This is a genomic window from Pseudomonas grimontii, assembly GCF_007858185.1.
Classification (GTDB): Bacteria; Pseudomonadota; Gammaproteobacteria; order Pseudomonadales; family Pseudomonadaceae; genus Aquipseudomonas; species Aquipseudomonas grimontii.
Genome location: NZ_VFES01000020.1, coordinates 57672 through 111281, shown reverse-complemented (window position 1 = coordinate 111281; position 53610 = coordinate 57672). Strand labels below are relative to the sequence as shown.

Sequence of the window (53610 nt, the reverse complement as noted above, 5' to 3'; positions counted from 1 at the left end):
GGAACCACCTGATCCCATCCCGAACTCAGTAGTGAAACGATGCATCGCCGATGGTAGTGTGGGGTTTCCCCATGTGAGAGTAGGTCATCGTCAAGATTAAATTCCGAAACCCCATTTGCGAAAGCAGGTGGGGTTTTGTTTTGCTCGGTCGAAAAGTGCCCTAAAATTTCTGGGTGAATTCATGAATGTTCTCAGCGATAAATTTGCTGCAGTCGTCCCATTTTTTTCTACTCGTAAAGCGTCGGTTTCCCCAGAGCCTGCATCGCATCAATAGATGCGCTGACACGCTTCTGAATCCTGATGAGTTCTGGCGCGGGCGGCATTCGTCCATCACGTGAAGCAGTATCCCCGCTCGAAGCCCGAGCGGTGCTTTGGGTGGGCTTTGAGATAATCAGGAGGGGTGTTTTTAGCGGCCTTGCAAGGCCCCTGAGTGGGCTCGCTGGACTTTATGGTGGCTGGGGAGGCGGATGGTGCTAACTCGCTCTCTGGGCGCCGTTGCGGCCTCAGGGCGCTTTTCTATAGACGAAAAAAAAGACCTTGAAATTCAAGGTCTTTCTTTAAGATGGTGCCCGAGGGAGACTCGAATAATAGCATAACTATATAATTAACATGGTTTTTTGCATGTGTACACTTCCACGTTGTACCGTGAAGTGTACACCCTACCTGCCTCCAATTAGGACTGGTGTGGATGGACGCTTGATCAGATTTCTCCATCCGATTTCCGACGAGCTGTGAATAATATCTACAAGGAACTGGTTACGGATAGACTCCCTGGACTGCCAAAAAAATGCCGAACCGACACATGGCGAACTTTCGCGATTAGTCGGGAGTCATAGCACAGCAAGCGTTATCTTGATGAACTCCTCGTTTCGATCGATCGTGTCCAGGGCGCCCCGAACATTGTCGGCGACGTCCGCCGATCCGCGCATCTCTACCCAGTTCGACAGCTCCATGATGGCGGCCTCTAGGGCGAGCTGGTTTTCATTGATCTTAAATAGTAGGGAAGGGAGTAAGTCTGAGTTTGGCATTGTGCAATCCTCCGTGAAATTTTCAGCGTAGCAGGGGGATTACTGACTTCGGTAGGGAGTTGCGCATGGTGGGAAGGACGCCGGGAGGAGGGTGCATCCACAGTCGATTGCTGCCAGTCACGAAGGGCCGCAGTCGGCCAGAAGCGGTCAATCATTTCCTGCGGTTACCGACCCAATGCTGCTGGTGGGCAGGAGCTGCCGGCCAGATTAGTCCGTTCAGCATTTACCGATCTACGGATGGCTTAGAATCCGCAAGCCTTGCAATTTCTTATGGCAATTTGCCCAGCTCATATAGATAATACATCTGCGAATCATTATTAATAGCGCGAAAAATTACCCTCCCTCGCAGGTACCTAACCCATGTTGTTTCCATCTCGCCCTACGCTGCTCGCAGTATGCTGCTCGGTCAGTTTCTTCGCCCAGGCTGCGGAACCGCTCGAACTGGGAGTAACCGATGTCACTGCCAATGCGATCAAACCCAACTCCAACACCCTACCAGCCCCCTATGCTGGCGGTCAGGTGGCGAGGGGCGGTCAAATGGGAGTGCTGGGTAATCAGGACAATATGGATGTCCCCTTTGTAATGACCAGTTACACCTCGAAGCTGATTGAGGATCAACAAGCAGAAGACGTAGGCGACGTACTGCTAAATGATCCGTCGGTGCGTCAATCCTACGGGTTTGGTAACCAGTCCCAGGTGTTCGTCATTCGAGGCTTGCCACTGACCGGCGACGACATTTCCTACAACGGGTTGTATGGCGTCTTGCCACGTCAAATTCTGTCGACGGACGCCATTGAGCGCATCGAGGTGTTCAAAGGCCCCAATGCTTTCATCAACGGTGTGAGCCCCACTGGCTCGGGTCTTGGGGGTGGCGTCAATCTTCAGCCGAAACGCGCAGAGGATGTATCGACTCGACGCTATACGCAAGACATCAGCACCGATGGCCGTATTGGTGAGCATTTGGATATCGGGCAGCGCTTCGGCGAAGATAATCGGTTTGGTGCCAGGGTAAACCTGAGCCAGCGGGAAGGTGAAACGGCGATCGATAATGAGGATCAACGTACAAAGCTGTTCGTAGCGGGCCTTGATTATCGCGGTGACGGCTTCCGCGCTTCCACCGATTTTGGGTACCAGAAACAGCGGGTCAACGGACTGCGTAACTCTGTCAACGTTGGCAATGCCACTCACATTCCCACTGCACCTCACGCTAGTCATAACTATGGTCAGGACTGGACTTACTCGGAAACCGAAGACACTTTCGGCATGATTCGCGGTGACTGGGACCTGAGCGAGAACTGGACGGCATACCTTGCTGGCGGTGTGAAGCACACCCGAGAAACGGGCGTCTATGCCACGCCAACACTCGTAGGCAATAACGGCGTAGCTACGATTGGTGGCTCAGAGATCCCGCACAATGAAGACAATACGACGTTCAGCGCAGGGTTAAATGGGCGCTTCAACACTGGCCCGATTTCCCACCAGATCGCTATTGGCGGCTCAACCATCTGGACAGAGCAGGAGAACGCATACACGTTCTATCGCTCGGTTACCGGCAACAGCAATATTTACAATACCCCAGCGCTTCCCAAGCCTACTGCTGTGTCCATCACCGGTGGTGAAATGGGTGACCCAGGGGTGACTGGCAAAACCCGAAATCGTAGCCTTGCGGTTTCCGATACGCTGGGTATGTTCGATGACAAACTGCTCGTCACTTATGGTGTCCGGCGTCAGCAATTACGTGTCGAAAACTACCTGTACGACGGCACCACTTCAAACGGTGTAGCCAATCCGGCAAACGATGGCAGTCGTAGCACCATTTACGATGAGTCCATCACCACGCCTGTATATGGCATCGTGTTCAAGCCCGTGGACAGCGTCTCTCTTTACGCCAACCGAATCGAAGGACTCGCAAAAGGCCCAGTGGCGTCGGGTACAGGCATCACAAACTTGGGCGAAGCCTTTCCTCCTGGACGCACAAAGCAGCTGGAAGCGGGCATCAAGCTGGACATGCAAACCTTCGGCGCCAACTTGAGTGTATTCCGCATCGAGAAACCTTCCGATGGTTATGTCGACAACGCGCAGAGACTCTATGTGCGTGATGGCGAACAGGTTAACAAAGGGCTAGAGATCAGCGTCTTTGGCGAACCCATTGAGGGCCTTCGGTTGATGGCGGGCGGCACTCGCATGACATCTGAGCTGAAGAAAACTGCTGGCGGCCTGAACGATGGCAACCACGCCATTGGCGTGCCTACGTTTCAACTCAATGCCAGCGTAGATTGGGACGTTCCAGGTATCGAAGGGGCCGCTTTGAGCGCGAGGATGCTGCGCACTGGCGGGCAGTATGCTGATCAGGCGAACAACCTGAGCTTGCCTACCTGGAACCGTTTCGACGCTGGGGCACGCTATAAGATGAAGCTCGCTGAAAAAGAACTGACTCTACGAGTCAACATGGAAAACATTACCGACAAGAATTACTGGGCGTCGGCAAATGGCGGCTACCTCTCGCAGGGCGACCCCCGCTTGGTGAAGTTCTCGGGAACCATTGATTTCTGAATACGGCCCGCGACAGCTTGGAGCATCAACGCTATTCATGTTGACGGAAAGATCATCGAATCGACAAGCGACAGTCGAAGCGAGCATGGATAGATGTGCTTCAGCGACATTATAGTAAGCCTTTGACCGAAAGCAGCCGCTCGTGAGTAGCTGCTTTTGGCCGATTCTGTTGAAAAAGTAGATCTCCTGCTTGGCCTGCGGCAAAATCAGGTCATCGGCCAGCGGGAGGATTTGCAGCATGATGGGACAATTGTCGAGCGGACAAGAGAGGCTGTTTTACTCGTTCAACATTGAAGATCACATCCCAGCCAATCACCTCCTGCGCAGCATTGATCGATGCCTTGATCTCAGCGATCTGCGCCATTATCTCGCCGATTTTTATAGCCCAATCGGGCGCCCATCGATTGATCCCGAACTGATGATTCGCCTGTTGGTGGTGGGCTACTGCTACGGCATTCGCTCCGAACGTCGGTTGTGCGAAGAGGCTCATTTGAACTTGGCGTATCGCTGGTTCTGCCGCTTAAGCCTCGAAGACGAAGTCCCCAATCACTCTACGTTTTCCAAGAATCGGCACGGTCGCTTTCGTGACAGCTCGCTGTTTCGCTGGCTGTTCAACGAGGTGCTGCGTCGCTGCATGGACGCAGGTCTGGTCAAGGGCGAAGGGTTTGCGGTCGACGCCAGCGTCATCAAAGCAGATGCCAGTCGGCAACGTGGCGTACCTGGCGATGATGAAATCAACTGGCGCGATCCGTCGCTGAGTACTCGCGCCGTGCGTGAGTACCTTGAAGCGCTGGATGAAGAAGCGTTACGCGAAGCACTGCCTAAGCGCCTGTCATTGACTGATCCACTTTCTCGTTGGACCGCAGCGCCAGGAGGCCCGGCGTTTTTCGCCTACTCGACGAACTATCTGATTGATGTCGAGCATGGCGTGATCATGGATGTGGAGCCGACCCCAGCGCATCGAACCGCCGAGGTCGAGAGCACCAAGACCATGATCGAGCGGGTCGAAGAACAGTTCGACATCAAGCCGGATCGGCTCATCGGCGATACCGCTTACGGAACCGCACCGATGCTGGCCTGGATGGTGAACGAAAAAGACATCGAGCCGCATGTGCCGGTTTGGGACAAAACCGAGCGTAAGAACGAGAGCCTCTCGATCAGTGATTTTCAATGGAGTGAAGAAGCGCAGGAATATCGTTGTCCCACGGGGCACGCCCTGCGCAGCGAGTGGCGGGCCTTCAAGAACCAGCGCTCACATGTCACGAAAGCCGACACCATCATCTTTCGATCCCGGAAAACAGACTGCTCTAAATGCTCAATGAAAGAGCGCTGCTGCCCAAACACCTCGTTCCGAAAAATCGCCCGTAGCGTCCATGAGGCGGCACGCAATGTTGCTCGGCGAATTGCCGCAACACCGCAATACGTGTGCTCTCGCCATGAGCGCAAAAAGGTCGAAATGTTGTTCGCTCATCTCAAACGAATCCTGAAACTGGATCGATTAAGGCTACGAGGAATGACCGGTGCAAACGACGAATTTACCTTGGCCGCTGCGGTACAGAATTTAAGACGACTGGCGAAACTGACCTCACAAGGGCCGCCGACCACGGGATAGGTACGCCCGGAATCAGCAAAAACCCTCAAATTAACCTATTAACCAAGCTGCAACGGTCAATGCAGAACCGGAAAGCCACGCAACGTGGTGACCAGGTTCTGAAACGAGGGCCAACGTCGCCTTCTTACAGCCTGAAATTCCGACTTTTTCAACAGAATCGGCCGTTTTCTGACCTTCGCTTAGGGGGTGAACTGCCAGGATTTTCCTAGACGACGAGTGAGTAATTGCATGGTCAGCAAATAGTAATAGCGCGTCGATTCAGTGCGCTGGTTTAGATGGTGATTAAAAAACCATGCAAGGTGTTTTCTCTGCCAAGTCCATGGATTGTCGCATTGCCAGCGCTCAGCGATCGCTGTTTGGATAGTCTTCGCCTGACGCAGGTGGCGTTGGCGTGTGGTGTGTGACCCGGTCAAGACGCCCGCCAGGAACAGCTCCATATCGAATGCCGTGTTCATGCTCGACCACCAATGTAAGCCGATACCACGCCGATACGGCCGTGCCCCAGCTCATAGCTGATTTGTACTCGGGTCTCCTGATCGAGGTGTCGGTTGAGCTGATAGCAATGGCCACCGTTGATAGGCGCGGGATGATGGGTGATTTGCTCGTAACGTTCGCATGCATAGGCTGCCCGCAATTCATGGAAGCCTTTGAGGTTGTTCTTATGGAGGATGTCCCGTGCGGGGCCGACGATTCCCTGCAAGAAATCGAGGTAGCGTTCGTTCGGTGCAAGCAGGTTGCGGCTATCGTCGGGCGAGACCTTTTGGGCAAACCTCAGCGCGTCACGGATGTGATCATCCACAGTGATCCAGCGAGGTGCCAACGCGCCTGAACGGCCACCTTTGGTGCCATCCTGGATGTTGATCTTGCCGTAGCGTTCGGCCTCACGTTTTAAACGCGGTAGGTCGGCCAAAATCGCCTCGCGTAAGCGCATGCCGGTGGCTCGCGCCAACTGAGCGATAGCCGCCGCGCGCGGCATTTGGTGTTCGCGAAGTGCTTCGACGATGCGCATAACTTGCTCACGATCTTGGCCTTGGGGCGCGGTTGTGCGAACGGTGGTCCGCCGCATTCCTAACGCCTTGCTCGGGCTCGGCACTTTCACATATTGATCACCGCGAAGCGCGGCCATGGTCCGGTTGACGCTGGACAACCGGTTTTGCGCTGTGGCGATGGCTAGCTCACCCAACTCAACTTTTTGACGCAAGTGCCCGGCGTAGTCCAGCAAAGTCTGCCGATCAATCCGCCGCGCATCGTTAAGCCCTGGTCCATCCTCCGACCGACACCAGCGTACAAACGCCTGCCATCGATCACTGTGCGCCTTGACCGTGCCGTAATGCCCGCCGCCAAATAGGTCGCGCAGCGCCTGCGGTCCGGCATAACTCAGCTGCCGGCCATAGCCAAAATTACGCCCATCGCGTCTACCTACTAGCGCCATGATCAAACTCCTCTCGAAGCCAAAATCTTTGAAACTTTCCCCACGTCATCCCGCCAAGAATGTTGAGTGTTATCAGGGATCAAGGCCCCTGCGGCCTGTGAGGGTTGTCCACTAACGCAGGACTGGCGGCTCTTTACGACCGGGAGCTTGGGCATCTCATGATCTGGTCTCCTGAGCACTTCCGAAGAAGTGGGCGGGTGGAGGCTGCACTGGCTGACGAGACCAGTGCCGCGAGATCCTGAGTCAGGTGAAGGCAGTGAAGCGATGACCGGGGCATGCCTGACTGTCAGTCAGGTGCAGTCCATCCCATGGGCTGCGGTACCATCATCTGCATCGCTGTTGCTGGTGACTTCGGTGTTTGTCACGCCGATTGTCACGAGGGGAAATGCCGCAATGCCTTGTACGAGTTGGGCTGCAGCAGCGGTACGAGCGCCCGTCTCTTTCCGGGAGAAAGAGACGGGCGTAGGTTGGCGCAAGGAAATGGCCAAGCGGATAGGTTGCTGCAGGGCAGCTATGAAAGGGAATGAGTTGCCGCAGTGGGCACGCTGGTAAAAGTAGGCATCCATCACATCGCTGTGACCGTGCGAACCGCCGGACGCTAATCGCACTTTGGGAGAACCACCACGGTGTGGCGTAGCCTTAAAGGTTCTGGTTACCTGGGTTGCTGTCAACGACAGCGCTTTGCCCGATCTTTTCTACGCCTGTGGATAATTCGGGTCAAGGCTCGAATTTTCCGGAGTTCTGCGGCGGTGGATGAAGTTATCCACCGGTGGAAATCTGTGGTTTTCCACAGACAGTTGCATGGGCTTTAGATTTTTTAAGTGAGGTCCATCCAAGCAGGGCGGCTTTGCAGCCCTGTTTGGATGGACCCGCGTGGAAGGCTGGGCTGTGGAGATCTCACCGACTTACCAGTGCTGGAATACGCCACGGTAGTTTTGCAAGGCGATGATGTTGTCGTCGACCGGGTCGAATTGGTGAGGCGTCACGTGATCACTGAGTCTCCGTTGAGTCTGTCTCGATAGGCAACTTTTGGAGGTGATCATCTTTGTGTGCACGAGATGCTGTTAGAGGCGATGCAGAAGGGCGTGCGAGGAACTGATTAACGCGAGTATCAAATTGATCGCGAAGGTTGGCTGTAATGCCTTCTTTGAGGGCGTCGAGATAGTCTGCATACCACTGCATCATGATCCGACGTTGCGGCAGGTATAGAGCTTGATTGTACTCGCCAGAGATACCGCCCTCGACGTGAGCCAGCTGGCTTTCGACATGGTCCTTCAGCCAACCATGTTCGCGCAGCAGCGTGCTTGCGGTATGACGAGTGCCATGGCTGACGAGTCGTCCTTTATAGCCGATCTTGGCGAACACTAGGTTGATCGTGTTTTCACTGATGACTGGCTGCTTTTCCCCATTGCCTGGGAATAGATATCGACTGCGGCCAGTGCTTTGGTTCAGTTTGGTAAGCATGGCGATCAATTGATGAGGTAGAGGGCTGACGTAGTCTCTGCGCATCTTCATGCGGGCGGCCGGGATGGTCCATATCCCTTCCTCAAAATCGATTTCCTCCCATTTTGCGTAGCGAACCATGCCGGGGCGGCTCGCCGTCAGAATTGTCATCCATGATGCAATCCTCGCTGGTAGCCGGCTGGTGGTCTTGCTTAAGGCCCGGAGAAACTCAGGTAGTTCGTGTTCGTGCAGATGTGGGTAGTGTTGAGTGGGCGGTGGCGCTATCGCAATGGCATGGAGTTCGGAGGCTGGATTGTGTTCGCACAGGCCGCGTGCAATGGCTTGACTGAAAATCTGTTTCAGCCAGGTCCGGGTCTTGTCCGCAACATTGAACGCGCCTCGTTTTTCGATGCAGGCCTGCAGTTTTGCGCAGTCGCTTCGCGTGATGAGCTCCAGTTGCTTCTCGCCGAGAGCGGGCAGTAGATCCTTATCGAGATAGTCGCGGATCTTCTTCAGCGTCGCGCTGCTGCGGCCGGAGTCCGATTTGAATTGGTACCAGTACTCCGCGGCTCGCCTGAAGGTGTTGAGTCCGGCCTCCTGCTGTCGCAGTTTGTCATAGCGGCGTTTGGCGCCGGGGTTGGTGCCTTGCTTGAGTAGGTTGCGGCATTCTGCAGCTCGTTCACGGGCTTCCTGCAAGGAGATATACGGATACACGCCCAGTGACATGCGCGCCGCCCGCCCCTGATAGGTGTACCTGAAGTGCCAATACTTGCTGCCGTTGGGTTTCACCAGCAAGGCAAGACCCGAACTATCACTCAACGTGAACGGTCTGTCGGCAGGCTTGGATGCTTTGATTTGCAAGACGGTCAATGGCATCGCTGTACACCTCCGGTTCTCGAACTGGAATATGTACAGAAAATGTACCAAAAAGAGGTTGGCTTGCAAGAGATGGGGGTGGAACCCCAGAGACCGAAAAGCCCGCAGTTAACGGGCTCTAGGGGTGTTACGTAGACGTTGGTAGTCGTCTATGTACTGCAAATGGTGCCCCGAGGGAGACTCGAACTCCCACTCCTTTCGAAAACGGATTTTGAATCCGCCGCGTCTACCAATTCCGCCATCAGGGCTCAATGGCGGCGAAGTATAGAGATGAGATTACCGTTGGTCAATCACGTTTCATGGTCTATTTTCACTATTTCCGCTAGACTTCCCGGCCCTGCTAGACGAACCCCATCATGCGCGTTGCTGACTTTACTTTTGAACTCCCTGATTCGTTGATTGCTCGCCACCCTTTGGCCGAGCGTCGCGCCAGTCGACTGCTGACCCTGGACGGGGCCAGCGGCACCCTTGCACACCGTCAATTCACTGATTTGCTTGAGCATTTGCGTCCGGGCGATCTGATGGTGTTCAACAATACCCGGGTAATCCCGGCGCGTCTGTTTGGCCAGAAAGCATCCGGCGGCAAGTTGGAAATTCTGGTGGAGCGAGTGTTGGACAACCATCGTGTGCTGGCCCATGTACGCTCCAGCAAGTCGCCGAAACCGGGGTCGAGCATCCTGATTGACGGCGGTGGCGAAGCCGAGATGGTTGCGCGTCATGATGCGCTGTTCGAACTCCGATTCGCCGAAGAGGTTCTGCCGTTACTGGAGCGCGTCGGCCATATGCCATTGCCTCCTTATATCGACCGTCCCGACGAAGACTCGGACCGCGAGCGCTATCAAACGGTCTATTCCCAGCGCCTCGGTGCAGTTGCTGCGCCGACTGCCGGGCTGCATTTTGACCAGTTGCTGCTGGATGCGATTGCCGCCAAGGGCGTCGAGACGGCCTATGTGACCCTGCACGTGGGGGCCGGCACGTTTCAGCCGGTGCGTGTGGATAACATCGAGGATCACCATATGCACAGCGAATGGCTGGAGGTCAGCCAAGACGTTGTGGACGCGGTTAACGCCTGCAAGGCGCGTGGCGGGCGGGTGGTTGCGGTGGGCACCACCAGCGTGCGCTCCCTGGAGAGCGCGGCGCGAGATGGCGTGCTCAAACCGTTCAGTGGCGACACCGATATCTTTATTTACCCAGGCCGGCCGTTTCATGTGGTCGATTGCCTAGTGACCAACTTCCATTTGCCGGAATCCACGTTATTGATGCTGGTGTCGGCCTTCGCGGGTTATCCCGAAACAATGGCGGCATATAAAGCAGCCATCGACAATGGATACCGTTTTTTCAGCTACGGTGATGCGATGTTTATCACCCGTAATCCGGCGCCGCGCGGCCCTGAGGAACAACTATGAGTCGTATGTCGTTTGAATTGCTCGCCACTGACGGCAAAGCCCGTCGCGGCCGCCTGACGTTTCCGCGCGGTACGGTAGAGACCCCGGCGTTCATGCCTGTGGGCACCTACGGCACCGTCAAAGGCATGCTGCCGCGTGACATCGTCGCCACCGGCGCCGAGATCATCCTCGGCAACACCTTCCACCTGTGGCTGCGGCCAGGCACTGAAGTGATCAAGAAGCATGGCGACCTGCATGACTTCATGAAGTGGCAGGGCCCGATCCTCACGGACTCGGGTGGTTTCCAGGTGTTCAGCCTGGGCGCCATGCGCAAGATCAAGGAAGAGGGCGTGACCTTTGCCTCGCCGGTGGATGGTTCCAAAGTGTTCATGGGGCCGGAAGAGTCCATGCAGGTGCAACGCGACCTGGGCTCCGACATCGTGATGATTTTTGACGAGTGCACGCCGTACCCGGCTGACGAAGATGTCGCACGGATTTCAATGGAGTTGTCGCTGCGTTGGGCCCAGCGCTCGAAGAACGCACACGGTGATAATACCGCTGCGCTGTTCGGTATCGTGCAGGGCGGTATGCATGAAAGCCTGCGCAAACGCTCGCTGGAAGGCCTCGACAAGATCGGCTTTGACGGCTTGGCCATCGGCGGTTTGTCGGTGGGCGAACCCAAGCACGAGATGATCAAGGTCCTGGACTACCTGCCAGGCCTGATGCCCGCTGACAAACCTCGTTACCTTATGGGCGTTGGCAAACCCGAAGATCTCGTAGAGGGTGTGCGCCGCGGTGTGGACATGTTCGATTGCGTGATGCCAACCCGTAATGCCCGCAATGGGCATCTGTTCATTGATACAGGCGTGCTGAAGATCCGTAACGCGTTCCATCGCCATGATGATTCGCCGCTGGATCCCACCTGTGATTGCTACACCTGCCAGAACTTCTCCCGTGCTTATCTGCACCATCTGGACAAATGCGGGGAAATGCTGGGTAGCATGTTGAATACCATCCACAATTTGCGTCACTACCAAGTCCTGATGGCTGGTTTGCGCGAGGCTATTCAACAGGGTACATTGGCCGCCTTCGTCGATGCCTTCTATGCCAAGCGCGGGCTCCCTGTGCCGCCCTTGGACTGAGTTTTCCGACCCTAAGATTCACTATTTGCAACTGGAGTGCTAAATGAGCTTTTTTATCTCTAACGCCATGGCTGACGCCGCTGCGCCTGCTGCTGCCGGCCCTATGGGCGGTGGTTTCGAGTGGATTTTCCTGGTCGGCTTCCTGGTCATCTTCTACCTGATGATCTGGCGCCCACAGGCCAAGCGCGCCAAAGAGCAGAAGAACCTGCTGGGCAGCCTGCAGAAAGGTGACGAAGTTGTGACCACTGGCGGTATTGCCGGCAAGATCACCAAGGTTTCCGATGCTTTCGTGATTCTGGAAGTCTCCGACACCGTAGAAATGAAGTTCCAGAAAGGCGCCATCGCCGCCACGCTGCCAAAAGGCACGCTCAAAGCGATCTAAGTTCCAACCTTTACCAATCGACGGGGCGCGCAAGGCGCCCCGCGTTATAAGCGGGCGGCGTGATGCTGAACAAATACCCTCTGTGGAAATACGTACTGATCCTGGCGGTGCTGGCGATCGGTTTTATTTATTCCGCTCCCAATCTTTACCCTGATGACCCGGCGATCCAGATCACTGGCGCCAGCACTTCGCTGCAGGTCAACCAGGCTGATCTGGAACGCGCGAGCAAGGCACTGACCGACGCAGGCATCCAGGTTAAAGCGGCAACATTGGCAGCTGGTGCGAAGGGCGGGTTGTTGCGCCTGACCAAGCAAGAAGACCAATTGCCGGCAAAAGATGTCGTGCGCAAGGCCATGGGTGACGACTATGTTGTCGCGCTCAACCTGGCACAGACCACTCCGGCCTGGTTGCGCAGCATTGGCGCGCACCCGATGAAGCTGGGTCTGGACTTGTCCGGTGGTGTGCACTTCCTGCTGGAAGTCGACATGGACAAAGCCCTCGACGCGCGCCTGAAGGTCTACGAAGGCGACGTGAAGAGCCTGCTGCGTAAAGAGAAGCTGCGTTATCGCAGCCTGCCGCAGCTCAACGGTGCCATCCAGCTTGGCTTCTCTGACGAAGCCTCCCGCGAACAGGCCCGTGCGCTGATCCGCAAGAATTTCAACGATTTCGACATCGTACCGGCCGACCTGAACGGTCAGGCTGTACTGCGTCTGGCGATGAGCCCTGCCAAAATCGCGGAAATCCGCGAATACTCCATCAAGCAGAACTTGACCACGGTACGTAACCGCGTCAACGAGCTGGGTGTGGCTGAGCCGATTGTCCAGCGTCAGGGCGCCAACCGCATCGTGGTTGAGCTGCCGGGCGTGCAGGACACCGCTGAAGCCAAGCGTATCCTGGGTAAAACCGCCAACCTGGAGTTCCGCCTCGCGGCTGAGCCGGGTGCTTCCCGTGCAACTTCCGAAGAGTTTGAGTTCCGTGAAGGCAACCGTCCTCCAGCACTGATCGAGCGTGGCTTGATCATCACCGGTGACCAGGTGACTGACGCCAAGGCCGGTTTCGGTGAGCATGGTACCCCTGAAGTGAACATCCGCCTGGATGGTCACGGTGGCGAACTGATGAGCCGCGCCACACGCAGCAACGTTGGTCGCAGTATGGCGGTGATCTTCATCGAGCAGCGCCCGGTCACCACCTACACCAAGCAAATGGTCAACGGCGTCGAGAAAGACGTGCCGGTGCAGACCTTCAAGGAAGAAAAGAAGATCATCAGCCTGGCGACCATCCAGTCGCCGCTGGGTGCTCAATTCCGCATCACCGGCCTGAACGGCCAGGGCGAATCCTCGGAGCTGGCCCTGTTGCTGCGTGCCGGTGGCCTGGCTGCACCGATGTACTTCGCTGAAGAACGTACCATCGGCCCGAGCCTAGGGGCTGACAACATCACCAAGGGTATCGACGCGGCCTTGTGGGGCATGCTGTTCGTGTCGCTGTTCATCATCGCCATCTACCGCTTCTTCGGCATCATTGCCACCGTGGCCCTGGCGGGCAACATGGTGATGCTGCTGGCCCTGATGTCGCTGCTGGGCGCTACGCTGACCCTGCCAGGTATCGCCGGTATCGTACTCACCATGGGTATGGCGGTAGACGCCAACGTGCTGATCTTCTCGCGGATTCGTGAAGAGATCGCCGCCGGCATGACCGTGCAGCGTGCAATCAACGAAGGATTCGGCCGGGCATTTACTGCGATTCTTGACTCCAACCTGACCACATTGCTGGTCGGCGGGATTCTCTTTGCCATGGGCACCGGCCCCGTCAAAGGTTTTGCGGTAACCATGTCCCTCGGTATCTTTACCTCGATGTTCACGGCCATCATGGTGACCCGCGCAATGGTCAACCTGATCTTTGGCGGGCGTGACTTCAAGAAGTTGTGGATTTAAGGGGCTGCCATGTTACGTACAATCAACTTCATGGGCGTTCGCAACGTTGCGTTCGGCGTCACCGTGCTCCTTACCGTTCTGGCGTTGTTCAGCTGGTTCCATAAGGGCCTGAACTACGGTCTGGACTTCACCGGCGGTACGCTCATCGAGCTGACCTACGAGAAGCCGGCCGACGTTACCCTGGTGCGCAATGAGCTGGTCAAGGCCGGTTATCACGAAGCCATCGTGCAGAGTTTTGGTGCGACCACCGACCTGCTGGTGCGCATGCCTGGCGAAGACCCGCAACTGGGGCACCAGGTAGCCGAAGCCTTGCAGAAGGTAGGTGGCGACAACCCGGCGTCGGTCAAGCGCGTCGAGTTCGTGGGCCCGCAAGTGGGTGAGGAGCTGCGCGACCAGGGCGGCCTGGGCATGCTGATGGCGTTGGTCGGCATCATGATCTACCTGGCTTTCCGCTTTCAGTGGAAGTTCGGTGTCGGCGCCATTGTGTCGCTGATCCACGACGTGGTCGTGACCGTGGGTATCCTTGCGTACTTCCAGATCACCTTCGACCTGACCGTGCTGGCGGCTGTACTGGCGATCATTGGTTACTCCCTCAACGACACCATCGTGGTATTCGACCGGGTTCGTGAGAACTTCCGTGTACTGCGCAAGGCGTCGTTGATCGAGAACATCAACATCTCCACCACCCAGACCCTGCTGCGGACCATGGCGACGTCGATCTCCACCTTGCTGGCGATCGCGGCACTGATGATCTTCGGTGGCGACAACCTGTGGGGCTTCTCCCTGGCGCTGTTCATCGGCGTTCTGGCAGGCACCTACTCGTCGATCTACATCGCCAACGTGGTGCTGATCTGGCTGAACCTCAACAGCGAAGACTTGATCCCTCCTGCCGCCACTGGCAAGGAGGTCGACGACCGCCCTTGATGGGCGCTTGTTGATCTGCTGTTACAAAGAAGGCACGAGTATTGAACTCGTGCCTTTTTTTTTGCTCCAAGGCTGGGTATAGCGCGGATCTTTCGGTCCGTTTGTGATGGTCAGGAGGTTCAACGTGAACAAGTCGTTACTGGTTGGTGCGGTATTGGGTGCTGTCGGTGTAACTGCCGGGGGTGCTGTTGCCACCTACAGCCTGGTAAAAAGCGGCCCTGAGTATGCGCAAGTGCTGGCGGTGCAGCCGGTGAAAACCCAGATTAAAACGCCTCGTGAGGTCTGCAAGGACGTCGCAGTGACCCGGCAGAAGCCAGTGCAGGATCAGCATCAAATCGTCGGTACTGTGGTTGGTGCGCTGGCCGGTGGCCTGTTGGGTAACCAGGTCGGTGGCGGTAACGGCAAGAAGCTGGCCACCGTGGCCGGTGCGGTTGGTGGTGGTTATGCGGGTAACAAGGTTCAGGAAGGCATGCAGAACCGTGATACCTACACCACAACGCAGACTCGCTGTAACACCGTCAACGACATCAGCGATAAGGTAGTCGGCTACGACGTGCGTTACACCTTGGATGGCAAGGAAGGTTCGGTGCGCATGGATCGTGATCCGGGCGGCCAGATTCCGGTCGACAAGGAAGGGCGTCTCGTCCTGGGCCAGAACCAGCAGTAATTCCAAGGCCTGGTTCAATTCAAAGTGTGGGGGGGCTTACTGGTATTTAAGCCCGCAGCAAAAACCAGGCATAAAAAAAGCACCCCTCGGGGTGCTTTTTTTGTGCTCGCTCGCTTAGCGCTTCAGCGAGGCCGGCAGGTGCGGCTGGATCGCCGTCAATACCGCTTTGAAGCATTTGGTGTTGCCGGCAACCACGTGGCCTTTTTCCAGGAAGTCATGACCGCCAGTGAAGTCGCTCACCAGGCCACCGGCCTCTTGGATCAGCAGGGCGCCTGCAGCCATGTCCCACTCGGACAGGCCCGACTCCCAGAACGCATCAAAACGACCGGCAGCCACGTAAGCCAGGTCCAGGCTTGCCGCGCCAGCGCGACGGATGCCGGCGGTCTGGCCAACCAGGGCGCGGAACATGCCCAGGTAGTTCTCCAGGTTGTCCATCTGGTCGTCACGGAACGGGAAGCCGGTACCCAGCAGGGCGCCGTCCAGGCTGGTGCGACCGCTGACGCGCAGGCGACGACCGTTCAGTTGGGCGCCACGGCCACGGCTGGCGGTGAATTCTTCCTGGCGAACAGGGTCGAGTACTACAGCGTGTTCCAGGCGGCCACGGTATTTGCAGGCAATGCTGACAGCAAAGTGTGGGATGCCGCGCAAAAAGTTGGTGGTGCCATCCAGTGGGTCGATGATCCACAGGTAGTCTTCGCCTTCGCCGCTGCCTTTGTGCAGGCCGGTTTCTTCACCGAGGATGCCGTGGGTAGGGTAGGCCTTGCGCAGAGCGTCGATGATTTTCTGTTCGGCGGCGCGATCCACCTCGGATACATAATCCTTGGCGTCTTTTTCGTCGACCTTGATGGTATCCAGGCGCTCGATGGAGCGGAAGATCAATTCACTGGCGCTGCGGGCGGCGCGCAGCGCGATATTCAGCATGGGCTGCATGGATGTGTCACCTAAGGTTGTTAAAGAAAGCCGAGCATTCTAGCAGAAACTTTCTTCAGGTGAAGGACGACGTTAGCTTTCATGGCATAACCTTAGGCTGTTCTGTAAGATTTGCTCCCCTTTCCCGTGTCCGAGAGCGCCTACCTTGCTGCAAAACATTCGTGTCGTCTTGGTCAATACCAGTCATCCCGGCAATATCGGCGGTGTGGCGCGAGCCATGAAAAACATGGGGCTGACGCGCCTGGTGCTGGTCGAGCCGCGCGTGTTCCCACACCACGAAGCCGATGCCCGAGCATCCGGTGCCAATGACATCCTGGAAAAAGCCCAGATCGTTACCACTTTGGAAGACGCCTTGGTCGGCTGCAATCTGGTGCTCGGCACCAGTGCCCGTGACCGCCGCATTCCCTGGCCACTGCTGGATCCGCGTGAGTGCGGCACCAAAGTGGTGGAAGAGGCTGCCGGCGGCGCTGAAGTTGCCCTGGTGTTTGGCCGTGAAGACTCTGGCCTGACCAATGAAGAGCTGCAGCGATGTCATTATCACGTGCACATTCCATCAGACCCTGAGTTCAGCTCGCTGAACCTCGGGGCAGCGGTGCAGGTGTTGAGTTATGAAGTGCGCATGGCCTGGCTGGCCGCTGAAGGTCAGCCGAGCAAGGTTGAGAAGGATGAAGTGGCGTCGACCAAGAGTGGCGAGTTGGCCACCATGGATGAGCTGGAGCGGTTCTATGAGCACCTGGAGCAAACCCTGGTGGCCATCGAATTCCTCGATCCGGAAAAACCGCGGCACTTGATGGCGCGCCTGCGTCGCCTGTATGGGCGCAGCTCGGTCAGTCGAGCGGAAATGAATATATTGCGTGGCATCCTCACGGAAACCCAGAAAGCGGCCCGTGGCGAGCTTCTTAAGCGGAAGGATTAAAAATGTTCGAGCGTTTGCGAGAAGATATCCAGAGTGTTTTTCACCGTGATCCGGCGGCGCGCAACGCGTTTGAAGTGCTGACCTGCTATCCAGGCATGCACGCGATCTGGATCCATCGCCTGTCCGGTGCCTTGTGGAATATGGGCTGGAAATGGCTGGCGCGGCTGGTGTCGAACTTCGGCCGCTGGTTGACCGGGATCGAAATTCACCCAGGTGCCAAGGTGGGGCGTCGCTTCTTTATCGATCACGGTATGGGCATCGTCATTGGCGAGACTGCCGAGATTGGTGACGACGTGACCTTGTACCAGGGCGTGACATTGGGCGGCACCAGCTGGAACAAGGGTAAGCGCCACCCGACGCTGGAGGATGGCGTGGTGGTGGGCGCGGGCGCCAAGGTGCTTGGTCCGTTCACGGTAGGGGCTGGCGCCAAAGTCGGCTCCAACGCTGTGGTGACCAAGGCTGTGCCGGCAGGCGCCACCGTGGTGGGTATTCCCGGGCGGATCATCGTCAAGCCGGAAGTGGGTGACGAGCAGGAGGCCAAGCGCAAGGCCATGGCCGAGAAAATCGGATTCGATGCCTACGGTGTCAGCGAAGACATGCCCGACCCGGTCGCACGTGCTATCGGCCAGTTGCTTGACCACCTGCAAGCGGTGGACGGCAAGCTGGACGGTATGTGCGGCGCGTTGAAGGAGTTGGGCAGCAGCTACTGTGCGAAAGACCTGCCTGAGCTGCGCGAAGAGGACTTCGCCGAGATCAAGGACGAAGCTACAACCAAGGCCGGCTGAGATCTCACATTCGCTGCAAAAACCATGTGGGAGGGGCCCTCGATGGCCATCTGTCAGTCACTCAATATATTGACTGATCCACCGCTATCGGGGGTAAGCCCCCTCCCACATTTGATCTCCATTGGTCTCGATATCGAGCCATCGCCCCGCTGCCGCTGTTCGTCCCTGCCCCACCCTGCTATGATTCGCGCGCCCTTTTTGCGGGTAATCCTGACTAAAGTACTAGGTCTTATAGTTGACTTAAATACTCGGGAATCGCATACTTGCTCCCATTCTGAAACACCTTGGTACTTGTCCATGAGACTGACTACAAAAGGCCGATACGCGGTAACCGCCATGCTTGACCTGGCCTTGCACGCGCAAACTGGGCCGGTGTCCCTGGCCGATATCTCCGAGCGCCAAGGCATTTCCCTGTCCTACCTCGAGCAACTGTTCGCCAAGTTGCGCCGTAGCAATCTGGTCTCCAGCGTACGTGGGCCGGGCGGCGGCTATCAACTGTCCCGTGACATGCAGGGCATCCAGGTAGCCCAGGTGATCGACGCGGTCAACGAATCCGTCGATGCGACCAAATGCCAGGGCCTGGGTGACTGCCACGCCGGCGACACCTGCCTGACGCACCACTTGTGGTGTGACTTGAGCCTGCAGATCCATGAGTTTTTGAGTGGTATCAGCTTGGCTGATCTTGTGACTCGCCGTGAGGTGCAAGAAGTAGCCCAGCGTCAGGACCAGCGCCGTTGCAACACCAAGGCGCCGCGTCTGGACAAGATCGAAGCGTCCGCCGTCGAGTGACAGCCGAAGAGCTAACGGCACGCCAGCCAGCCTGATTTAGGAGAAAGTCCATGAAATTGCCGATTTACCTTGATTACTCAGCGACCACCCCGGTTGATCCGCGTGTCGCGCAAAAGATGAGTGAATGCCTGTTGGTCGACGGAAACTTCGGCAACCCGGCCTCCCGTTCCCACGTGTTCGGCTGGAAAGCCGAGGAAGCGGTCGAAAACGCTCGTCGCCAGGTCGCTGACCTGGTTGGCGCAGACCCGCGCGAAATCGTCTGGACCTCCGGTGCCACCGAATCCGACAACCTGGCTATCAAGGGCGCGGCGCATTTCTACGCGACCAAAGGCAAGCACCTGATCACCACCAAGATTGAGCACAAGGCTGTCCTCGACACCATGCGCCAACTGGAACGTGAAGGTTTCGAGGTGACTTACCTCGAGCCAACCACCGACGGTATCGTCACCCCGGCCATGATCGAAGCCGTGCTGCGTGAAGACACCATCCTGGTTTCCGTGATCCACGTGAACAATGAAATCGGCACTATCAACGACATCGCAGCCATCGGCGAACTGACTCGCTCCAAGGGCATCCTGCTGCACGTCGATGCTGCTCAGTCCACCGGCAAGGTCGACATCGACCTGTCCAAGCTGAAGGTCGACCTGATGTCGTTCTCGGCCCACAAGACCTACGGTCCTAAAGGTATCGGCGCGCTGTACGTGAGCCGTAAGCCACGCGTGCGCATCGAAGCCACCATGCACGGTGGCGGTCACGAACGTGGCATGCGTTCGGGCACCCTGGCGACCCACCAGATCGTCGGCATGGGCGAAGCCTTCCGTGTAGCCAAGGAAGACATGGCTGCCGAAAACGTACGTATCAAGGCCCTGAGCGATCGCTTCTACAAGCAGGTCGAGAACCTTGAAGAGCTGTACATCAACGGCAGCATGACTGCTCGTGTACCGCACAACCTGAATTTGAGCTTCAACTATGTCGAAGGCGAGTCGCTGATCATGGCGCTCAAGGACCTGGCGGTTTCGTCCGGTTCGGCCTGCACCTCGGCTTCGCTTGAGCCTTCGTACGTACTGCGCGCCCTGGGCCGCAACGACGAACTGGCACACAGCTCGATCCGCTTTACGTTCGGCCGCTTCACCACCGAAGAGCAAGTCGACTACGCCGCGCAGAAAGTCTGCGAAGCCGTCAACAAGCTGCGCGTTCTGTCGCCGCTGTGGGACATGTACAAAGACGGTGTCGATATTTCCAAGATCGAGTGGGCGGCACACTAACTATAGAAGCCGCCACCCAAGCTCTGTAGGAACGTGGCGGAAAACGCAGGCGTTTTTACAGGGTTCCAGAGCGGCCCTGATGAGTGAGGATTCAGTACCATGGCTTACAGCGAAAAGGTCATCGACCACTACGAAAACCCGCGCAACGTCGGCAAGATGGACGCGGAAGATCCTGATGTCGGCACTGGCATGGTTGGCGCTCCGGCGTGCGGCGATGTGATGCGCCTGCAGATCAAGGTCAACGAAGCTGGCGTTATCGAAGACGCCAAGTTCAAGACTTACGGCTGCGGTTCGGCCATCGCCTCCAGCTCCCTGGCGACCGAATGGATGAAAGGCAAGACCCTGGATGAGGCTGTGACTATCAGCAACACCCAACTGGCCGAAGAGCTGGCCTTGCCGCCAGTGAAAATCCACTGCTCCGTACTCGCTGAAGACGCCATCAAGGCGGCCGTTCGCGACTACAAGCAGAAGAAAGGCTTGATCTAAGCATTTGGCGACGAGTAAGGAGTCAACGATGGCTATCAGCATGACAGAAGCGGCTGCGCGGCACGTGCGACGCTCCCTGGATGGGCGCGGTAAAGGTGAGGGGATTCGTCTGGGTGTACGCACCACGGGCTGTTCCGGCCTTGCCTATGTGCTGGAGTTCGTCGACGAGGTGGTTGAGGAAGACCAGGTGTTCGAAAGTCACGGCGAGAAAGTGATCATCGACCCTAAAAGCCTGACCTACCTGGACGGCACCGAGCTCGATTTCGTCAAGGAAGGGTTGAACGAAGGCTTCAAGTTCAACAACCCCAACGTACGCGGTGAATGTGGCTGCGGCGAAAGCTTCAACATCTGAGGCTATTCGTGGGTACTCCTTGTCATTTCGCTTTATTCGAGCTGCAGCCGAGTTTTCGGTTGGACCTCGAGCAGCTTGCCACGCGCTATCGAGAATTGGCGCGTGGGGTGCATCCGGATCGCTTCGCTGACGCTTCCGAGCGTGAGCAACGCTTGGCGCTGGAGCAATCGGCCAGCCTCAACGAAGCCTATCAGACGCTCAAGAGCCCTCCGAAGCGCGCGCGTTACTTGCTCGCGATGAACGGTGGCGAGTTGCCGCTTGAAGTCACGGTGCATGATCCCGACTTCCTGATGCAGCAGATGCAGTGGCGTGAAGAGCTCGAAGACTTGCAGGACGAAGCCGATGTGGCGGGTGTCGCGGTCTTCAAGCGTCGTCTGAAAACCGCCCAGGATGAGCTCAACGAAAGCTTCGCAGCCTGTTGGGATGATGCTGCGCAGCGTGAACAGGCCGAACGCCTGATGCGGCGCATGCAGTTCCTCGACAAGCTCACCTACGAAGTGCGCCAGCTAGAAGAGCGCCTCGACGATTAACCCAGTGCTGCCCGTGATGCACGCCTGATAGACAGATAAGACCTGATTACCATGGCTCTACTGCAAATCGCCGAACCCGGCCAAAGCCCTCAACCGCACCAGCGTCGCCTGGCGGTGGGGATTGACCTGGGCACCACCAATTCCCTGGTTGCTGCCTTGCGCAGCGGCCTGTCCGAGCCGCTGCCCGACGCCGATGGCCAGGTGATCCTGCCGTCCGCCGTGCGCTATCACGCTGATCGCACCGAAGTGGGTGAGTCGGCCAAGCTGGCGGCGTCTACCGATCCTTTGAACACCGTGCTGTCGGTCAAGCGCTTGATGGGTCGTGGTCTGTCCGACGTCAAGCAACTCGGCGACCAGTTGCCGTACCGTTTTGTTGGCGGCGAATCCCATATGCCGTTCATCGACACCGTCCAGGGGCCGAAAAGCCCGGTGGAAGTGTCGGCGGATATTCTCAAGGTGCTGCGCCAGCGCGCGGAAACCACGTTGGGCGGCGAACTGGTCGGTGCGGTGATCACCGTTCCGGCATATTTCGATGATGCACAGCGCCAAGCTACCAAGGACGCGGCGAAGCTCGCCGGCCTGAACGTGTTGCGCCTGCTCAACGAGCCGACCGCTGCGGCCGTGGCCTATGGCCTGGACCAGCACGCTGAAGGGCTGGTCGCTATTTACGACCTGGGCGGCGGCACCTTTGATATTTCGATCCTGCGCCTGACCGGCGGTGTGTTTGAAGTACTGGCTACCGGTGGCGATACAGCACTGGGTGGCGATGACTTCGACCACGCCATCGCGGGCTGGATCATCAGCAGCGCTGGCTTGTCCGCTGACCTGGATCCGGGCGAGCAACGTAACTTGCTGCAAACGGCCTGTGCCGCTAAAGAGGCGCTGACTGACGCCGCTTCTGTTGAGGTTTCCTACGGCAGTTGGTGCGCCCAGCTGACTCGTGAAGCCTTCGATTCGTTGATCGAGCCGATGGTTGCCCGCAGCCTGAAGGCCTGCCGTCGCGCCGTGCGTGATTCCGGTATCGAGCTGGAAGATGTCGGTGCCGTGGTCATGGTCGGCGGTTCCACCCGCGTCCCAAGGGTTCGCGACGCCGTTGCCGAAGCCTTTGGCCGCCAGCCGCTGACAGAAATCGACCCGGACCAGGTGGTAGCCATCGGTGCCGCCATCCAGGCTGACACCCTGGCCGGTAACAAGCGTGATGGCGGCGAATTGCTGCTGCTTGACGTGATTCCGCTGTCCCTGGGGCTCGAGACCATGGGGGGGCTGATGGAGAAGGTGATTCCACGGAACACCACCATCCCCGTCGCCCGCGCCCAGGACTTCACCACTTACAAAGATGGCCAGACGGCCATGATGATTCATGTGCTGCAAGGCGAGCGCGAACTGATCAGCGACTGTCGCTCCCTGGCGCGCTTTGAGTTGCGCGGCATCCCGGCCATGGTCGCGGGTGCGGCGAAGATCCGCGTGACCTTCCAGGTCGACGCTGACGGCCTGCTCAGCGTCGCCGCGCGTGAGTTGGGTTCGGGCGTTGAAGCGAGCATCCAGGTCAAGCCGTCCTACGGCCTGACTGACGGCGAAATCGCCAAGATGCTCAAGGATTCTTTCCAATACGCCGGTGACGACAAGGTCGCTCGCGTACTGCGTGAACAACAAGTGGATGCCCAGCGCCTGCTCGAAGCGGTGCAGGGCGCCCTTGACGCCGACGGCGAGCGCCTGCTGGATGCCGAAGAGCGCATGGTCATCGACCTGCAGATGCAGGAACTGGCCGAACTGATGAAAGGCAACGATGGTTACGCCATCGAGCAACAGACCAAGCGCTTGTCGCAGGTCACTGACGCCTTTGCCGCCCGCCGCATGGATCAGACGGTGAAAGCCGCACTGGCCGGGCGCAACCTGAATGAAATCGAGGAATAATTAATGCCGCAGGTCATTTTTCTGCCACACGCCGAGCATTGCCCGGACGGTATGGTTGTTGAGGCTGAGACCGGCAAGTCCATCCTCGAAGTTGCCCATGACAACCACATCGAGATCGAAAGCGCCTGTGGTGGTGTGTGCGCCTGCACCACCTGCCACTGCATCATTCGCGAAGGCTTCAACAGCCTGGAAGAGGCAGATGAGTTGGAAGAGGACTTTCTTGACCGCGCCTGGGGCCTGGAAGCCACTTCTCGCCTAAGCTGCCAGGCAAAGGTCGGGACTGAAGACATCACCGTCGAAATTCCGAAGTATTCGCTCAACCATGCGGCCGAAGCGCCGCACTGATTCAAGGAAGTGTCATGAGTCTTAAATGGGTTGATGTGCAAGAGATCGCTATCCTGTTGGCCGACGGCAACCCGGATATGGATCCCTATTCCCTGAATTTTGTTGCTTTGCGTGACATGGTCATGGCCTTGCCAGGCTTTGAGGATGAGCGCGATCGCGGCGGCGAAAAGGTTCTGGAAGCTATCCAGACCGCCTGGAAAGAAGAACAGGACTGACGCCTCCCTTACGCAGTTAGGCAATACCTAAGAACCCGCGTATAATTCGCGGGTTTAATTTTTCGTAAATTACCGTTTCTGGAGTTACACCATGGCTGTTCAACGCACTTTCTCCATCATCAAGCCTGACGCTGTTGCAAAAAACGTCATCGGCGAGATCACCACTCGTTTCGAAAAAGCCGGCCTGAAGGTTGTAGCTTCGAAACTCAAGCAACTGTCCAAGGCTGAAGCTGAAGGCTTCTACGCTGAGCACAGCGCTCGTGGCTTCTTCGGCGACCTGGTTGCCTTCATGATCTCCGGTCCTGTTGTTGTTCAGGTTCTGGAAGGCGAAAACGCTATCGCTTTGAACCGTGAGCTGATGGGCGCTACCAACCCTAAAGAAGCGGCTGCCGGCACCATCCGTGCTGACTTCGCTGACTCCATCGACGCCAACGCTGTACACGGTTCGGACTCCGAAGCCGCTGCTGCCCGTGAAATCTCGTACTTCTTCGCAGCTACTGAAGTAACCACTCGCTAAGCATCGGCTTAAAGAGTGAGGGTGAATCCATGACGACATCGACTGTAAAAACCAACCTGCTGGGTCTGACTCAACAGGAAATGGAAAAATTCTTCGACTCAATCGGGGAGAAGCGTTTCCGTGCCGGTCAGGTAATGAAATGGATTCACCACTTTGGCGTCGACGATTTCGACGCCATGACGAACGTCAGCAAGGCCCTGCGCGACAAGCTCAAGGCCATTGCTGAGGTCCGTGGCCCCGAAGTGGTCAGCGAGGACATCTCCAGCGACGGCACCCGTAAATGGGTGGTGCGCGTGGCGTCCGGCAGCTGCGTCGAGACCGTGTACATTCCCCAGGGCAAGCGCGGCACCTTGTGCGTTTCGTCCCAGGCAGGCTGTGCCCTGGATTGCAGTTTCTGCTCCACCGGCAAGCAAGGCTTCAACAGCAACCTTACCGCCGCCGAAGTGATCGGCCAGGTGTGGATTGCCAACAAATCCTTTGGCAGCGTCCCGGCGACCGTCGACCGTGCCATCACCAACGTGGTGATGATGGGCATGGGTGAGCCGCTGCTGAACTTCGACAACGTCATCGCGGCCATGCACCTGATGATGGACGACCTGGGCTACGGCATCTCCAAGCGCCGTGTGACCCTGTCTACCTCCGGTGTGGTACCGATGATCGATGAGCTGGCCAAGCACATCGACGTCTCCCTGGCGTTGTCGCTGCACGCACCCAATGACGCATTGCGTAACCAATTGGTGCCGATCAACAAGAAGTATCCGCTTAAGATGCTGCTCGAATCTTGCCAGCGTTATATGGCGACCTTGGGCGAGAAGCGCGTGCTGACCATTGAGTACACCATGCTCAAGGACATCAACGACAAGGTCGAACACGCGGTCGAGATGATCGAACTGCTCAAGAACACCCCGTGCAAGATCAACCTGATTCCGTTCAACCCGTTTCCCCATTCTGGCTACGAGCGGCCGAGCAACAACGCCATCCGCCGTTTCCAGGATCAACTGCACCAGGCCGGCTACAACGTCACCGTGCGCACCACCCGTGGTGAAGACATCGACGCCGCCTGTGGCCAATTGGTAGGACAGGTGCTGGACCGCACCCGTCGCAGCGAACGTTATATTGCGGTGCGTGAACTGAGCGCTGCCGACGATATGCCGCAAAGCGCTGTGAATCGAACCTGAGAGAGGATCTCTATGCCCTTGCGCCTTGCGCTGCTTCTGCTTGTTACCGGTCTCGTGGTCGGTTGTGTTTCATCGGGCCATGACAGCCCTTTGCAAACCGGCAAGGGCCGTGACGAGGTGCGAGTTGCCTATGTGCAACTGGGGTTGGGTTACCTGCGACAAGGCATGAGCGAGCAGGCCAAGGTGCCGTTGAAAAAGGCCCTTGAGCTGGACAGTGACGATGCCGATGCCAATGCCGCACTGGCCCTGGTGTTCCAGGCCCAGGCCGAGCCTGAACTGGCTGACCGGTATTTCAACAAAGCCCTGGCCGCAAGACCTGCCGACCCGCGGCTGCTGAACAATTACGGCAGCTTCCTGTTCGAGCAAAAGCGTTATGACCAGGCAGCCCTTTATTTCCAGCAAGCCAGCACCGATACCCTCTATCCTGAGCGCTCGAGGGTGTTCGAGAACCTTGGGGTGACCTCAATGCGCCTCGGCCAGCGCGACAGCGCACGCCAGCAGCTGGAAAAAGCCCTGCACTTGAACGGTCATCAGCCACGAGCGCTGCTCGAAATGGCTGAGTTGTCCTACGAAGACAGGCATTATGTGCCTGCACGTGACTATTACGAGCGTTTTAGCCTGCTCAGCGGGCAAAATGCACGTAGTCTATTGCTCGGCGCGCGCCTGGCGACGGTTCATGAAGAACGCGACACGGCCGCACGTTTTGGCCAGCAACTCGAACGACTCTATCCCGGTACGCCGGAATATCAGCAATACCTGTCGGAGCAATGATGAAAGCGGCGCACCCGGAAGTTGTAGCAGCTAATCGCGTAAACCCAGGCGACACTTTGCGTCAGGCCCGCGAAAGCAATGGTTGGTCGCTGGCGGAAGTGGCCCTCAAGCTCAATTTGACCACCACATCCCTGGGCAACCTTGAGGCCGGCGCATTCGACAAGCTGCCTGGGCATACCTTCGCCCGCGGTTATATCCGCGCCTACGCCAAGCTGCTGGGCATCGACCAGGCCGTATTGGTCCAGCAATTCGATCAATTCACTGGTACCGACTCCCAGGGCAGCAGTGTCCATGGCCTGGGTCGTATTGAAGAGCCGGTACGGGTTTCCCACACAATCCTGCGTATTGTCAGCCTGTTGTTGCTGATCGCCGTGATCGGCGGCGGTTTTGTCTGGTGGCAAGACCAGGCGTCCCAGCGCAGCAAAGACCTGACCAGCAACGCCATGGAGCACGTCGAAGTCGAGAGCGCCGACGGCACCACCCAGATACATCCGCTGGATGAGCCGGAAGACCAGGCCGTTGCCCAAGGCCAGGCTGCCCCTGAAATTCCGGCCGCCACCGAGCAGTCCGAACCGGAAACCGCGCCGACCGCTGCCGTACCGGCCCCAGTCACACCCGCCGCGCCAGCTCACACGCCGGCCGCCCCGATTGCCCAGGCCAATACACCGACCGCTTCAGCCCAGGCGCCAGCAACTACGGCGCCAGCCGCTCCGGCCGCCCCGGCGATGTCACCACCCACCACCCCAGCGTTGATCGCCGGTGACGGGCGTGTACAAATTACCTTCGTAGCTGACTGCTGGACGCAAGTCACCGATGGCAACGGCAAAGTGCTGGTCAGTGGTCTCAAGCGTAAGGGAGATACGCTCGACCTGGGCGGCAAGCCCCCTCTGACGCTGCGTCTGGGCTTTGCCCGTGGCGCGCAAGTGGCCTACAACGGCCAGCCTGTGGACGTAGCGCAGTTCACCACTGGCGAGACCGCTCGCCTGAAGTTGGGACAATAGTCATGCACGGCGAATCTCCAATCAAACGTCGCGTATCGCGCAAGATCTGGGTCGGCTCGGTGCCGGTGGGTGGCGACGCCCCCATCGCGGTGCAAAGCATGACCAACAGCGACACCAATGACGTTGCCGCTACCGTTGCCCAGATCAATCGTCTGGAAGCGGCCGGAGTAGACATCGTCCGGGTATCCGTCCCGGACATGGATGCTGCCGAGGCTTTCGGGCGCATCAAGCAACTGGTCAAGGTGCCGCTGGTTGCCGACATTCACTTCGACTACAAGATCGCACTGCGCGTGGCCGAGTTGGGCGTCGATTGCCTGCGCATCAACCCGGGCAACATCGGTCGTGAAGACCGTGTGCGCGCCGTGGTGGACGCTGCCCGTGATCGCGGGATCCCGATCCGCATCGGCGTCAACGCCGGTTCCCTGGAAAAAGACCTGCAAAAGAAGTACGGCGAGCCCACTCCGGCAGCGCTGGTTGAGTCTGCACTGCGCCACGTTGAACACTTGGAACGCCTGAACTTCCAGGACTTCAAGGTCAGCGTAAAGGCCTCCGACGTGTTCATGGCGGTAGAAGCCTACCGCCTGCTGGCCAAGGAAATCGTGCAACCGTTGCACCTGGGGATCACTGAAGCCGGCGGTTTGCGCTCAGGCACAGTGAAATCTGCGGTCGGTCTCGGTATGCTGCTCGCCGAAGGAATTGGCGATACTATCCGCATCTCGTTGGCGGCAGACCCGGTAGAGGAAGTGAAAGTCGGCTACGACATTCTCAAATCCCTGCGTTTGCGTTCCCGCGGTATCAACTTCATTGCCTGCCCGAGCTGCTCGCGGCAGAACTTCGACGTGGTGAAAACCATGAACGATCTGGAGTTGCGCCTCGAAGACCTGCTGGTCCCGCTGGATGTTGCAGTGATCGGCTGTGTGGTCAACGGCCCGGGTGAAGCCAAGGAAGCCCATGTGGGCTTGACCGGCGGCACACCGAACCTGATTTACATCGACGGCAAGCCGTCGCAGAAGTTAACGAATGACAATCTGGTGGATCAGCTGGAAAAGTTGATCCGCGAGAAAGCGGCCGAAAAGGTCGCCGCTGACGCAGCGCTGATCGCTCGCGGCTGATTGAACGAATTTAAGGATTTGATGTGAGCAAGTCTCTGCAAGCCATTCGTGGCATGAACGACATCCTGCCGGAGCAAACGCCGCTGTGGCGCTACTTCGAGAGCACTGTCGCGCGCCTGCTGGATAACTACGGTTACAAGCAGATCCGCATGCCGATCGTCGAGTTCACCGAGCTGTTCAAGCGCTCCATCGGTGAAGTGACCGACATCGTCGAAAAAGAGATGTACACCTTTGAAGACCGTAACGGCGACTCCCTGACCTTGCGTCCGGAAGGTACCGCCGCGTGCGTGCGCGCCGTGCTCGAACATGGCCTTACCGGTGGCGGCCAGCCGCAGAAGCTGTGGTACATCGGCCCGATGTTCCGTCACGAGCGCCCACAGAAAGGCCGTTATCGCCAGTTTCACCAGATCGGCCTGGAAGTGTTCAATCTCGATGGTCCGGACATCGATGCCGAGCTGATCGTGCTGACCTGGCGCCTGTGGGGCATGCTGGGTATCCGCGATGCGGTCAAGCTTGAGCTTAACAGCCTGGGCACCAGCGAATCCCGGGGCCGCTACCGCGAAGCGCTGGTGGAGTTCCTGTCCGCCCACCTGGACAAGTTGGACGAAGACAGCCAGCGCCGTCTGAAGACCAACCCGTTGCGCGTGCTGGACACCAAGAACGCCGACACGCAAGCCGTACTGGTCGACGCGCCGAAAATGGCCGACTACCTCGACGACGAGTCCCGTACGCACTTCGAGGGCCTCAAGGCTCGCCTGGATGCGGCCGGTATTCCTTACGTGATCAACCCGAAGCTGGTACGCGGCCTCGATTACTACAGCAAGACCGTGTTCGAGTGGGTCACCGACAAACTCGGCGCCCAGGGCACTGTGTGTGCGGGGGGCCGTTACGACGGCCTGGTCGAGCAGATGGGCGGCAAGCCGACCACTGGCGTAGGTTTTGCCATGGGCATCGAGCGGCTGATCCTGCTGCTGGAAACCCTGGAGCAGGTTCCGGAAGAAATCTCCCGCCAGGTGGATGTGTACCTGTGCGCCTTTGGCGAGGCCGCCGAACTGGCCGCCCTGGCCCTGAGCGAAAAAGTACGTGACCAGTTGCCGAACCTGCGCCTGCAGATCAATGCCGGCGCAGGCAGCTTCAAGAGCCAGTTCAAGAAGGCCGACAAGAGCGGTGCACTGTATGCACTGATCCTTGGCGATGACGAGCTGGCCCAGCAAGTGATAGGTTTCAAACCCCTGCGTGGCCAGGGCGAGCAACAGAACATAGCCTTTGATGCGCTCGCTGCGCACTTGGCCACCTGCGTCGTGCAGGGTTGAAGCTGTCGAACAGCCGAATTTAGCGATTAAGGAGTATTGGGGTGTCGAGTACTGATGATGAGCAGTTGGCCGAGTTCAAGGACTGGTGGCAGCGTAACGGCAAGCCCCTGGTTACTGGCGGTCTGCTGGCTTTAGTGGTGGTGTTCGGCTGGCAAGCCTGGACAAAGTATCAGGCTAACCAGTCCCAAGGCGCCTCGATCGTTTATCAGCAATTGCTGGAAACCACCCTGACGCCGGATGGCAAGCCTGATCCTGCGCAAGTGGCGGACCTGGCTGGCAAGCTGAAGAACGAATTCGGCGGTAGCACCTACGCCCAATACGGCAGCCTGTTCGTCGCGAAGGTCGCGGTTGATACCGGCAAGCTGGATGACGCCGCCGCAGAACTGAAGGCCATCGCCGACAAGCCGACCAACCCGACCCTGGGTGAGATCGCACGTCAGCGCCTGGCCCAGGTATTGGCGGCACAGAACAAGGCCGACGAAGCACTCAAACTGCTCGACGGCGATGCGGACAAGGCATTTGTAGCCACTCGCGAAGAGCTCAAGGGCGACCTGTTGGTCCAATTGGGTCGTACCGACGAAGCCAATGCTGCGTACAAGAAAGCCAAGGCGGCGCTGTCTGATGAAGCGGCGGTCGGTGGCTTACAAATCAAGCTGGACGACCTGGCCAAAGGGGATGCGTGACGTGATCCGTTGGAAACATGCAGCATTGCTGGCTCTGGCCGTTCTGGCCGCGGGTTGCAGCAGCAACAGTAAAAAAGAACTGCCGCCGGCCGAGCTGACCAGCTTCAAGGAAGAAGTCGTCCTGCAAAAGCAATGGAGCCGCTCCATCGGTGACGGCCAGGGCGAGACCTACAACATGTTGGTGCCGGCAATCGACGGTGACAACATTGTGGCCGCTGACGTAACCGGCGTGGTGATCTCCATGGATCGCCTGAACGGCGACGTGAAGTGGAAGAAAGACCTCGAATTGCCTGTGTCCGGCGCCGTAGGCGTAGGTTACGGCATGGTCATGCTCGGCACGCTCAAGGGCGAAGTCGTAGCGCTGGACTCCAGCACCGGTGAAGAGAAATGGCGCGCTCGCGTGACCAGTGAAGTCCTCGCACCGCCTGCCACCAATGGCGATATCGTCGTGGTGCAAACCCAGGACGACCGTGTGATCGGCCTGGACGCCAGCACTGGCGAGCAGCGTTGGTTGTACGACAGCACCCCTGCGGTGCTGACACTGCGCGGTACCAGTGGTCCGGTTGTGACCAACAATCTGGCCGTTGCAGGCCTGTCGACCGGTAAAGTAGTCGCCTTGAACACCCAGAACGGCGTGCCGGCCTGGGAAACCCGTGTGGCCATCCCGCAAGGTCGTTCCGAGCTGGATCGCGTAGTGGACATCGACGGTGGCTTGCTGCTGTCGGGTGAAACCCTTTACGTGGCCACTTACCAGGGCCGTGTTGCTGCACTGGACCTGCAGAGCGGCCGTGTTAACTGGCAGCGTGATGCGTCCAGTTATGCGGGTGTCGCCCAAGGGTTTGGCAGCGTCTACGTAAGCCTGTCGTCCGGCACCGTTGAAAGTGTCGACGAGCGTTCCACCACTGCACTGTGGAGCAATGACTCCCTGGCCCGTCGTCAACTGTCGGCCCCGGAAGTGTTCTCCAGCTACGTAGCGGTCGGCGACTTCGAAGGCTACCTGCACCTGCTGAGCCAGGTGGATGGTCGGTTTGTAGGTCGTGAACGTATCGACAGCGATGGCCTGCGTGCCCGTCCGCTGGTCGTGGGTAACATGCTTTATGTGTTTGGCAACAGCGGCAAGCTGGAAGCCCTGACCATCAAGTAAAGGTTTGACTATGCTTGGGGTAAAACCCAGGCGGCCCCGCTTCGGCGGGGCATGCGGCATTTGAATATGCTGCCCCGAGCACCAGCCGCTGCCTTGCAGCGGCTTTTGTATTTTCTGAAATAACGAAGTGGAGAGCCGCATGGTTCCCGTAATCGCCCTGGTGGGCCGACCTAACGTCGGCAAGTCCACCTTGTTCAACCGCCTGACCAGGACTCGTGACGCCATCGTCGGCGACTTGTCCGGTCTGACCCGTGATCGCCAATACGGTGAGGCAAAGTGGCAAGGGCGCTCCTACATTATTGTCGACACCGGTGGTATCTCCGGTGATGAGCATGGCATGGACGAAAAGATGGCCGAGCAGTCGCTGCTGGCCATTGAAGAAGCTGATGTCGTGTTGTTCCTGGTGGACGCCCGCGCGGGTTACACCGCCGCCGACCAGATGATTGGCGAGCACCTGCGCAAGCGCAACAAGCGTTCCTATTTGGTCGCCAACAAGATCGACAACATCGATCCTGAGGCGGCCCGCGCCGAGTTCAGCCCGATGGGCCTGGGCGACGCGATCCCGGTCGCTGGTGCCCACGGTCGTGGTATCACCCAGATGCTGGAAATCGCCCTGCGCGATTTCCCCAAGGATGACGCCGAAGAAGAAGAGGGTGATGAAGAGATCGTTGCCGAAGGCGAGGAAGCCAAGCGCATTCCTGGCCCAAGCGAAAAAGACGGTATCAAGATCGCGATCATCGGCCGCCCGAACGTGGGCAAGTCGACCCTGGTCAACCGCATGCTCGGTGAAGACCGGGTAATCGTCTATGACCAGCCCGGCACCACTCGCGACAGTATCTACATCCCGTTCGAGCGTAACGACGAGAAGTACACGCTGATCGACACCGCCGGTGTGCGCAAGCGCGGCAAGATCCACGAGGAAGTTGAAAAGTTCTCCGTGGTGAAAACCCTGCAGGCGATCAAGGACGCCAACGTGGTGATCTTCGTGATGGACGCCCGCGAAGGCGTGGTGGATCACGACCTCAACCTGCTGGGCTTTGCCCTCGAAGCCGGTCGCGCCCTGGTCATCGCGATCAACAAGTGGGATGGCATGACGCCGAGCGAGCGCGATTTCGTCAAGATCGAGCTGCAGCGCCGCCTGTTCTTCGTTGAGTTCGCCGATATTCACTTTATCTCGGCCCTGCACGGCACGGGTGTGGGCAACCTCTACGCTTCCGTACAGAACTCGTTCAAGTCTGCGGTTACCCGCTGGCCGACCAACCGTCTGACCCAGATCCTCGAAGACGCAGTCGGCGAGCACGCACCGCCGATGGTCAACAACCGCCGGATCAAACTGCGTTACGCCCACTTGGGTGGTGCCAACCCGCCGATTATCGTGATCCACGGTAACCAGATCGAGAAGGTGCCCAAGTCCTACGTGCGTTACCTGGAAAACACCTACCGCCGTGTCTTGAAACTGGTCGGTACACCGATCCGTATCGAGTTCAAGGGTGGCGAGAACCCGTACGAAGGCAACAAGAACACACTGACTGACCGTCAGGTGAACAAGAAGCGTCGTTTGATGACTCACCACAAGAAGGCCGACAAGAAGCGCAGGGATAAAAAGTAGCAGCTGCAAGTTGTAAGCTACAAGCTGCAAGCTAAAGCGGGTTTGCTTGCGGCTTGAAGCTTACAGCTTGTAGCTCAAACCGCCAGGCACAAAAAAGGGCTCTGAATGAGCCCTTTTTTGTGCCTGTCGGTTTGCCCCTTGACCTGCTTGCAGCTTGCAGCTTAAAACTTGCAGCTCACCCGAAGGGGGCTCCCATGATCACCAGCAAGCTGCCAAATGTCGGCACGACCATTTTCACCACCATGTCGCAACTCGCTGCCGAAACCGGCGCGCTCAACCTGTCCCAGGGTTTTCCCGACTTCAATGGGCCTCAGGCTTTGCTCGATGCCGTGGGCAAACATGTTGCCAGCGGGCATAACCAATATTCCCCGATGACCGGCTTGCCGGCTCTGCGCCAACAAGTGGCGGCCAAGATCACCCGCAGCTACGGCGCCACGGTCAACCCTGACAGCGAAGTGACCATCACCCCTGGTGCCACCGCTGCGATCTTCTGCGCGATCCAGGCGGTAATTCGCAATGGCGATGAAGTCATTGTGTTCGACCCTTGTTACGACAGCTATGAGCCCTCGGTCGAGCTGGCCGGTGGCCGCTGCGTGCATGTGCAACTGAGTCTGGATGGCTTTGCTCTCGACTTCGAGAATATCCAGGCCGCGCTGTCGCCACGTACGCGCATGATTATCCTCAACACCCCGCACAACCCTACTGGCGCGCTGATCAGCCGCGCCGAGCTGGACCTGTTGGCGGCATTGATCCGCGACCGCGATATCTACCTGGTCAGCGATGAGGTGTACGAACACCTGGTATTCGACGGCGTGCCCCACGTGAGCGTGCTGGCCCATGAAGAGCTGTACCCGCGTGCGTTCGTGGTCAGCTCCTTTGGCAAGACCTACCACGTCACCGGCTGGAAAACCGGCTACGTCGTCGCGCCACCGGCCCTGACGGCCGAACTGCGCAAAGTGCATCAATACGTCAACTTTTGTGGGGTGACCCCGTTGCAGTTCGCGTTGGCCGATTTCATGGCCGAACACCCGGAGCACGTTGACGAACTGCCGGCGTTTTACCAAGCCAAGCGCGATCTGTTCTGTGACCTGCTGGCACCGTCGCGCTTGCGCTTTACCCGGGTGGCCGGAACCTACTTCCAGTTGGTCGATTACTCACAGATACGCCCGGACCTGGATGACGTCGCCATGTCTCTCTGGATGACCCGCGAACACGGCGTGGCGACCATCCCTATCTCGGTGTTCTACCAGCGCCCACCACAAGGCCAGCGCCTGGTGCGCCTGTGTTTTGCCAAGCGCGAGGAGACGCTGCGCCAAGCGGCTGAAAAACTATGCGTGATCTGACTGCATTGCCTGACTTGAATATCGCCCTGGTCCAGACCACCCTGGCCTGGCACGACCGCCAGGCCAACCTCGAGCATTTCGAGGGGCTGCTGGAGCAGGCCCGCGGCGCCGACCTGATCGTGCTGCCGGAGATGTTCACCACCGGTTTCTCCATGGACTCGCAAACCCTCGCCGAGCCGGAAAACGGCCCGACCCATCATTGGCTCCAGGCCCAGGCTGCGAAGTACAACGCCGTGATCACCGGCAGCGTGATCATCCAGGCCGCCGACGGCAGCCACCGCAACCGCCTGTTGTGGGCGCGGCCGGATGGCGAGGTGTTGCATTACGATAAGCGTCATCTGTTTCGTATGGCCGGTGAACACAATCACTACACCCCCGGCGAGCGCCAGGTGCAGTTCGAGTTGAAAGGCTGGCGTGTTCGTCCGTTGATTTGCTACGACCTGCGCTTTCCGGTGTGGAGTCGGGATGCCCGGGACACTGACTTGCTGCTGTACACCGCCAATTGGCCGGGGGCGCGGCGCCAGCATTGGAACCGATTGTTGCCGGCGCGGGCTATCGAGAACCTGTGCTACGTGGCGGCGGTGAATCGAGTGGGCACCGACGGCAAGGGCTTTGCCTATACCGGTGATAGCCAAGTGTTGGACTTCCAGGGCGAAAGCCTGCTGAGCGCTGGAGAGGCAGATGGGGTATTCCAGGTCTGCCTGGACGCGGTTGAACTGGCGGCGTATCGCACCAAGTTTCCGGCGAACCTGGATGCCGATAGCTTTCAGTTTGTCTGACAGACCGCTATCGGGGGCAAGCCCCTCTCACACTTTGATTTGTGAATACATTCAAAATGTGGGAGGGGGCTTGCCTCCGATGAGTCCCTGACAGGCAACCCAAATCTGAAACTCAATAAAAAGGCCCCTGGGTTCTCACCCAGGGGCCTTCTGTATTGCGGTGATGATTACGCCGCCTTCGCTTCCAACTGGCTCAGCGAGCGGTTCAGCGCGCTGAACACTGCCTTGAAGCTGGCGGTGGTGATGTTTTCATCAATGCCCACGCCATGCACCGGACGCTCACCGTTCACGCGTAATTCAATGTAAGCGGCAGCCTTGGCATTGGTGCCTGCGCCAATCGCGTGTTCGTTGTAGTCCATGATCTCCACGCCAATCGGCAGGGCGGCAACCAGGGCTTCCAGGGTGCCGTAGCCCTTGCCGTGCCAGCGCAGGTTGGTTTCGCCCTGGCCTTTGCCCGAGACTTCCACTTCCACCGAGCTGTTGCCGTTTTCTTCCTGCAGGCGATGGCTGACCAGCGCGTACGGGGTGTTGGCTTGCAGGTATTCACGCTGCAGCAAGGCGTAGATCTGCGGCGCGGTCATCTCCAGGCCCACGCGGTCGGTTTCGGCCTGGACTACCTGGCTGAATTCGATCTGCATGCGGCGTGGCAAGCTGATGTCGTATTCCTGCTCCAGCAGGTAGGCGATACCGCCTTTGCCCGACTGGCTGTTCACGCGGATCACCGCCTCGTAGCTGCGACCGATGTCAGCCGGGTCGATCGGCAAGTACGGCACCTCCCACAGCGCGTCGGCTTTCTGCTGGGTAAAGCCCTTGCGGATCGCGTCCTGGTGAGAACCCGAGAATGCGGTGTGCACCAGGTCGCCGACGTACGGATGACGTGGGTGTACCTGGATCTGGTTGCACTCCTCGACGACTTTGCGCACACCGTCGATGTCGGAGAAGTCCAGTTGCGGGTCGAGGCCCTGGGTGTACATGTTCAACGCCACGGTGACCAGGTCGACGTTACCGGTACGCTCGCCGTTACCGAACAGGCAGCCTTCGACACGGTCCGCGCCGGCCATCAGGCCCAGCTCGGTGGCGGCTACGCCGGTGCCGCGGTCGTTGTGGGTGTGCAGGCTGATGATCACGCTGTCGCGACGGTTGATATGGCGACCGAACCACTCGATCTGGTCGGCATAGATGTTCGGCGTGGCGCACTCGACGGTGGCTGGCAGGTTGAGGATCATCTTGTGCTCAGGCGTCGGGTTCCAGACCTCGATCACCGCGTCACAGACTTCCTTGGCGAACTCCAGCTCGGTAGCGCTGAAGGTCTCCGGCGAGTATTCGAAGGTCCACTGTGTTTCCGGCTGCTGGGCGGCGTATTTGACGAACAGCTTGGCCGCGTTGACTGCGATGGCCTTGATGCCGTCCTTGTCCTGGTTGAACACGATGCGGCGGAACGACGGCGACGTAGCGTTGTACAGATGCACGATGGCTTTTTTGGCGCCGCGCAGGGATTCGAAGGTGCGTGCGATCAAGTCTTCACGGCCCTGGGTCAGCACCTGGATGGTGGTGTCCTCGGGGATGTGGTTGTCTTCGATCAGGGTACGCACGAAGTCGAAGTCGGTTTGCGACGCGGCGGGGAACGAGGCTTCGATTTCCTTCACGCCGACGGCAACCAGGGTCTTCCAGAAACGCAGCTTTTTCACCGCGTCCATCGGCTCGATCAGCGACTGGTTGCCATCACGCAGGTCAGAGCTGCACCAGATCGGCGCGGTGGTGATGGTCTTGGACGGCCAGGTGCGATCCGGAATATCGATGGTCGGAAACGCGCGGTACTTCGAAGACGGGTCTTTGAGCATGCTCATCGGGAAATCCTTTGTTGTAGGGGCCGAGAAAAGGCGGCCTGCCGTAGAACTGTTATTGGGGATAAAGCTTGAAGACGAGGCAGATCGATTCAGCCTGGCAGTCGTGCGCTGACGAGGCACAGGCTGCGGTGCTGGCGGAGCTGAATGAGGGTATGAGAGGTTTTCATAAGCTCAACCCTAACTCCAGGGGTGAAAGATGGCAAGCAGTCGCGAAAAATTGAGAGAAGTTCTTTTATCTGCGTATGAAACGGGATTTTATGGTTGGGAATGAGGCCGGAGCTAGATTAAATTGCGCGACCGTTATCGGGCGCGCAATCGCTTCATTCACGGTTGGAACGCGCCGATAAAGATCGCCGGGTCTACCCGTGCATCGTTGAGGCTGACATTCCAATGCATATGGGGCCCGGTCGCGCGGCCGGTCGAACCGACTTTGCCCACTACCGCCCCGCGTACCAGTTGCTGGCCGACCTTCACGTCGATCTTCGACATATGGCAGAACATGCTGATAAAGCCCTGGCCGTGGTCAACGAACACGGTGTTGCCGTTGAAGAAATAGTTGCCGACCAGAATCACCTTGCCGTTCGCTGGCGTCTTGATCGGTGTACCGGCTGGCACGGCGAAATCCAGGCCCGAATGGGGATTACGCTCTTCACCGTTGAAGAAGCGACGAACGCCAAACTTGCTCGACAGCGGGCCGTTCACCGGTTTGTCCAGCACCAGATTGCTCGGCAGATTGGGGCTGAAACTGCGATAGGCCTTGAGCTGTACGGCCAACTCGCCCTCGATGCGCTTGAGTTGCGCCGGGTCGGGGTTGACCTGGCTTTTGTTCTTCAAGGTGATGCGTTGCTCGGGGTACTTCTTGTAACCAACGATAAATGGCAGGTTGCGCCCACCGCTGCTGATGCGCTCATTGCCCGGCTTGACCGTCAGCGCAATACCGACAATCGCCAGCCAGTTGTCCTGCTCCTTCACCACCAACACCGGTTTGCCTTGGTACGTGGCTTTCGGCGCGGCAGCCGCAGGGCCCAGTTCAACCACCGCAACGCCGCCCGGCACTGGCTTGTTCAAGGTCCGGCTGATATAGCTGTCGGCATGGGCGTTAACGGTGAGGCATAGCAGCAACAACACACTAAAGAGACGTGGCATCAATCAATCCAATAACGAAAGGGTGACGGGTGTCAGGTGATTGTCTTCCACCCGCACTTGCAATTGACCTTCACCGAGGCGAGCGGTGAGCCGCTGGCCGGTGTGGGTCTGCGCGGCGTTGCGAATGGCCTGGCCGCGCTCGTCAAGCAGGATGCTGTAGCCACGACCCAGCGTCGCCAGCGGGCTGACCACGTGCAGCGTCTGCACCTGGCTTTGCAGTTGCAGGCGACGCGCCTTGAGGCCTTCGCGCATGGCACGCGGCAGGCGTTCGGCAAGGCTGTCCAGGCGCTGGCGCAACAGGACCAGTTGACGGCCTGGATGCTGGCCGGCGAGGCGAGTTTCCAGGCGGATCAGGCGTTCGCGTCGCGTATTGAGGCTGCGCTCGAAGGCGCGGCGCAGGCGCATATCCAGGTCATCCAGGCGCTGGGCCTGCTGGCGCAGACGTTCGCCAGGGTGTCGCAGGCGCCGGGCCATGCCTTCCAGGCGCAGGCGGTCGTGGGTCAGGCGATTGCGCATCAGCATCACCAGGCGGCGGTGCAGGCTCTCGACCTGACGCACCAGGTTGCTGGCGTCGGGAGCCAGCAACTCCGCGGCCGCGGATGGTGTGGGCGCGCGCACGTCGGCGACGAAATCGCTGATGGACACATCGGTCTCATGGCCGACGGCGCTGACGATTGGCGTCACGCACGCGTCCACTGCGCGGGCCACGGCCTCTTCGTTGAAGCACCAGAGGTCTTCCAGCGAGCCGCCCCCACGGGCGAGGATCAACGCGTCAAAGCCACGGGCGTCCGCCAGTTTCAGCGCGCGCACAATCTGCGGGATTGCTTCGCGGCCTTGTACAGCGGTGGGGATCAACGTCAATTGCACTTGTGGCGCGCGGCGGCGGAACACGCTGATGATGTCGCGGATCACCGCACCCGTGGGCGAACTGATAATGCCGATGCGGCGCGGGTGGGCAGGCAGCGGCACCTTGCGTTCGGCACTGAACAGGCCTTCGGCGCTGAGTTTTTCCTTCAGGGCGTCGAAGGCCAGGCGCAGCGCGCCATCCCCGGCGGGCTCGACGGTATCGAGGATCAACTGGTAGTCGCCACGGCCCTCGAACAGCGAGACCTTGCCGCGAACCTTGACCGCCAGGCCATCCTTCAGCGCCTGGCGAACCCGCGCGGCGTTATTGCGAAACAGTGCGCAACGCACCTGGGCGCCACTGTCCTTGAGCGTGAAGTACACATGGCCGGAGGCCGGGCGGGCGAGGTTGGAGATCTCGCCTTCGACCCAGATATTGGTGAACACGTCTTCCAGCAACACCCGCGCGCGGCCGTTGAGCTGGCTGACAGTCAGGACTTCGCGGTCGAGGCCCAAGCGGGCAAAAGGATCTTTAATCATGGGCGGCAGTTTATAGGCATTCGTGCAGGGTTTGACAGAATTGCTCCACCAATGCGCTCGGTGACTGCTGGCTGGCCAGGGCCACGGTGCTCAGGCAGTCCGGGTCGGCCAGGGGCAAGAAGTGCACGTTGGCCGGGGCGATGTCCTGCATGGACTTTGGTAACAAGGCAATACCGAAGCCGGCCTGGATCAACTGTAACTGGGTGGTCTTGCGTGACATCACCCGTGCGGCCTTAGGGAAGAATCCGGCACGCATGCACAGTTCGGCCGACAGATAACTCAGCCCGCCGCGCTGGGGATGAGGTATCGAGATAAACGCTTCGTCCTTGAGCTGTGCCAGGTCGACTGGCGCGTTGCTACGCGCCAGTGCGTGATTCGGCGGCACTGCCAGCAGCAATTGCTCCTTATAGATAGGTTCCACACGTACGCCTTCGCGCTGGCGCAACACGGGCAAACGTAGCAGGCCGACATCCAGGCGACCGTCAGCGATTTCCTCCAATTGCGCCTCGGAGGACAGTTGGGCGATATCCATCGACACGCCAGGACAGCGTTCCAGCCAAGTGCTGATGCCTCGCAGTAACGGGCCGCTCATCGGCACAGTGCTCGAATGGCTCAGGCGCAGGGTACCGAGTTGGCCATTGCCGACCTGGGTCGCCATTTCACTGGCCTTGTGCAGCTCACCCAGCAGGTTGCGCGCCCGTGGATAAAACGCTTCACCGGCGGCGGTCAGCCGGGGTTGGCGCGCGGTGCGTTCGAACAGCGCGGTTTGCAGTTGGGTTTCCAGCTCCTTGATCTGCCGGCTCAAGGCCGATTGCGCGACAAACAAACGTCCGGCGGCAGCACTGAAGCTGCCGCTGTCGGCGATTTCGACGAAGTAACGCAGTTGGCGAGTGGAAATCACGCGTCATGCCTTTTCGAGATGGGTGGAGGGCTTTGAAGATATTAGTCGCAACCCTCGCCGCTGGCTAAAGTGATGGCTATCTCTTACAAGGAATAACCCATGAGCCCGGTAGAGCTGATGAGTCAGTGGTCGTTTGGCGGTGTCGATTGGCTGGTGATCGGCTTGGGCATCGTCGTGGCCTATATCGTGTTTGGTATCGCGGGCTTCGGCACGGCGTTGGTGGCGGGGCCGATCCTGCTTATGTTTATGCCGCTGTCGAAGATCATCCCGCTGTTGGTACTGCTGGATTTTGTCGCGGCATTTGGCGGCCTGCTGCAAACGCGACGGGACGTAAATAAGCCGGAGCTGCTGCGATTGCTGCCGTGCATGGCGATTGGCTGCACCTTGGGCGTGGTGTTTTTGCTCAATTTGCATTCGGATCTGTTGCTGCTGTTGATGGGGCTGTTTATCAGCGCCTATGCGATTTACAGCCTGGCGGTGAAAGCCCGGCCCACGCAACTGGCGGCGGGGTGGTCGATCCCGATGGGCACCGTGGGCGGGCTGTTTGGAGCGTTGTTCGGCAGTGGTGGCTTTTTATATGCAATCTATCTGAACAGCCGTTTGCCCAAGGACGCGGCACGCGCGACCCAAAGCGCGTTGATCAGTTGCAGCACGGTGGTGCGCCTGAGCCTGTTTTTGATCGCCGGGGTGTATGCTGATTTGCCGCTGCTGATGTTGGCACTCTGCCTGTTGCCCGCGATGGCCCTGGGGCTATGGTGTGGGCGCAGGCTGACGATGCGCATGTCCCGTGAGGCGTTTGTGCGCTTGGTGACGTGGCTGGTACTGGCCAGTGGCATTGCATTGATTGGGCGGTACTTGAGCACTTGACCTGATTGCTTCAGGGATTAAGCTGCCGTCCTCCCGGGCGTCATCGCGGGCTTGCCTGCGATGACGCCAGCAGCCACACCGCAGGACTCTCATGAACTCCCAAAGCATCCTTGTCCCGAAAATCTCCACCTTGCCCGTCCACGAACCCCGCGCCCGGGCGATCGTGCGCTGGCTGGTGCGCAAGAACATCATCAAGGAAGAACTGACCACCTGTGGCCGTACCGGCAACCGCATGGCCTATGCCCTGGCCGACGGTGCCCGCGCCGTGGTGCTGCACCCTGAAGCGCTGCCGTTCAACGAGCCGGTCAATGGCCTGGAGATCATCTACAAACGCTGCATCTACACCCCGGCCAAGGACTTTCTCGAAGAAGCCGGCTGCCCGGAATGCCTCAAGGAAGTCGGCGAGGCGTTGTTCGAAAGCCTGGAAGACTGGATGCCCGGCCACACCGATAACTTCACCTGCCCGCTGTGTGGGCATGAAGATGACATCAATGGGTTTCTGTTCCTGCAGGCGTGCGGGTTTTCCAACCTGGGATTCATCTTCAACAACTGGGCGGAGGCCGGGTTCAAGCAGAGCTTTATCGACGAATTCGCCGATTGGCTGGACCAGAAGATCAGTTGGGTCAAAGTCGAGTTGTAGTCCTTCTATCACTATTCCCAAATATGTCAGAGTTTTACATTGAGACCTGGGGGGTGTCTGAGTATAATGGCGCGCTTCCATTTTCCCGCTCGGGAGCCCCCGCGATGCTGCGTATCAGCCAAGAAGCTCTGACATTCGACGACATTCTCCTAGTGCCCGGTTATTCCGAGGTGCTTCCTAACGAAGTCAGTCTCAAGACCCGCCTAACCCGTGGCATCGAGCTGAATATTCCCCTGGTTTCCGCTGCCATGGACACCGTCACCGAAGCCCGTCTGGCCATCGCCATGGCTCAGGAAGGCGGTATCGGCATCATCCACAAGAACATGACCATCGAGCAGCAAGCTGCCGAAGTGCGCAAGGTCAAGCGTTACGAAGCTGGTGTGGTGAAAGATCCGATCACCATCGAAGCCGACGCTACCGTGCGTGACCTGTTCGACCTGACCCGCCTGCACAACATCTCCGGTGTTCCCGTGCTGCACGATGGTGACCTGGTCGGCATCGTCACTTCCCGTGACGTACGTTTCGAAAACCGTCTTGAAGTGACCGTCCGCGACGTGATGACGCCTAAAGAGCGCCTGGTCACGGTCAAGGAAGGCGCCGACAAGAACGACGTACGCGAACTGCTGCACAAGCACCGCATCGAGCGTGTGCTGATCGTCGACGACAAGTTCGCCCTCAAAGGCATGATGACCGTCAACGACATCGAAAAAGCCAAGGCGTACCCGCTGGCCAGCAAGGACGACCAAGGCCGTCTGCGCGTAGGCGCTGCGGTCGGTACCGGTAAAGACACCGGTGACCGTGTCGCGGCCCTGGTTGCTGCCGGTGTCGACGTGGTAGTGGTCGACACTGCCCACGGTCACTCCAAAGGCGTGATCGACCGCGTTCGCTGGGTCAAGCAGAACTTCCCTGAAGTGCAGGTGATCGGCGGCAACATTGCCACCGGCGCTGCCGCCAAGGCCCTGGCCGAAGCGGGCGCGGATGCAGTCAAGGTCGGTATCGGCCCTGGCTCGATCTGCACCACGCGTATCGTTGCCGGTGTAGGCGTGCCGCAAATCAGCGCCATCGCCAACGTCGCCGCAGCCCTTGAAGGCACCGGCGTCCCGTTGATCGCCGACGGCGGCATCCGTTTCTCCGGTGACCTGTCCAAGGCCATCGTTGCCGGTGCCTCTTGCGTGATGATGGGCTCGATGTTCGCCGGTACCGAAGAAGCACCGGGCGAGATCGAACTGTTCCAGGGCCGTTCCTACAAGGCTTACCGCGGCATGGGTTCGCTGGGCGCCATGTCCCAGGCGCAAGGCTCTTCCGACCGTTACTTCCAGGACTCCTCGGCAGGCGCCGAGAAGCTCGTACCGGAAGGCATCGAAGGCCGTGTGCCGTACAAGGGCACCCTGAGCGCCATCATCCATCAACTGATGGGCGGCCTGCGTTCCTCGATGGGCTACACCGGCAGCGCCGACATCGAAGAAATGCGCACCAAGCCAGAGTTCGTACGGATCACCGGCGCCGGCATGGCTGAATCCCATGTCCACGACGTGCAGATCACCAAGGAAGCGCCAAACTATCGGGTCGGCTGATGCCGACAGCTATAAGCCACAAGTTATAAGCTGCAAGCGGGGCTGCATTAGTGCAGCTACCGTGCGGCTTCCGATTACTTGCAGCTTGCAGCTTGAAGCTTGCAACTGCTTTTCAGAGTTTCTTTCATGGCCCTCGACATTCACGCCCACCGCATCCTGATCCTCGACTTCGGTTCCCAGTACACCCAGCTGATTGCCCGCCGCGTGCGTGAAATCGGCGTGTACTGCGAACTGCACCCGTTCGACATGGATGACGAAGCGATCCGCGAATTCGCACCGAAAGGCGTCATCCTCGCCGGTGGCCCCGAGTCCGTGCACGAAGCCAACAGCCCGCGTTGCCCGCAAGCCGTGTTCGACCTGGGCGTGCCCGTCTTCGGTATCTGCTACGGCATGCAGACCATGGCCGAGCAACTGGGCGGTAAGGTTGAAGGTTCCGAGCTGCGTGAATTCGGTTATGCGCGTGTCGACGTGGTCGGCAAGAGTCGCCTGCTGGACGGCATCGAAGACCACGTCGACGCAGACGGCCTGTTCGGCCTCGACGTATGGATGAGCCACGGTGACAAAGTCACCAGGATGCCGGAAGACTTCCACATCCTGGCCAGCACCCCGAGCTGCCCGATTGCCGGCATGTTCAACGATGAGCGCGGCTACTACGGCGTGCAGTTCCACCCGGAAGTGACCCACACCAAGCAAGGCGGGCGCATCCTGTCGCGCTTCATCCTCGACATCTGCGAGTGTGAAGCCCTGTGGACCCCGTCGAAAATCGCTGAAGACGCAATCGCCAACGTGCGCGCCCAGGTCGGCACCGACAACGTCCTGCTCGGCCTGTCCGGCGGCGTTGACTCCTCCGTGGTCGCCGCGCTGTTGCACAAGGCCATCGGCGACCAACTGACCTGTGTGTTCGTCGACAACGGCCTGCTGCGCCTGCACGAAGGCGAGCAAGTGATGGCCATGTTCGCCGAGAACATGGGCGTCAAGGTTATCCGCGCCAACGCCGAAGATCAGTTCCTCAACAACCTGGCCGGCGAGTCCGACCCGGAGAAGAAGCGCAAGATCATCGGTCGCACCTTCATCGACGTATTCGATGCCCAGTCCAACAAACTGGACAACATCAAGTACCTCGCCCAGGGCACCATCTACCCCGACGTGATCGAGTCGGCCGGCGCCAAGAGCGGCAAGGCCCACGTGATCAAGTCCCACCACAACGTGGGTGGCCTGCCTGAGGAAATGAACCTCAAGCTGGTAGAGCCGCTGCGCGAACTGTTCAAGGACGAAGTCCGCCGTCTGGGCCTGGAACTGGGCCTGCCGTACGACATGGTCTACCGTCACCCATTCCCAGGCCCGGGCCTGGGCGTGCGCATCCTCGGTGAAGTGAAGAAGGAATACGCCGACCTGCTGCGTCGTGCCGACCACATCTTCATCGAAGAACTGCGCAAGGCCGACTGGTACCACAAGGTCAGCCAAGCCTTCGTGGTGTTCCAGCCGGTGAAATCGGTTGGCGTGGTCGGCGATGGCCGTCGTTACGCCTGGGTTGTGGCCTTGCGTGCCGTAGAAACCATCGACTTTATGACCGCCCGCTGGGCACACCTGCCGTACGAACTGCTGGAGACTGTCAGCGGCCGTATCATCAATGAGATCGAAGGTATTTCGCGCGTTACTTATGACGTGTCGAGCAAGCCGCCGGCGACGATTGAGTGGGAGTGAAATCAGGTCCTTCGAGGACTATCGCCAGCTATCGAAAGATCGTCGTAACGTATTGATCCGTTAGGAAAAAGCGTCACGGCATCTATCGGTAGCTATCGCCGGCTAGCAAAACAGATTGACGGTAGCGTTGGCGGTAAGAGTCGAGGCTGGATTAAGACACTCTCGTTGGGAGATCAGGCGGCAACGTAGCCCCTCTATCTGATAACAATAGAGAAAAGATCTTTCCTACGATTTAACGGCTGCTCCCTTCTTCGCTTCGTCGAGCAGCCATTGAGCAAAAGCTTGTATTGGCTCTCTGCCCAATCCGATGGGCTCAGGGAGGATGAGGCAGAAGGTTTTGGAGATGGTTTTTCCCTCCGGCCACGGGGCGATCAGGCTTCCTGACGCAAGTTCGGTTTCAACGTACAGGCGCGGTACTAGCGCAACGCCCAGGCCGGCCAATGCGGCTTCTATCAACATTCCATGGAGATCAAAGCGTGCGCCAATTGCAGGATTGGTCAGCGGGCTTCCCGTCTCCTGGGCGTAATGTTGCCAAGCTTCAGGGTTCTGTCGTCGGTGAAGGCGCGGTAATTCATCCAGTGCGGTTGTTCGATTGCGTCCTGTCAGAAGTTCAGGATGGCAAACCGGAACCAGCACTTCATGCAAAAGTTCGTGAGTCCGCATTCCCGTCCACGCTGGGTGCTCGAAATGGATGGCAGCATCGAATCCGCTCCCGGCCAGGACGAAGGGTTCCATGCGCTCGGCCAAATGCACAGTAATGTTCGGATGCTTCTGCTGGAATCGTCCCAAGCGAGGAATGAGCCATCGCATCGCGAACGTCGGGATAGTGGCAATGTCCAGGCTTGCGCCATCGTTCGGCTGCCCCATTAAGTACTGACTGTCCCGATCCAAGCGGTCAAGCGATTCGCGAACTTGGACCGCGTAACGCTCTCCGTTAGGAAGGAGTCGGACACGATTGCCGACCCGCTCGAACAGCGTGACCCCGAGGAAGGCTTCCAGCCTGCCAATCTGGCGACTGATGGCTCCTTCAGTCAAAGACAGTTCCTCTGCCGCGCGCGCGAAGCTGCCGTGGCGCGCAGCCACTTCGAATGCCATCAGTGCCGTGCTGCTGGGGATCTTCCTTCGCATGAGCGTTCCTAGCTTAAAACTGGTGATCGGTTTAGCTTGATTTTTTGTCACTGAAGCATACCGAAAAATCGTTTTATACGTCGATTTTCAGGTCATACCATGATGAAACATCAACAGTGAGGACCGAACGCACAAGCGGTTCGGTAGCGTGATTCCATGATCTATACCGTCGAGTGCAGCTTTGCCGACCCAGCCAGCGAAGCAGAGTGGAATGATTTCTATAGCCTGGAAAAGCTACCCGCGCTTATTTCCGTGAGCGGGTTCCATACTTCGCAGCGCTTCAAGGCGTTTAGCGATGGCTGCCCTGTCTACCTGGCCATGCACTCGATCGACGGTCTGGCTGTGCTTGAGGGTGACGAGTATCGCCAAAAGGGCGGGGGCAACTTCGCACGCTGGCAGCAGCACATCACCGATTGGCACCGCAATCTTTACGGCGGCCTTGAGCGTGCGCCTGCCATCGGTGAAGGCGAGCATCTGATCGTGAGCGCAGTCGGTCCCGAGCCGCTCATCGAGATGGGGCTCACGCCTGAGCAGATGTGGGCCGTCGCATTGGAGAAGTGTCCTGAAAACAGGTGGCTGGCGAAGCTGGATAGCGCCATTAGTCTTGGTGTAGATACCCTTCCGAAGAACGTGCATCTCTATGCCCCGATGACCGTGCAATTGACGAGTGACAGAGGCGCAGAGCCCCAGATGCAGGTGCAGAACCGACATGCCTAACCTGACGATCTTCATCCAGGCGGACGAGATGCCACCCGACGCAAATCTGGCGGAACTCACCGAACGATGCACTCGACTTTGCACGGACGTCCTTCAGGCGGCGCTGGACAACGTGCATGTCATCTACGTCGCTGCCCGCCAGGGGCGTGGGCATCCTGCTTACGCGGAAATCAAGTACCGCCTCGAACCGTTCAGAACGCCATCGGTCATGGACGATTTCATGGCGCGACTGGATGAGGCAATAAAACGCCATGCGGGGCTAACGGCGCGCATCCGTTGCTTTGGCTATCCAGCCGATACCATCTACGCGCGGAACTGATGACCCGCAAGGAGTGCCGCAATGAACGACATGAAATTTCCAGGCCAGCAGATCGGCGAGTTTTCGATCACGGCCATCAGTGACGGATACCTTTGCGCAAGTCTAGATCTTCTCTCCAATATCGATCCTATGGAGGCGTCCAAGTTGCAGCAGGACGCAGGCGTGAGCGACCCATCCTCGATCCACATCAACTGTTACCTGGTGCGTGGAATGGGCCGCACGATCCTCATTGATGCGGGGGCTGGTGGTTTCAAGCAGTGGGGCGGCAAGCTAAAGGCGAATCTCGCGCGTGCGGGCGTGCAACCCGCTGACATTGACACCATTCTTCTGACCCATGCACATCCCGACCATGTTGGGGGGTTGCTTGACTCTTCAGGGGAAGCAGCCTTTCCCGATGCAGAGCTAGTCGTCCACCAGCGTGAGGTTTCTTTCTGGGAGGACGATGGCAATCTCAGTCGAGCGAGTGAACGTGCTCGTGGCAACTTCCTGTTTGCTCGGAAGGTGTTCGATCAGTATCGGGAGAAGACGCGCCTGTTTACTGATAGCGAAGTTCTCCCTGGCATTAGTGCGATGCCCCTTCCGGGGCATACCGCAGGACATTCCGGTTATCGTCTCGATTCCAATGGTCGTAGTTTGCTGGTTTGGGGGGATATCGTTCATTTCCCCCAAATTCAGATTGCTCGTCCCGACGTATCGATTGCATTCGACCAAGATCCGCTTCTTTCCGCCGAAACACGATCCAAACTATTGAATGTTGTTAGCTCGGATAAGATTCTTATCGCGGGTATGCACCTTGGCGAACTCGGTTTTGCACATGTCGATCGGCTAGGCAAGACCTACAAAATTTCCTACGAAACTTAGCGGCTGTTCGAGATGCCTACGATGCGTCGGCAGCGTCGAATGAGGTCATTGATCCCACGGCGCCTCCTGCCAGCGGTCGAACAGAAAATCGCTGAACGCCGTCAGCCGGCGCGGCACGGGTTCGCGCCGCGCCCGCACGATGCTGATCTTCGAGGGTTTGGCTTCCCATTCAGGCAACACGCGCACCAGCCTCCCATCGCGCAGTTCCTCGTGAATGTCCCAGGTCTCGCGCAGCGAGATGCCCAGCCCGGCCACGCACCACGCATGTAGCACGTCGCCGTTGTCGCTGCACAGCGTACCGCTGACCGCGACAGGCGTCTCCCTGCGGCCCTTGCGCAGCGGCCAGGTGCTTTGCAGCAGGCCCGGATAGGCGAACACCAGGCAGTTGTGCCGTTCCAGTTCTTCCGGCTGCGCGGGACTGCCATGCGCTTTCAGGTAGGCGGGAGACGCAGCCAGGATGCGCCGGTTGTCGGCCACGCGCCGCGCCACCAAGCGCGAATCGGCCAACTCGCCCATGCGGATCGCCAGGTCGAGGTCGCCGCTATACAGATCCTGCACCTGATCGGACAGGCGCAGGTCGAAACCGACCCTGGGATGCAGGCGGCAGAAATCGTGGATAGCCGGGGCCACGAACTTGCGCCCGAACGGCGTGGGCGCGGTCAGGCGGATAGTGCCGCTCAGTTCCTGGCTGCCGCCGGTCGCCAGTTCCTGCACTTCTTCCAGCACCGCCAGGGCAACCCGTGCGCGCTCGGCGATGGCGCGGCCTTCGCTGGTGATGCGCAAGTTACGGGTGTTGCGCTCGAACAGCGTGGTGCCCAACGCTTGTTCCAGCCGGGCGATCTGCTTGCTGACCGTCTTAGGCGCGAGGTGCAGGTCGCGTGCGGCGGCGGAAAAGCTGTGGCGCTCCACAACATGCACGAACACCGCTAGGTCATCAAGATTGCGCAGGGCCATTTGGGTCATTCCGGGGAAAGTGTTTGTCTATTTTGGTCATTTAAACGATATACCGGATTCACCAGAATGAGGATCCCAACTTCCCACGCTGCGACACGCATGCCTCCGTTGGAGGTGTCCGGTGGTGTGCTCGATTCGCTGCAGGAGCTTCTGATGACCCAACGTATTCTTTTCGTCCTGACCAGCCACGACCGCAAGGGGCCGGCCGGCGCCGCCGATGCCGCGCCCAGCGGTTTCTATCTGTCCGAGATCACGCATCCGCATCGGGTGCTGGCAGACGCCGGTCATGCGGTCGATTTCGTCAGCCCCAAGGGCGGCAAGACGCACGTCGATGGACTCGATTTGGACGATCCGATCAATGCCGCGTTCTGGAACGATGCGACGCTAAGAAGCGCCACCGAGAACACCATGGCACCCACGCAGGTCGATCCCGATGCCTACGCCGCGATCTTCTACGCCGGCGGCCACGCGACGATGTGGGACTTCCCGGACAACGCCGAACTGGCGGCCATTGCGGCGTTCATCTACGAGCGTGGCGGCGTGGTCGCGGCGGTGTGCCACGGGCCGGCCGGGCTGGTAAACCTCAAGTTGTCCGATGGCAGCTATCTGGTAGCGGGTAAGGACGTATCGGCCTTCACCAACGAGGAGGAGCGTGCGGTCGGCCTGTACGACACGGTGCCCTTCCTGCTGGCCGATGCTTTGCAGGAGCGTGGCGCCCGGCATGTGCCCGCGGCGAATTTCCAGGCGCAGGTAGTGGCGAGCGAGCGCCTGGCGACGGGGCAGAACCCGGCCTCGGCCAAGGGCGTCGCGGAAGCGATGCTGCCCCTATTAGCGGTGACAGCCGAGAAGCGAGCCTGAACCATGAATCCACGTATGCCTTTCGTCATCTACGTCTTCGCGCTTTGCGCGTTCGCCCTGGGCTTTACCGAGTTCGTCACCATCGGCCTGGTGTCCACTATTTCCGCTGATCTGCATGCCAGCGTCAGCCAGGTTGGCGCGGCGGTTACGGCCTACGCGCTGGGTGCGGTGATTGGTGCACCCGGCCTGACCGCGCTGGCAACCCGCTGGCCGCGCAAGCGGCTGCTGCTGGTGGCGATGGGGCTGTTCACGTTGGGCAACGCTGTAGTCAGTCTGTCCGATGCACTGACCCCCATGCTGGTGGCCCGCTTCGCCTCCGGCCTGGGACATGGGGTGTTTCTCGCCGTAGCATCCAGCGTGGCAACCCAATTGGCGGGCCGACATCGCGCCGGTGCGGCGGTGGCCGTGGTGTTCGGCGGCCTGACGCTGGCACTGGCGCTGGGCGTACCGCTCGGCACCTACCTGGGCAGCGTGTTGAGCTGGCAGGTCATCTTCATGGCAGTGGCCGCAAGTGGTGCCATTGGGTTCGTCGGCCTGCTGGCCCTGATGCCGACAGATCGCAACGATGCCTCGGCGCAGGCCAATGCGATGGATGGCCTGAAAGCCATGTTCAATCAGCGTCTGCTGGCCGGAGCCGGTATCACCGTGTTGGCGTATGCGGGATCTTTCGCGCTCTACACCTACATTTCGCCGATCCTGCTGCAAGTGACGAACGTGAGTGAAAGCATGGCGAGCCTGTTAATGCTGGGCTACGGCGTGATGGCCGCCATTGGCAATGTGTGAGGCGGGCGGCTGACCGACCGCAAGGGTGCCGACTTTGCGGTGATGACTGTGCTCGTCGGCCTGGCCGTCGTGCTGTTGGCGATATGGGCATCGGCACCATCGTTGCCGTTGATGGTGTTGCTGACGGGCCTGCTGGGTGCGCTGACCTATGCGGCGGTGCCGGCCTTGCAGGCGCGGGTGATCGGGCTGTCGCACATCCACGCGCCGCAGGCGCCAGCGGTGGCGGCTGGGCTGAACATCGCCGGCTTCAACGGCGGCATCGCGTTGGGTTCGCTGCTAGGCGGGGCCAGCCTGGAAGCGATGGGTCTGACCAGCACGGCCTGGGTCGGTGCGGTTGCCGTGGGCCTGGGGATCGTCTGGATGCTCTGGCAGATGCGGCGTCCCACGTTCCTGGGCGCAAGAACTCATATGTAGGTGAACAATGGATCTTCGGCATCTTCGCTGCTTCCTGGCCTGGGAGGCATGCAAGCACCCGTCATGATTGGGAAGGTATATCTCAAGGTATATGAGTTTGTATGTTCTTATAACTGATTAATTTTAATGATATTTTGTTTATTTTTGATAATGGGGTGGGAGTAAGGTTGATCTGCAACTGCCTGTTTACAAGTAAAAAATAAGAGATCGCTTTACCATCAGCCTCAAACAACAAAGCCCGCATTAGCGGGCTTTGTTGTTTCAGACGAAGACGTTGATCAGAAGTCGTAACGCACGTTCGCAGTGAAGGTGTCGGCGTCGAAACCACTGCTGGTCAGGTAGTTGTACATCCCTCCCACGCTCCACGCGCCCACGCGGTAGTTCGCGCCCAGTCCCAGCTCGTAGCTGTCGCGCGCCGGTGTCGCCCCGGTGGTGGTGAACGGGGTACCGCCGAGCACGAAGGTGGAGGTGGTGTCAGCCTTGTCGCCGATGAAATCGTGCCAGGCCATCAGCTTGGCCTCTGGTTCCAGGCTACCTGCACCTACGTCAAAAGCGGCCGCCAGGCGAGCACCCAGGCCCATTTCGCCGATTTCGTAACGCTGGCTGCCGACGTTGAGAGCGGCTGAGCTACCTTTTTCACGGTACGAATCAATCGATACGTTGGCGTAGCGCGCACCGACCTGTGGTTCGAGCAGCCACTGCTTGTCGAGCTGGAAGGTGTAGCCTGCCAGTGCGTTGACGCCGAAGATCTCACTGTCATAGTCGGCCTTGGCGCGGGTGCCGGCGATGTAGCGTTTGGACTCGTTGTCGTTCCAGCCATACATCAGCGAGGTGTCGACAAAGAAGTTGTCACGGGCCCAGTTGCCGTACAGGGTCAGTGCATGGCCTTTGACGTCGGTTTTGTTGCCGAGGTCGGATTTGACGTCGCTGGTCAGGTAGCTGTAAGCCAGGCCCACGGTGGTGTCTGCGTTGAGCTTGCCGTCGGCACCCACGGCGATGCCGTTGGTGTTGGCGTCGTAGCCGTCGATACCGTGGCGGCGGTCCTGGTTGGCATCGCTGGACAGCGCTTGCAGCCATACGCCTTGTTCTGCCAGGACGTCACCGGAGGACAGACCGCTACGCGCTTTGCTGGCGCGGCGGTTGATGGCACTTGCGACCAGGTTCTGGCTGTTGGTGGCGGCGTTGATCGCCCCACGGCTGACGTCCGGGGTCAGGGTTTCGGCAAGTTTGGCCAGCTCTTCACTGGTGGCGGCGTTGGCGAAGCGCTGGAATACCGGGTCGCTTTCGTCCATCTGGCCCAGGACCGTGTTCTTGAGCGGCGTGATGGCGTTCACCGCGTTGCGCGAACCACGGGCACTCAGCAGGTCTTGCGTGATCACCTCATCACTGCGGGTGGCAACCAGTGCTTTCACGTCCTGGCCTTCGATGCCGAAGTTCCTCACCTCAAGCAGTGCCGAGGAGGAAACCACGGACAGGTTCTGCGGGTCTTCCCACGTGCCAGAGTTAATGAGGGTGTAGCGGGTGCCCTGGGCCGACGTGCGGAAGTCATCGGAGCGAGCCTGCAGTTCGATCTGGCTGCCTGGAGAGAAGAAGGTATTGCCGGTGACTTTCAGGATCGGCGTGTTGGGCAGCGTGTTGTTATCCAGCAGCAGCCGCAGGCGCGCAGTGTCGCTGTCCATATCGAGGTCGCCCACAATCGTGGTCTGCGGGCGAAGCAGCGTCAGGCGGCCACCGTCGATATCGACGTAACCGGCGCGGATGGTCGAGCCATCGAACATCGCGTCCCCCTGCACCAGCACACCACTCAGGCCCAGCAGGTCACCCTTGACCTGACCACCCTGCCAGTAGAAATACGAAGGGGAGGCATTGTCGTCCGCCAGAATGGCTGCGGTGCCGCCTTCTATCAGGCCACCTGTCTGCCTGATGGAGAGGGTGTCGAAACCGCCGGAGGTGTCGAGACTGCGAAAGCGGATACCAACCCCGTCAGCGGAGATAGTCCCGCTGTTGTTGATATCACTCTGGAAGGGAGCGCCTGTCATCTGACCCGTAAAGCGTGCCTTCTCGATGTCGATACCCACAGAGTCGATACCACGCGCGGTGATAGTGCCCGAGTTATTGATGCGCGCCTGGGTCGAGGTGATCAGCATGCCTTCGGCATTTGC

The 53610-nt window shown here is 58.9% G+C and carries 51 protein-coding genes, 1 tRNA gene and 1 rRNA gene (1 of these 53 cut by a window edge); 40 read left to right on the top strand and 13 right to left on the bottom strand.

Annotated features, from left to right (window positions below):
- Positions 1–96 (top strand): 5S ribosomal RNA (rrf, locus tag FIV39_RS26010); the annotation flags it as partial.
- A gap of 734 nt (positions 97–830) precedes the next feature.
- On the opposite strand, the gene FIV39_RS26005 is transcribed toward rrf, so the two are convergent.
- Positions 831–1028, bottom strand: coding sequence for a hypothetical protein (locus tag FIV39_RS26005; RefSeq protein WP_102617300.1), 198 nt, complete (start codon positions 1026–1028; stop codon positions 831–833).
- Between the two features lie 360 nt (positions 1029–1388).
- On the opposite strand from FIV39_RS26005, the gene FIV39_RS26000 reads away from it, so the two are divergent.
- Together FIV39_RS26000 and FIV39_RS25995 are read left to right on the top strand one after the other, a co-directional pair.
- On the top strand, positions 1389–3581 hold the full coding sequence (locus FIV39_RS26000; protein WP_090400690.1) for a TonB-dependent receptor: 2193 nt from the start codon (positions 1389–1391) through the stop codon (positions 3579–3581).
- Positions 3582–3819: 238 nt separating this feature from the next.
- Positions 3820–5193: an IS1182 family transposase gene (locus FIV39_RS25995; protein ID WP_010568148.1), complete on the top strand. Its 1374-nt coding sequence runs from the start codon at positions 3820–3822 to the stop codon at positions 5191–5193.
- 179 nt (positions 5194–5372) lie between these two features.
- Here FIV39_RS25995 and FIV39_RS25990 read toward each other — a convergent pair whose 3' ends face one another.
- From FIV39_RS25990 to FIV39_RS25970, 4 genes are all read right to left on the bottom strand, one after another.
- Complete coding sequence (locus FIV39_RS25990; protein WP_090400689.1) at positions 5373–5648, bottom strand: hypothetical protein; 276 nt, start codon at positions 5646–5648, stop codon at positions 5373–5375.
- On the bottom strand, positions 5645–6625 hold the full coding sequence (locus tag FIV39_RS25985) for an integrase domain-containing protein (RefSeq protein ID WP_090400688.1): 981 nt from the start codon (positions 6623–6625) through the stop codon (positions 5645–5647). Before FIV39_RS25985 ends, FIV39_RS25990 begins: the two co-directional genes overlap by 4 nt.
- Before the next feature lie 990 nt (positions 6626–7615).
- Positions 7616–8944, bottom strand: coding sequence for a tyrosine-type recombinase/integrase (locus FIV39_RS25975; RefSeq protein WP_090400686.1), 1329 nt, complete (start codon positions 8942–8944; stop codon positions 7616–7618).
- Between the two features lie 163 nt (positions 8945–9107).
- Positions 9108–9192 (bottom strand) — tRNA-Leu (locus FIV39_RS25970).
- 108 nt (positions 9193–9300) lie between these two features.
- Here FIV39_RS25970 and queA point away from each other — a divergent pair.
- From queA to FIV39_RS25940, 6 genes are all read left to right on the top strand, one after another.
- Positions 9301–10350: a tRNA preQ1(34) S-adenosylmethionine ribosyltransferase-isomerase QueA gene (gene queA / locus FIV39_RS25965; protein WP_090400685.1), complete on the top strand. Its 1050-nt coding sequence runs from the start codon at positions 9301–9303 to the stop codon at positions 10348–10350.
- Positions 10351–10355: 5 nt separating this feature from the next.
- Complete coding sequence (gene tgt / locus FIV39_RS25960; protein WP_003175976.1) at positions 10356–11471, top strand: tRNA guanosine(34) transglycosylase Tgt; 1116 nt, start codon at positions 10356–10358, stop codon at positions 11469–11471.
- A gap of 43 nt (positions 11472–11514) precedes the next feature.
- On the top strand, positions 11515–11853 hold the full coding sequence (gene yajC, locus FIV39_RS25955) for a preprotein translocase subunit YajC (RefSeq protein ID WP_053135483.1): 339 nt from the start codon (positions 11515–11517) through the stop codon (positions 11851–11853).
- 62 nt (positions 11854–11915) lie between these two features.
- Positions 11916–13784 carry a protein translocase subunit SecD gene (secD, locus tag FIV39_RS25950; protein WP_090400684.1) on the top strand — a complete coding sequence of 623 codons (1869 nt, stop codon included), beginning with the start codon at positions 11916–11918 and terminating at the stop codon, positions 13782–13784.
- A gap of 9 nt (positions 13785–13793) precedes the next feature.
- Complete coding sequence (gene secF, locus FIV39_RS25945; protein ID WP_090400683.1) at positions 13794–14708, top strand: protein translocase subunit SecF; 915 nt, start codon at positions 13794–13796, stop codon at positions 14706–14708.
- A 124-nt stretch (positions 14709–14832) separates the two neighbouring features.
- Entirely contained in the window at positions 14833–15375 is a 543-nt protein-coding gene (locus tag FIV39_RS25940; protein WP_015885750.1) for a glycine zipper 2TM domain-containing protein, read from the top strand.
- A 114-nt stretch (positions 15376–15489) separates the two neighbouring features.
- Here FIV39_RS25940 and suhB read toward each other — a convergent pair whose 3' ends face one another.
- Positions 15490–16305, bottom strand: a complete 816-nt coding sequence (gene suhB / locus FIV39_RS25935; protein ID WP_003175971.1) for a type III secretion system regulator SuhB — start codon at positions 16303–16305, stop codon at positions 15490–15492.
- 145 nt (positions 16306–16450) lie between these two features.
- On the opposite strand from suhB, the gene trmJ reads away from it, so the two are divergent.
- From trmJ to FIV39_RS25830, 21 genes are all read left to right on the top strand, one after another.
- Positions 16451–17221 carry a tRNA (cytosine(32)/uridine(32)-2'-O)-methyltransferase TrmJ gene (gene trmJ / locus FIV39_RS25930; RefSeq protein WP_090400682.1) on the top strand — a complete coding sequence of 257 codons (771 nt, stop codon included), beginning with the start codon at positions 16451–16453 and terminating at the stop codon, positions 17219–17221.
- Positions 17222–17223: 2 nt separating this feature from the next.
- Entirely contained in the window at positions 17224–18006 is a 783-nt protein-coding gene (gene cysE, locus FIV39_RS25925; protein WP_090400681.1) for a serine O-acetyltransferase, read from the top strand.
- Between the two features lie 297 nt (positions 18007–18303).
- A complete protein-coding gene (gene iscR, locus FIV39_RS25920) occupies positions 18304–18795 on the top strand; it encodes a Fe-S cluster assembly transcriptional regulator IscR (RefSeq protein WP_003194020.1) in 492 nt (163 codons plus the stop codon).
- A gap of 50 nt (positions 18796–18845) precedes the next feature.
- Entirely contained in the window at positions 18846–20060 is a 1215-nt protein-coding gene (locus FIV39_RS25915) for an IscS subfamily cysteine desulfurase (RefSeq protein WP_090400680.1), read from the top strand.
- Positions 20061–20159: 99 nt separating this feature from the next.
- Positions 20160–20546 carry a Fe-S cluster assembly scaffold IscU gene (iscU, locus tag FIV39_RS25910; RefSeq protein WP_010565229.1) on the top strand — a complete coding sequence of 129 codons (387 nt, stop codon included), beginning with the start codon at positions 20160–20162 and terminating at the stop codon, positions 20544–20546.
- Positions 20547–20574: 28 nt separating this feature from the next.
- Positions 20575–20898: an iron-sulfur cluster assembly protein IscA gene (iscA, locus tag FIV39_RS25905; RefSeq protein ID WP_048722793.1), complete on the top strand. Its 324-nt coding sequence runs from the start codon at positions 20575–20577 to the stop codon at positions 20896–20898.
- Between the two features lie 8 nt (positions 20899–20906).
- Complete coding sequence (gene hscB, locus FIV39_RS25900) at positions 20907–21428, top strand: co-chaperone HscB (RefSeq protein WP_090400679.1); 522 nt, start codon at positions 20907–20909, stop codon at positions 21426–21428.
- A gap of 51 nt (positions 21429–21479) precedes the next feature.
- Complete coding sequence (hscA, locus tag FIV39_RS25895; RefSeq protein WP_090400678.1) at positions 21480–23342, top strand: Fe-S protein assembly chaperone HscA; 1863 nt, start codon at positions 21480–21482, stop codon at positions 23340–23342.
- A 3-nt stretch (positions 23343–23345) separates the two neighbouring features.
- Entirely contained in the window at positions 23346–23687 is a 342-nt protein-coding gene (gene fdx, locus FIV39_RS25890) for an ISC system 2Fe-2S type ferredoxin (protein ID WP_003175958.1), read from the top strand.
- A gap of 14 nt (positions 23688–23701) precedes the next feature.
- Positions 23702–23902, top strand: a complete 201-nt coding sequence (gene iscX, locus FIV39_RS25885) for a Fe-S cluster assembly protein IscX (protein WP_090400677.1) — start codon at positions 23702–23704, stop codon at positions 23900–23902.
- A gap of 91 nt (positions 23903–23993) precedes the next feature.
- The gene (gene ndk / locus FIV39_RS25880) at positions 23994–24419 is read left to right on the top strand and encodes a nucleoside-diphosphate kinase (RefSeq protein WP_017846179.1); all 426 of its coding nucleotides are present in this window, start codon (positions 23994–23996) and stop codon (positions 24417–24419) included.
- Positions 24420–24448: 29 nt separating this feature from the next.
- A complete protein-coding gene (gene rlmN, locus FIV39_RS25875) occupies positions 24449–25597 on the top strand; it encodes a 23S rRNA (adenine(2503)-C(2))-methyltransferase RlmN (RefSeq protein WP_053135498.1) in 1149 nt (382 codons plus the stop codon).
- A 12-nt stretch (positions 25598–25609) separates the two neighbouring features.
- The gene (pilW, locus tag FIV39_RS25870) at positions 25610–26368 is read left to right on the top strand and encodes a type IV pilus biogenesis/stability protein PilW (RefSeq protein WP_090400676.1); all 759 of its coding nucleotides are present in this window, start codon (positions 25610–25612) and stop codon (positions 26366–26368) included.
- Entirely contained in the window at positions 26368–27369 is a 1002-nt protein-coding gene (locus FIV39_RS25865) for a RodZ domain-containing protein (RefSeq protein WP_090400675.1), read from the top strand. The genes pilW and FIV39_RS25865 overlap by 1 nt, the downstream gene beginning before the upstream one ends.
- A gap of 2 nt (positions 27370–27371) precedes the next feature.
- Complete coding sequence (gene ispG / locus FIV39_RS25860) at positions 27372–28481, top strand: flavodoxin-dependent (E)-4-hydroxy-3-methylbut-2-enyl-diphosphate synthase (protein WP_034115889.1); 1110 nt, start codon at positions 27372–27374, stop codon at positions 28479–28481.
- Between the two features lie 23 nt (positions 28482–28504).
- Positions 28505–29794 (top strand): histidine--tRNA ligase, encoded by a 1290-nt coding sequence (gene hisS, locus FIV39_RS25855; protein WP_053135507.1) that lies wholly within the window; start codon positions 28505–28507, stop codon positions 29792–29794.
- Positions 29795–29835: 41 nt separating this feature from the next.
- Positions 29836–30477 carry a YfgM family protein gene (locus FIV39_RS25850; protein ID WP_027605420.1) on the top strand — a complete coding sequence of 214 codons (642 nt, stop codon included), beginning with the start codon at positions 29836–29838 and terminating at the stop codon, positions 30475–30477.
- The gene (gene bamB, locus FIV39_RS25845) at positions 30470–31621 is read left to right on the top strand and encodes an outer membrane protein assembly factor BamB (protein ID WP_090400674.1); all 1152 of its coding nucleotides are present in this window, start codon (positions 30470–30472) and stop codon (positions 31619–31621) included. Before FIV39_RS25850 ends, bamB begins: the two co-directional genes overlap by 8 nt.
- 139 nt (positions 31622–31760) lie before the next feature.
- Positions 31761–33230 (top strand): ribosome biogenesis GTPase Der, encoded by a 1470-nt coding sequence (gene der / locus FIV39_RS25840; RefSeq protein ID WP_090400673.1) that lies wholly within the window; start codon positions 31761–31763, stop codon positions 33228–33230.
- 194 nt (positions 33231–33424) lie between these two features.
- Positions 33425–34573: a pyridoxal phosphate-dependent aminotransferase gene (locus tag FIV39_RS25835; protein WP_090400672.1), complete on the top strand. Its 1149-nt coding sequence runs from the start codon at positions 33425–33427 to the stop codon at positions 34571–34573.
- The gene (locus FIV39_RS25830) at positions 34561–35352 is read left to right on the top strand and encodes an amidohydrolase (RefSeq protein WP_090400671.1); all 792 of its coding nucleotides are present in this window, start codon (positions 34561–34563) and stop codon (positions 35350–35352) included. The genes FIV39_RS25835 and FIV39_RS25830 overlap by 13 nt, the downstream gene beginning before the upstream one ends.
- Before the next feature lie 167 nt (positions 35353–35519).
- On the opposite strand, the gene leuA is transcribed toward FIV39_RS25830, so the two are convergent.
- From leuA to FIV39_RS25805, 4 genes are all read right to left on the bottom strand, one after another.
- Complete coding sequence (leuA, locus tag FIV39_RS25825) at positions 35520–37199, bottom strand: 2-isopropylmalate synthase (protein WP_090400670.1); 1680 nt, start codon at positions 37197–37199, stop codon at positions 35520–35522.
- Positions 37200–37523: 324 nt separating this feature from the next.
- Complete coding sequence (locus FIV39_RS25815; protein ID WP_090400669.1) at positions 37524–38345, bottom strand: peptidoglycan DD-metalloendopeptidase family protein; 822 nt, start codon at positions 38343–38345, stop codon at positions 37524–37526.
- A 3-nt stretch (positions 38346–38348) separates the two neighbouring features.
- A complete protein-coding gene (gene xseA / locus FIV39_RS25810; RefSeq protein WP_090400668.1) occupies positions 38349–39728 on the bottom strand; it encodes an exodeoxyribonuclease VII large subunit in 1380 nt (459 codons plus the stop codon).
- Between the two features lie 10 nt (positions 39729–39738).
- Positions 39739–40629: a LysR family transcriptional regulator gene (locus FIV39_RS25805; RefSeq protein ID WP_090400667.1), complete on the bottom strand. Its 891-nt coding sequence runs from the start codon at positions 40627–40629 to the stop codon at positions 39739–39741.
- 99 nt (positions 40630–40728) lie between these two features.
- On the opposite strand from FIV39_RS25805, the gene FIV39_RS25800 reads away from it, so the two are divergent.
- The 4 genes from FIV39_RS25800 to guaA all read left to right on the top strand — a co-directional run bounded on the left by FIV39_RS25800 (position 40729) and on the right by guaA (position 45414).
- Positions 40729–41496, top strand: coding sequence for a sulfite exporter TauE/SafE family protein (locus FIV39_RS25800; protein ID WP_090400666.1), 768 nt, complete (start codon positions 40729–40731; stop codon positions 41494–41496).
- 91 nt (positions 41497–41587) lie between these two features.
- On the top strand, positions 41588–42136 hold the full coding sequence (locus FIV39_RS25795; RefSeq protein WP_146371643.1) for a sugar ABC transporter ATPase: 549 nt from the start codon (positions 41588–41590) through the stop codon (positions 42134–42136).
- 104 nt (positions 42137–42240) lie between these two features.
- Complete coding sequence (gene guaB / locus FIV39_RS25790) at positions 42241–43710, top strand: IMP dehydrogenase (protein ID WP_090400665.1); 1470 nt, start codon at positions 42241–42243, stop codon at positions 43708–43710.
- Between the two features lie 126 nt (positions 43711–43836).
- Entirely contained in the window at positions 43837–45414 is a 1578-nt protein-coding gene (guaA, locus tag FIV39_RS25785; protein WP_090400664.1) for a glutamine-hydrolyzing GMP synthase, read from the top strand.
- A gap of 225 nt (positions 45415–45639) precedes the next feature.
- Here the strand turns inward: guaA and FIV39_RS25780 are convergent, their stop codons facing one another.
- Positions 45640–46542, bottom strand: coding sequence for a LysR substrate-binding domain-containing protein (locus FIV39_RS25780; protein ID WP_090400663.1), 903 nt, complete (start codon positions 46540–46542; stop codon positions 45640–45642).
- 156 nt (positions 46543–46698) lie between these two features.
- On the opposite strand from FIV39_RS25780, the gene FIV39_RS25775 reads away from it, so the two are divergent.
- The 3 genes from FIV39_RS25775 to FIV39_RS25765 are packed head-to-tail and all read left to right on the top strand — an operon-like array spanning position 46699 to position 48439.
- Positions 46699–47259 (top strand): sugar ABC transporter, encoded by a 561-nt coding sequence (locus tag FIV39_RS25775; RefSeq protein WP_090400662.1) that lies wholly within the window; start codon positions 46699–46701, stop codon positions 47257–47259.
- Positions 47252–47578, top strand: coding sequence for a hypothetical protein (locus FIV39_RS25770; protein ID WP_069787743.1), 327 nt, complete (start codon positions 47252–47254; stop codon positions 47576–47578). Before FIV39_RS25775 ends, FIV39_RS25770 begins: the two co-directional genes overlap by 8 nt.
- 21 nt (positions 47579–47599) lie before the next feature.
- Positions 47600–48439 carry an MBL fold metallo-hydrolase gene (locus tag FIV39_RS25765; protein WP_090400661.1) on the top strand — a complete coding sequence of 280 codons (840 nt, stop codon included), beginning with the start codon at positions 47600–47602 and terminating at the stop codon, positions 48437–48439.
- A 45-nt stretch (positions 48440–48484) separates the two neighbouring features.
- Here the strand turns inward: FIV39_RS25765 and FIV39_RS25760 are convergent, their stop codons facing one another.
- Positions 48485–49393, bottom strand: a complete 909-nt coding sequence (locus tag FIV39_RS25760) for a LysR family transcriptional regulator (RefSeq protein WP_186731562.1) — start codon at positions 49391–49393, stop codon at positions 48485–48487.
- 153 nt (positions 49394–49546) lie between these two features.
- Here FIV39_RS25760 and FIV39_RS25755 point away from each other — a divergent pair, with 153 nt between their 5' ends.
- From FIV39_RS25755 to FIV39_RS33230, 3 genes are read left to right on the top strand one after another with little or no spacing between them, the layout of a single operon-like run.
- Positions 49547–50251, top strand: coding sequence for a type 1 glutamine amidotransferase domain-containing protein (locus tag FIV39_RS25755; RefSeq protein ID WP_090409791.1), 705 nt, complete (start codon positions 49547–49549; stop codon positions 50249–50251).
- 3 nt (positions 50252–50254) lie between these two features.
- Positions 50255–51034 carry an MFS transporter gene (locus FIV39_RS25750; RefSeq protein WP_208603991.1) on the top strand — a complete coding sequence of 260 codons (780 nt, stop codon included), beginning with the start codon at positions 50255–50257 and terminating at the stop codon, positions 51032–51034.
- Positions 51035–51076: 42 nt separating this feature from the next.
- Positions 51077–51448, top strand: a complete 372-nt coding sequence (locus FIV39_RS33230) for an MFS transporter (protein ID WP_208603990.1) — start codon at positions 51077–51079, stop codon at positions 51446–51448.
- 278 nt (positions 51449–51726) lie between these two features.
- Here FIV39_RS33230 and FIV39_RS25745 read toward each other — a convergent pair whose 3' ends face one another.
- Positions 51727–53610, bottom strand: the 3' portion of a protein-coding gene (locus FIV39_RS25745) for an autotransporter family protein (protein ID WP_090400659.1). Its footprint extends 420 nt past the window's final position; 1884 of the gene's 2304 nt are visible here — the last part of the coding sequence; the start codon falls outside the window, past its right edge; the stop codon is at positions 51727–51729.

Bases quoted from the DNA above. Each gene is read 5' to 3' on its own strand.
- iscX (WP_090400677.1), top strand. From the start codon at position 23,702: ATGAGTCTTAAATGGGTTGATGTGCAAGAGATCGCTATCCTGTTGGCC.
- cysE (WP_090400681.1), top strand. From the start codon at position 17,224: ATGTTCGAGCGTTTGCGAGAAGATATCCAGAGTGTTTTTCACCGTGAT.
- FIV39_RS26005 (WP_102617300.1), bottom strand. From the start codon at position 1,028: ATGCCAAACTCAGACTTACTCCCTTCCCTACTATTTAAGATCAATGAA.
- FIV39_RS25985 (WP_090400688.1), bottom strand. From the start codon at position 6,625: ATGGCGCTAGTAGGTAGACGCGATGGGCGTAATTTTGGCTATGGCCGG.
- FIV39_RS33230 (WP_208603990.1), top strand. From the start codon at position 51,077: ATGACTGTGCTCGTCGGCCTGGCCGTCGTGCTGTTGGCGATATGGGCA.
- xseA (WP_090400668.1), bottom strand. From the start codon at position 39,728: ATGATTAAAGATCCTTTTGCCCGCTTGGGCCTCGACCGCGAAGTCCTG.
- ndk (WP_017846179.1), top strand. From the start codon at position 23,994: ATGGCTGTTCAACGCACTTTCTCCATCATCAAGCCTGACGCTGTTGCA.
- FIV39_RS25995 (WP_010568148.1), top strand. From the start codon at position 3,820: ATGATGGGACAATTGTCGAGCGGACAAGAGAGGCTGTTTTACTCGTTC.
- FIV39_RS25760 (WP_186731562.1), bottom strand. From the start codon at position 49,393: ATGGCCCTGCGCAATCTTGATGACCTAGCGGTGTTCGTGCATGTTGTG.
- FIV39_RS25780 (WP_090400663.1), bottom strand. From the start codon at position 46,542: ATGCGAAGGAAGATCCCCAGCAGCACGGCACTGATGGCATTCGAAGTG.
- pilW (WP_090400676.1), top strand. From the start codon at position 25,610: ATGCCCTTGCGCCTTGCGCTGCTTCTGCTTGTTACCGGTCTCGTGGTC.
- iscA (WP_048722793.1), top strand. From the start codon at position 20,575: ATGGCTATCAGCATGACAGAAGCGGCTGCGCGGCACGTGCGACGCTCC.
- FIV39_RS25770 (WP_069787743.1), top strand. From the start codon at position 47,252: ATGCCTAACCTGACGATCTTCATCCAGGCGGACGAGATGCCACCCGAC.
- FIV39_RS25915 (WP_090400680.1), top strand. From the start codon at position 18,846: ATGAAATTGCCGATTTACCTTGATTACTCAGCGACCACCCCGGTTGAT.
- FIV39_RS25765 (WP_090400661.1), top strand. From the start codon at position 47,600: ATGAACGACATGAAATTTCCAGGCCAGCAGATCGGCGAGTTTTCGATC.
- guaB (WP_090400665.1), top strand. From the start codon at position 42,241: ATGCTGCGTATCAGCCAAGAAGCTCTGACATTCGACGACATTCTCCTA.
- iscU (WP_010565229.1), top strand. From the start codon at position 20,160: ATGGCTTACAGCGAAAAGGTCATCGACCACTACGAAAACCCGCGCAAC.
- rlmN (WP_053135498.1), top strand. From the start codon at position 24,449: ATGACGACATCGACTGTAAAAACCAACCTGCTGGGTCTGACTCAACAG.
- secF (WP_090400683.1), top strand. From the start codon at position 13,794: ATGTTACGTACAATCAACTTCATGGGCGTTCGCAACGTTGCGTTCGGC.
- FIV39_RS25755 (WP_090409791.1), top strand. From the start codon at position 49,547: ATGACCCAACGTATTCTTTTCGTCCTGACCAGCCACGACCGCAAGGGG.
- FIV39_RS25830 (WP_090400671.1), top strand. From the start codon at position 34,561: ATGCGTGATCTGACTGCATTGCCTGACTTGAATATCGCCCTGGTCCAG.
- FIV39_RS25865 (WP_090400675.1), top strand. From the start codon at position 26,368: ATGAAAGCGGCGCACCCGGAAGTTGTAGCAGCTAATCGCGTAAACCCA.
- FIV39_RS25795 (WP_146371643.1), top strand. From the start codon at position 41,588: ATGAACTCCCAAAGCATCCTTGTCCCGAAAATCTCCACCTTGCCCGTC.
- FIV39_RS25975 (WP_090400686.1), bottom strand. From the start codon at position 8,944: ATGCCATTGACCGTCTTGCAAATCAAAGCATCCAAGCCTGCCGACAGA.
- tgt (WP_003175976.1), top strand. From the start codon at position 10,356: ATGTCGTTTGAATTGCTCGCCACTGACGGCAAAGCCCGTCGCGGCCGC.
- FIV39_RS25800 (WP_090400666.1), top strand. From the start codon at position 40,729: ATGAGCCCGGTAGAGCTGATGAGTCAGTGGTCGTTTGGCGGTGTCGAT.
- der (WP_090400673.1), top strand. From the start codon at position 31,761: ATGGTTCCCGTAATCGCCCTGGTGGGCCGACCTAACGTCGGCAAGTCC.
- ispG (WP_034115889.1), top strand. From the start codon at position 27,372: ATGCACGGCGAATCTCCAATCAAACGTCGCGTATCGCGCAAGATCTGG.
- secD (WP_090400684.1), top strand. From the start codon at position 11,916: ATGCTGAACAAATACCCTCTGTGGAAATACGTACTGATCCTGGCGGTG.
- suhB (WP_003175971.1), bottom strand. From the start codon at position 16,305: ATGCAGCCCATGCTGAATATCGCGCTGCGCGCCGCCCGCAGCGCCAGT.
- bamB (WP_090400674.1), top strand. From the start codon at position 30,470: ATGCGTGACGTGATCCGTTGGAAACATGCAGCATTGCTGGCTCTGGCC.
- FIV39_RS25835 (WP_090400672.1), top strand. From the start codon at position 33,425: ATGATCACCAGCAAGCTGCCAAATGTCGGCACGACCATTTTCACCACC.
- leuA (WP_090400670.1), bottom strand. From the start codon at position 37,199: ATGAGCATGCTCAAAGACCCGTCTTCGAAGTACCGCGCGTTTCCGACC.
- FIV39_RS25815 (WP_090400669.1), bottom strand. From the start codon at position 38,345: ATGCCACGTCTCTTTAGTGTGTTGTTGCTGCTATGCCTCACCGTTAAC.
- FIV39_RS25990 (WP_090400689.1), bottom strand. From the start codon at position 5,648: ATGAACACGGCATTCGATATGGAGCTGTTCCTGGCGGGCGTCTTGACC.
- FIV39_RS25775 (WP_090400662.1), top strand. From the start codon at position 46,699: ATGATCTATACCGTCGAGTGCAGCTTTGCCGACCCAGCCAGCGAAGCA.
- FIV39_RS25750 (WP_208603991.1), top strand. From the start codon at position 50,255: ATGAATCCACGTATGCCTTTCGTCATCTACGTCTTCGCGCTTTGCGCG.
- hscA (WP_090400678.1), top strand. From the start codon at position 21,480: ATGGCTCTACTGCAAATCGCCGAACCCGGCCAAAGCCCTCAACCGCAC.
- iscR (WP_003194020.1), top strand. From the start codon at position 18,304: ATGAGACTGACTACAAAAGGCCGATACGCGGTAACCGCCATGCTTGAC.
- fdx (WP_003175958.1), top strand. From the start codon at position 23,346: ATGCCGCAGGTCATTTTTCTGCCACACGCCGAGCATTGCCCGGACGGT.
- yajC (WP_053135483.1), top strand. From the start codon at position 11,515: ATGAGCTTTTTTATCTCTAACGCCATGGCTGACGCCGCTGCGCCTGCT.
- guaA (WP_090400664.1), top strand. From the start codon at position 43,837: ATGGCCCTCGACATTCACGCCCACCGCATCCTGATCCTCGACTTCGGT.
- FIV39_RS26000 (WP_090400690.1), top strand. From the start codon at position 1,389: ATGTTGTTTCCATCTCGCCCTACGCTGCTCGCAGTATGCTGCTCGGTC.
- queA (WP_090400685.1), top strand. From the start codon at position 9,301: ATGCGCGTTGCTGACTTTACTTTTGAACTCCCTGATTCGTTGATTGCT.